Source organism: Tardiphaga sp. P4_G1 (assembly GCF_056401215.1).
The window spans coordinates 343,357-397,059 of sequence record NZ_JBFUJU010000001.1 but is presented as its reverse complement, the minus strand read 5'-3'; the positions used below and the strand labels follow the sequence as shown (position 1 = coordinate 397,059).

Genomic DNA, 53,703 nt, shown 5'->3' with positions numbered 1-53,703 from the left:
CTGCATCCCGTCGATCAGCTGCCCATAGATGTCGCGAATTTCCGACGTCATGCGGCGCTGGCCGAGATAGTAATCGTCCGGCGCTGGCGGCTTGTAATTGGTCAGGTTGAGAATACCGACATCGACCGCGGCAACGACGATCTTGGCGTCCTCACCGGGATTGAGCCCGCCGAGTTTCACCGGCAGCTTCAGCGTCGTGCTGGGCCGGATCAGCGCGGGCGGCGACAGTGCCACGTCGAGCGTGCGTGCTTTTTTGTCGACACCGAACCACTTCAACCCGATGGCACGGCCGGGCATCCGCTTGGCGGCGGCATCGAGAGGTCGGCGCAGCGTCGCCACCACATATGCGCCTGTACCCCAGTCCTTGCCGACCGGGATCTTGATCTGCGACTGGCCTTCCTTGACCTGAATGCTCTGGGTCGTCAGCAGGCGGTCGCCGAGCACATTGATTGTCAGAAGGCCGGCTGTGCGGGCATTGACCGAAACGATCATGGTGTCGCCCGACAGATATTCCGGCTTGTCGATGGAGGTCTCCAGCAGGTCCGGCGTATCGGCGCTGCCGTCGGAATACCAGCCGACATCGAACTGCACCGAGGTGATCGGGCCGTCGGCTTCGTTCGATTTCACGTCGAGCCGATAGCGGCCGGGCTGCGGCTGCAGCGAGATACGGGCCGGAGCATTGGCGGCAACGGTGAGGTCGCCATCGGCCACGCGCTTGGTCGATTTGATCGGTTCATAGTCCCAGGACGAATTCTGCCGATACCACTGGTAGCGGGATTCCATTTTGAGCAATTCATAACGCAGGCCGCTGCGTGCCAACGAGGCTCCCTCGGGCGATACGACCACGACGTCGAAGGCGGCGTTATCCCCTTCGGCGACGTTCTTATCCTTGAATAACGGCTTCACGCCGATCATCGGCGCACTGGGCGCAACCGGCAGTACGAACTTGCGCTCGACGGCACGACCGCCGGCTTCCGTCATGCGGATGAAGATCTGCGCCTCCTGCGGCCGCGTCGAGGACGGCGGCTTGGCGAGGCTGACCGGGAACGTCGCGACACCATTGGCATCGGCCTCCGGCAGGCCTTCGATCGGCGTCCGCTCATTGCTGGCACTTTCCTCGTCGGCAACGCCGAACTGGTAGCCAGCGAATCCTGGGCGGTTCGCGGCAGGGCTGACAAGCAGATCGCCTTCGAGCTGCAGGCCCGACGCGGGCGCGCCATAGAGGAAGTGACCATCAACTTTAAGTTCTACAGGAGCATCAGCTTTGATTAGCTTATCCTTGGAAGATATATCGAATTCAATCCGATCCGGGACGTAATCCTCGACCATGAAAGTGGTCTCGCCGACCGACGGCGCCTTCGGATCGGTGAAGGCACGAACGCGCCAGGTGCCCGTTGGAACCGCCGAATTCAGTGGCAGCGTCAGGCTGCGACCGCCTGCACCCTGGTCCTGCAGCACAGCGCGGCGGAACTCGACGCCATCCGGACGCTCGACGACAAGGGTCATTGGGCCTGAGGTGACGGCATTGCCCTGTCCGTCACGTAACAGCGCGGTGAGATAGACCGTCTCGCCGGAACGATAGACGCCGCGCTCGGCATAGACGAAGGCATCGGCACCGGCAGGAACCGCACGGCCGGAGACGCCACGATCGCTGAGATCGAAGGCGTTCGATTTGAGACTCAGGAACGCATAGTCGTTCTTGTCGCTGGTTACCGTCAGTAGTGCCGGCGACAGACCGCCCTCGCCCTTGGCGAGCCCCGCCTCGAACAGCACATGGCCGGAGTCGTCGGTCTTCCTGGTCGCAAGAATCTCGTTGTTGCGCGCGACCAACCGGACGTCGGCCTTGGCCATCGGATCGGTCGAAGCGAGCGAATTGACGAAGACATGGATGCCGTCATTGCCCGAGAAGGCCGTGAGACCAAGATCCGACACGATGAACCACTGGGTCGCTAGCGAGCCGTCGTCATCGCCACTGCCAGACCCCGGACCCTTGGCCGCCGCGGTCATGACATAAACGCCGGGCTGCAGCTCGCCGATGGCCTGATCGACGGGGAATGCCGTGGTGACGTCGGCATTGAGCGTCGACGCCGTGGCCAGCTCGCCGGTCCAGACCTTCATGCCGCGCTCGTCGCCGAGGCTGTCGAGCTGGTACTTGCTCAGCGCCGTCTGGAAGTCGCTGCCGATGACAGTGTTGATCAGATTGCGATCGCCGATCCGGAACACATTGACGGTGACCGCCTGGGTATTGACCGAGACCACGGGGATGCCCTGCTGGCCTGTGCGCGGCAGCACATAGGCGCGGCCGGTGAAACGCACGAATGGCTTGCGGTCGCGCACATAGATGTTGAATTCAGCCGACTTCGGGAGGCTTTCCTTCACCGTCGATGGCAGGCCGGCGCGCAGATTGATGTTGTAGCGCTCGCCATGCTTGAGGCCCTCGACGCAGAGCTGCTTCTCCTCGGAGGTCAGTGCCGGCTTGTCACTGCCGGCGAGCGCCAGGAACGGCGCGAAATCGACCCGCTTGGCGAGTTCTTCCGAGAACTGGAAACAGGCGCGCGGCGAGGCGGAATCCGAGTCCACTGTGTAATCGAGCAGCCGGAAGCCGTGATCGTCGCGCAGCTTCTCGTATTGACCGCGGACGTCGGCGACCTCGCGCATCTCGAGCGACAGGCGCAGCGCGTCCAGTGCCGGGCGCCACAGTTTGCGTTCTTCCATGGCCCGGCCAAGCACGGCCAGCGCCTCGGCCTCCTCGCCGGCATTGCCGGCGCGCTGATAGGCGATATAGGCCGCTGTCGCAGCGCGCTCGCGCAAGAAGGTGGTTTCGGACGAGGTTGCCGGACGGATCTGGAAGATCGTCTTGGCGAGCCGCAGCCAGTTAGCGCTGTCGTCGGGCGCAATCGCCACGATCTGGCCCAGCGTCTGCAGACCGGCCCGGAAATCGGACCGTTTGAAGGCGGCGTCCGCGTCGGTGCGCAAAGTTGCCGCGCTCTTGGCGACAGGCCCCGCCTCGCTCTTGATCTGCGCCTCGAGCTTGATCGCGGAATCCGCCAGCTCATCCCGTCGGAAAGCCTTGTCGGCCGCGTGAGCCGAGACGAGGCCGAACGCCAGCGTGGCGCAGACAGTGACGGCGCGAACCAGACCAATCATGGACAACTCCCCTGCACGGACGAATGCCGCCTGGATTCAAATGTGCGTAAAAACGGTGACGGACTCATGGCCAGCTTGTTCGCGAGTCTCTCGACCGGCGCAACGCGAGACACGACGATTGCTGGCAACATCATGTGACGAACCCGGGTAACTCAAATCGCAGCCCCGCGCGCAAGCCGCGGGCATCATGGCGGCGGGCCCTGCCGAAAGCAAAGCCACGTCACCGCCGATTGGTCGCCCCTATGTGGGAAACGGTTCGAGCACGCGCCGACGATTTTGGTGACAGTGTTACAACGGGTCATAGGCGCATGAACGGCCGGCCCGGCCGTCATCGCCCCGCGCGTTTTAATCAAACGCGACACGTTAAGACTAAAAACAGCCTGCTGGGGACGACCGGAGATCACGGGTACCCAAGTCTTCCAGCTACGGTCAGATGGGTGCGCCTTGCGGCATCGGACGATCACGGCGATCGCCCGACCGTTCGGTCGTTCTGGGCGCATCGCATCATGATCGAACTTCTCTTGGCGACAAGTTCACTGGCGGGCCTTGCCGTCGGACTGGTCGGCCCCGTATGGGTCATTGTTGTGACGACCGTGCTGGTCGCTGTGCTGTCCGCCGTCGTGACATGGGGCCAGGGATTTTCTGCGCTGGGCGGCGTCGCGGTCACGACGGGATGTCTGATCGCGTGCCAGATCTCCTATATGGCCGGCCGTTTCGTGACCAGGCAATACGGCTTCCCGGAGCAGCTATTTGAGGATGACGTCGACGGCGAGCCAGGCGATCCCGGCCAGCGCGGCATCTCCAGTGACAATGGTAAGGACGGCAAGCCACCATCGCGGCCCCCGCCGTCGGAGTCTTAGGACCCGCCAGTCTGCCGACGCCGAATCTGCGAGACGATCCCCGAACGGGACAGGAATCGAAGCGACGTCAAAGGCACAGACGGACGTTCGGTTTTGGGACGAAAAGCGGGTCAAGTCGGCACACTTTCTGGCTGAAATCGCGGGTTCACCGCTCAATCAGCAAGACAAAGGCCAGCTCACCAACCGCCCAAACGCTTGAAAACCGTGTCCGAATCCGGCCAATTTACCCGGTCTGTCCAAGCCATACCGACGGTGATATGACGACGCGCCGGTCCCATAGCTCAACTGGATAGAGTAACGGATTTCTACTCCGTGGGTTGCAGGTTCGAATCCTGCTGGGATCGCCACGTCATTTTCCGATTCCAATACTTCAATGACTTGCAGTACATTATAACGCGGTAACTTTTTTCACGGTCAACGCGCCCCAATCAGAGACGCAGTCGTGGGTTTTGCAGGATTGGCGGTTGTGATCGCACTGATCATATACGGATCGTGGATTGGACAGATCGCGACGAATTTTTCAAATTTGCGGCGGCCTTCTTCGGCGCCGCGTCGACTTCGCCTAAACAGCGCTTAACTCCCTGGCACTTCGTTAGTTCCGCCTTCGCCAAAAACTGTCTTCTTGTGTCCCGCGCATGACGGCTTACGCTGAAGACCTTGCGGATCTCTCCGTCGCCGTGCCGACAGCGGTGCAGCCTTGTGGGCACCGCCAAACCGGACACGCGTTAGTAGTTTCGCGGGAAGTGAACGATGGCAGAGACAAATAACGCTGGACGCGGTCTTTTCGAAAGCGAGCGCGCCTTTCGGCTCCTCGTTCAAGGTGTCACAGATTATGCGATCTATCTGCTGGACCTGAACGGCATTGTATCAAATTGGAATACAGGCGCCGAGAAGATCAAAGGATATTCCGCAGATGAAATCGTGGGTCAGCATTTTTCGGTTTTCTACCCCCCGGAGGATCGCGAAGCCGGACTTCCCGCTGCTGCGCTAGAGGCCGCGCGGCGGGACAAGCGCTTCGAAGCGGAAGGCTGGCGGATGCGTAAGGACGGTTCGCGATTTTTCGCTTCCGTCGTCATTGATGCCATTTATGAAGATGGTGTGCTTGTCGGTTTCGCGAAAATCACGCGGGACATCACCGAGCGGATGCAGGCGCGCTTCGCATTAAACGAGAGCGAGAACCATTTTCGCCTGCTGGTGGGAAATGTCACCGACTACGCTTTGTATATGCTTGATCCGGAAGGTCGGATCACCAGCTGGAACTTGGGCGGCCAGCGAATCAAGGGCTATCTTCCCGAAGAAATTATCGGACAGCACTTCTCGCGATTTTACACCCCTGGTGATCGCGAAGCGGGAAAGCCGGCGCGTGCTCTGGAGACTGCCCGTAAGAACGGCCGTTACGAGGAGGAAGGCTTACGCGTTCGCAAAGACGGCACGTTTTTCTGGGCGAGTGTGGTCATCGATCCCGTCCGCAATGATGCAGGCGAGTTGATCGGCTTTGCCAAGATTACGCGCGACATCACGGAACGACGCCTGGCGACGCAGCAACTTGAAAATATGCAAAGGCAGCTGGCTGAATCACAGAAGATGGATGCGCTCGGTCAGCTGACCGGTGGAGTGGCACATGATTTTAATAACCTGCTTATGGCGGTCACCGGTAACGCTCGGCTTATCAAGCGCCACGCCATTGACCCTCGCGTGGTCAAGGCAGCAGAAGCGATAGAGGCGAGCGTTCGCCGCGGGGCGGCACTGACGCGCCAACTGCTGACTTTTGCGCGGCGCCAACAAGTCGACCCGGTGCTGCTTGACGTTGGAGAGACGGTGCAAGCTGTACGCGAAGTCTTGGCCACAGTCCTAGGCAGCGCGATAAAGCTCGAAATCTCCGTACCCGCCGGAGTCTGGCCGGTCTTCGCGGATCCAACCGAGCTCGAGACCGCAATCATCAATCTCGGCATCAACTCTCGTGATGCCATGCCCGACGGGGGCACGTTGACGATCACAGCAGAAAATCATCGTGTCGCGGACGGAGAAGATATAGGCGAGCATGTGAATATCAAAGTGATCGATACCGGCGCTGGTATTCCTGAGGATGTCATTGCGAAGGTGTTCGATCCCTTTTTCACGACCAAGCCTGTCGGCAAGGGAACGGGATTGGGGCTCTCGCAAGTCCATGGCTTTGTCAACCAGGCTGGCGGCAGTGTAGAAATCAAAAGCAAGCTCGGCGCAGGCACGGAAATCGTCATTCGGCTCCCACGCGGAGAGGGCCATGCTGGCGTGCATGAAGCAGAGGTTCTGGCCGAAGGCGCCGGCACCGTTCTTCTCGTTGAAGACAATCCAGATGTCGCAACCTCCAGCACCGTTCTTTTGGAAGAGCTGGGATATCGCGTGAAATGGGTAACGGACGCAGAGTCCGCAATGCGCGAGATTGAGCGCGACGGCATCGACATTGTATTTAGTGATATTGTGATGCCGGGAAAGTTGGATGGTCTCGGCCTTGCTCGCAATCTCAGACGGAGTCACCCGCACATGCCGGTGGTGCTTGCGACGGGCTATAGTGACGCCTCCCGGAAATCAGGTTCAGAGTTTCTGCTATTGCGCAAACCCTACGAGCTTCACGAGCTCAGCAATGCATTAGAGACCGCTCGCAGCAGTGTCGCTTGACAGCATCCTCTGACCATCCATGTGAAGCGCGCCGGTCGGGCCGGCTCTGGCACCGCTTTCTGTGCCAAACCGGTTTCGGAGGTGACCTCCTTCACAACCGCGAATTTGTTGCGCCGCAGAGCGACCTATGGCGCCGGATTCGGCTCGGAACGATATTCGATTACTGAGATTGATCGCATACCGGTACGGAAGCAGCGCTCCCGATGCAGATCCCCACGGTATTTCGGGCGATTTATTTCTCCGAGGCTCTTTACGTCTGATTTGTGGAGCGCAGAATGAGGTCTGTTCTGAAGTGGGGAGGAAGCGATGAAAGAGCTTCTACATGCACGAGCAATGGAGAGCATGTGTCGACAGCGCGCCTCGTTTTTTCCCGAGGAAAGTTGGAAATTTCTAGCCGAAGCCGAAAGGTGGAAGCATCGGGCGCTTGATTTGATCAGCGACCATCACGTTGACTGTAACCAGCCAGCTCTGCCAGATGCTGCTGAAGCTTCTAACATTCACGCGTCACGCTAGGTCTTTCATTTCGGCAACGCTGGAACTTTTATTCGCGTATCAATGCGAGCTGCGCCGCATCTTTCGAACTAGCACGCGAAAGCTGATGGCCCGATATCAATAGGCCCGCTCTTCGCCGGCCTTGCGATACTTTGTCTCATGGAACTACACTCATCTTCTTGTCGTTGGTTCAACGCGCCCGCTGTTTTGCGAAATAGTGGAGTGTTTGTCGCGCGGTGAAACCTAGGACATCGATGGCTCCCACAAAGCTCCAACGAAAAGCGATCGCAACAGCAGTTCAACTGAGGGCCATGTCTCGAAGGTGCAAAGAGTTCGCCAAATTCGTCGGATTTCGGTCAGTATCAGATCGGCTGAATGCTTTGGCGGCGAAATACCAGAAAGAAGCTTGGGAAGTTGAGGAACGCGCCGGACTGCACTTGAACGGAGGGGATCCCGACGAGCCCTCGAGCTGATAAGTTTCAGGCATCCGTGGCCAAGCGGGAGACGGGTATTAGTTCAGGTCATGGAGAAGGCGCCGCCTTCGTCCTTGATGATTACTGCCGCCTCTCTAACTTCGTCCCTGCTGGCGCATTAGCAAAGTTAGACGCCTGCATAAGGCCGATATAGCTACGCCTTTGCGAGGATACGGGTCTTTGCATTGACCGGACCAAAGACGCCAAGTGCCGAAGGTCAGACAGAGAACTCTTCACCAGCGCAGGATACTTGCTGGGAGACCGAGAGGCGCAGGTACGGTCCTAGTCAGGATTGATTTCGACTGCACGCCAGCAGGAAATCCAAAGCCGACATAGCATCCAGATATCGCATTTTCACCCGGCCATTAACGCCAATCGCCTCGTCAACTAACGTCTGATCCGGCACGCGCTTGAAGCCCATTGTCCAGTTCGGAAACAGCCGGTCCCCATATCCAAGCCCCCGCTGAAGTACGCTGACATCTCGGTGCCGCGGGTCGGCGCTGATACGATCATAAACCCCGATGACATTCTCCGGCTCTCCCTCAATTACCTGAAGAAAGTTGCCGTCCGAGTGGACAAGCATGCCTGTTACGCGAACCGCCTCGTTCCGCGCCCTTGCCTTCTGCAGCAAGTCAGTAAGATCCTGGGATGAAAATGGCTGATTTGCAGTGCTTAAGTATAAAATCCGAAACATGACTTGCTCCCAACACCCGTTAACGCTGGATACCTGGGAGAGTTCACTTAGCTCACATCAAGCCCAGCTGCGCGCGCGCGACTTCGCCAAATTTGCCGGCCTTGACACGGCAGCCTTTGAGGCGCCGAACACTGCAATGGCAAATAAAGCTCAGTTCTCCATTCTCGCCTACCAGCGACGGCCAGGATTTTGGCGCGCAGCTATTTCCCGCAAAGATGGAGCCGTCCTGACCATGAATGGCGTTGCATTGAAAAGCTTTGTCACGTCCGAAGATTTCCCGTCAGAAGACGAGGCTTACACGGACGCCGAGAAAGCTATCCGTTTGATTTAGGCGCTGGATTCTACCGACGCAGAACGCGGGCGTTATCGGATCAAGCTGCGTATGCCCGGGCATTCTGGCGGCGCGACGCAGACACCCTAGCGCATGTTCTCGAACGTCCGCATCGCAGATATCACCGCCGTGGTCAGGTAGGGCTTCGGAATGAAAAGCGCGTTGGCCGGAATCGTCATGGGCCTCGCCTTCCCAGTTGTGATAATGATGTGGATCGGTGGCCACCTGTCACGAACAGCAGCAGCTAGCTTGAGGCCATCCATGGAGCCGGGCATATCGATATCCGTGAATACGAGGTGGATATCCTGGCGGGCCTCTAGGACGGCAATTGCCTGGTTGGCGTCGCCGACCTGCAAAACATCGAAGCCTGCTTCGACCAATTCTTCGCTGATCAAATCCCGAATGAGGGCTTCATCCTCAACAACCAGCACTGTCGGCATTCCGAAACCTCGAGAGCCAACATGGCACTCCTCCTAAGTTAGTTAGCGTACAATCGTTCCCGATCATTACTTCGGAGACTTGAGATTGGAGTCCCGCCAAGCCCTCGAACGAGCATCCGCTTCGTAGTCTCGAGCTTTCTTCAAGTGAGCCTGCTTGGCATCGCCCTCGGGTAGCTTGCCAGCCTTGTCAGACTGGATTTTCCCCAGCCGGCGGTTTTCTTCAGCGTCGGGCACTTGCTTCATGACACACCTCCGGTTTTTTCAGACCGGATAATGGATTTCTGTTCAGAGAGTTCCCGCGTAACGAACATACAATCTGTTGGCGCCGGGCCAGTCTACAGAGACAAACGGGACTGGGTCGGAAATGGCGTCGTGGCATCAGCCCGGACAGGCCGCGCCGGTCTTCGCCCATGCTTCCACGAGTGCGCCCGCCTCCGCCTGTGTGCCCGGCGCAGGTGCACGTCCGTAACCAGGCGCCCAGGCCCAGCCGACCAGCGTATCCTTGCCAATGTGGTCGATGAGATCCTCGACCTTGCGGCCGCCATTGCGTGCGGGATCTTTGATCTGCGCGCAGATCTCTACGACGGTCTTGCCTTCCCATGCCATCTCGCGCGGCGCCAGGTGCCATTCGTGATGACCGGGGATGCGGCCGGGTTCGAAATTGGCGTCCTTGTGACAGGAGTTGCAGCGCATCGCCGCGGTGCCGTGGCCATCGGACCCACGCGTCACCGGCGGCTGATGCAAACGGCGCGCATCGCCCTGCCGCGGCATGTCGCCGGCGGGATGGCAGTTCACGCAGCGCGGATGCGTCAACACCTTGCCGAGTTCGGTAAAGATCGCTGCGGAGCGCGCACTGGTATCGGCGATGCCATTGAAACTCTCCGGGCTCGCCAGCCCTTTCGATGCGCCCTGCCCGGCCGCATAGGCCGTGAGCATGCTCATCCCGAGCGTCGCGACGACAACCAGAGTCTTGACGCGTGTCTCGGCTCTCATCCGCGCGGCTCCTGAATGAGATAGCGCTTCGCGTCGCTGAGGATCACATCGAGCACGGCCTCATGATACTTGAAGTAGCCGGTGCAGCGACACAGATGCCCGTCAAGCGCCTCGGCGATCCTCTCTTCAAGGCCCGCGCGCGGCACAGGCGTCCTGGCCATCTGCTCGAGCAGCACCTGCCCTTCATTGAGAAAACCGGCGGTACAGTAACCGCACTGGAACGCGAAATGCCTGATGAAGGCCTTCTGCAACGGCGACAGCTCGCCGTTCTTGGCGTGGCCCTCGACCGTGCGGATGGTCTTGCCGTGGAAGCTCGCCGCCGAGGTCACGCAGGTCGGATTGGTGTGGCAGGTGCCGTCGGGCTCGTCGACGATCACGACACAGCTCAGGCACTGCGCGGCGCCGCAGCCGAATTTGGTGCCGGTCATGCCCAGATATTCGCGCAGGAAGTCGTTCATGGAGAGATCGTCGCGCACCTCGGTGGGCGCATGGACCTGTCCGTTGATGGTGATGCCCAGTGTCGTCACGCGAGCGCTCCCTTGAGCATGGCCTGTGTCACCGGCAGCGCCGCGAAGCGGTGGCCGATGGCGTCATAGATGGCGTTGAGCAATGCCGGCACGATGGGGATCATCACCACCTCGGCCATGCCCTTCGGCAATTCGTCCGGTGTCAGCGGCGGCATCAGCTCAATCTCGACGTCGCGCAGCGACAGGTCTGATCCTCGCGCCACCAGATATTGACCGAGATTCCATTGCCCGTTGCCGGGTCCGCCCTCAAACGGCGGCAGCGTTTCCAAAAGTGCGTAACCGACGCCCATGGCGAAGCCGCCTTGTGCCTGGCCAATCACGACCTCCGGCACCAGCGCCTGCCCGCATTCGAATGCGGTATAGGCTTTGGCGATGCGCAGCACGCCGGTCGCTTTCTCGATCTCGACCCGGACTGTTGCACCGCATGCCGCTGTATAGGCCGTGCCCATCCGGTTGTTATCGGTTGGCGGGAACAACACGCTGGCACGGTTGATGCGCGTGAATTTGCCGGCGCCACGACGTAGCGCGAGCCCGTCGATCTCGGCGCGATACTGCTCGCCGTTAATGGGGAAACGTGCGCGTGCCCACGACCAGCGCGAGAACCCGTGCGCCACGGCGCCGGTGACCAGATTGCGTGCATGGGCCGCGGCGGCGAGTTTGTCCAACGGCAGCGACGGCAGGCCCGCCATTGTGAGCTGTCCGTCCTTCCACTGCGCTTTGGCAAAGTCCCTGGCGCGTGGATCGCGCGGGCCGATATTCCATAGCGCCAGCGCCGCCGGCCACAGACCGAAGCGGAAGATCACCCGCGCAGCTTCCGCCGCGGCATGGGTACCGACATGGGCGCCGATGGAGGCTGACGTGGCCGAACTGATCGACGGCACCCAGCGCGGATCCTTCTCGGCCTTGTCCTGGGTCTTCTGGTCCATGGTGTAGCAATCGCCGGAGGTCACCAGCTCCATCGCATCGAACACGCCGACCTGCGACACCGCCACCTCGTCAGCGATGCTGCCGAGATGCAATGCCACGCGATTGGCCAGCGCCGTGCCGATGCCGTTGCCCATCTCGACATGGTCGCAGAAAATCGCGATCCTGCCGTCGGGGCTGAGTTCAACGCGACCGTTAGAACTATCGCCGCCGGTGCCGTAGTCCTTGGTCACACAGGCGACGCCGGTGCCGACCAGTATGCCACTGGTCGCGCGCGCCTTCTCTGCAGCTCGTTGCTTCCAGATCGCGTGCTGCTCGAGCTTGTCGAGAACCTCTAAGCTCCGCACCGAGACGATATAGGGATTGCCGGTCATGGTGCGGCCATCCTGCTTCAGGGCATTGCGTCGCCGGAAGTCGATGGGATCGAGCTTCAGCGCAAGCGCCGCCTCGTCGATCAGAACTTCCAGCGCGGTCATGGTCTGCAGCGAACCGTAGCCGCGCATCGAGCCCGCGGTCACGCCGCGGGTATGCTCTGCCACAGTCGTCACATCGACCTTCGGCACGTCATAGATACCAATCGCAGCCGTTGCGGCGCAGGTGGCGACATTGGCCGAGAAATTGGCGAGACCACCGCCATCGAGCACGTGATCGGCGGCGAAGGCCGTGATCTTGCCAGAGGCGCGATCGACCGACATGCGCGAGCGCATCTTGATGGCGTGGCGTTTGATGCCAGCCTGAAATTGCTGATACCGATCGTGCGCCAGCCGCACCGGACGGTCCGGGAAGAATATCGCCGCCAGCGTCACATAGAAAATGAATGGCGTATGATCGCGGCCGCCGAAACCGCCCCCGACATAGGCGAATTGCGCGTTGATCGCACTCGGCTTGAACGGCGCCTTGGTTTCGCCAAGCAAAAACGCGATTGATTCCGCCGCTTCATACGGCGACTGCACGCCCAGCACCAGTTCGAGCGCCTTGTCTTTTGCGCTGTACCAGCCGAGTCCGCATTCCGGCTCCATAAACATCGGATCGACAGACTGCGTATCGAAGGTGCGGTCCAGTACCAGAGCCGAAGACTCGCTGGCGGCGATCTCCGCACGGATCTGGTCGCCATAGACCGCAGCCTTCTCGTAACCGGCCTCGTTCTTGTGCGCGGTCGAGGACCATACCGGCAGCGCGGACGCCTGGGTACGGCCGGGCGTGACCCAGCCGGCAAGGACCGGCGAGTACACATCGGGCGCATCGGGCGTGGCGCCGGCAACGCGGGTGAAACGATACGCCGCATAATTCGGCATTACGATCGGGCCGGTCTCCTCGCCAAACTGCACGAAGGTACCATCGCGCAAGGCCATCCGCGCGCGGTCATAGGTGTCGAACTGCTCAAAGATCAGCAGCGCAACAGGCTGGCCCATATAGAGCGGCGTCTTGCCGACGGGACAGAACAGATCGCCTTCATAGTAGGCGGGAACGCGGATGTTGATCCTGGCGAGATCCGCCGCGGTGACGATCACCGTAGGCTTCAGCGCCCCGCTCAGCCGCGCGAGGTCCATGCCAAGATAGACATGGGTGGCATCGGGCGCGCGCACCAAAATCGCGTGCGAGGTCTTGGCCGGCCAGCCCGGCAGGTCATTCGCCCGGAAATCCGAGGCATAGAGTTTCGAGCCGGTGACCTTGGCGACGCCATCGACACGGCCGGCGCCGCCGATAGCGGGATTCAACTTGTCCCGCCCCGGCAGTGTCTCGCGTGCCGGGAACGCCACCGGCTCCGCCGCAGCCAGATGCGACAGGCTGAGCGAAATACCGCCCGCCGATACCCATTTCATGAACTCACGACGCGAAGTCCGCATGCTTCCACCCCTGATCGACAGCCGTCCGCCGCTGCGCCGATTACTTGAGATCGGCGATGGTGGCTGGCCCCGGTCCAGTGGTGATCAGCGTCGGCCACTGGTTGGAGCCGAACGGCACCACGGGCGGCAGGAACGGCGTCATGCCGCGCTTGGCGCTCTCGGCGATGATGGCAGCGCGGGCGTCGCCCCCCATCAATTCATAATCCATCAGATGATAGTTGCCGAAGAACAGCGAGCCCACCGAGCGATCGGCGATGATGCGGGTCAGCGACTCCAGCATGTCGGCTTGCGTGGTGGTGAACGACACGGTCTCGATCAGTAGCAGACGATCGTTGATGGCCTCCGGCGGGAAGAACTGTGCCAGCACGCTGAACAACACGTTGTTCTGCCGTGCCACGTAAATCGTGTTGCTCGCGGCATAGGCCTTGTCCCAATCGGGACCCAGCATCTTCTTCCAGTCGCCCAGCACGGTCATCCAGTGATTGACCTGGGTCTGCGCGGCCCAAGTCACGTTCTTCGCAAGGAACGGCGCCTGTTTCTTGCCAAATGTCTCCAGCACATCGAAGGGGATGACGCCCTTGGCGATGCACTCGTCCATGAAAGCCAGGTTGTTCTGCAGGATGGTACGGTTGTTGTCGCGCCAGTCGGCCTGCATCGGCGTGAGATCGAGGCCATCCAGCGCCGACTGCATGCGGCTGCGATAGGCTTTCATCGAGCCGAGCCAGGATTTGTTATCGGGATTGTTGACGTAGGGGCCAACCACCTCGGCCAGTGCCATGGTGCTGTGGCCGACCGACTTGAGCAGCTGATAGACCATTGGCACCGAGGGCGCGTCGAGCGGCGGTTTGCCGGGCTGGTACAGCGTGAACTTGCCACCGGCGCCGGAGAACAGACCGAGGATCACGGGATGCTTGGCAAGGATATTGGCGCGGAAGACTTTCGCTGCGTCGCCGTAAAGCTCGAACATGCCGGTGTTGAGCGCGAGCATGTCCTTGGTGGCGGTCTCGGCAGGCTTTGTCGCGGTGAGCCCGGAAATCGGCGCCATATAGGATGGCAGCGTCTGGGCATGGGCGGCGCCGACGCCCCCCAACAGGACAGCTGCGAGAGCGACAGCGTGGCGATACGTCATATCCGGACTCCTCCGAGTCATCTTGGCGACTGCTACTGTCACGACTAACGCAGCACATCTTAAAAATCTGCCTTTCCATTCAGCAGAAATGGTCGCGACATAGTTGACGACAGCAAACACGCCGTGACGGGCGGAATGCTCTCGAACGCGACTGAACTGGATAAGAAAAACGCTACGAATCACGCAAAGCGCCGGTGACTCAAGGCTATACGCAATTTAGTGACACCGGAATTGGTTCGCGATCCGGAATACGCAATACGCAGCGATTTCTCGTCCGCCTGTGGTGGAAGGCTGGACGCCGGAAACAGGCCGGGGTTATTTTCACGACACGTAGATAAGCACCACCAACACGGCTATATGGCGCCGGACGTCTGAGGGGTAGCGCATGGCAAAAAAGACGTCCAGCACATCGACGGAGATCAACGAGGCAGGTTCTCCCTCCGCGCAGATCGACACGAAGATCAAGGAGCTGGGTGACTGGCGCGGCGAGATGCTCGCTCGCGTCCGAAAGGTCATCAAGCAGGCTGTCCCGGACGTGGTCGAGGAATGGAAGTGGCGCGGCGTTCCGGTCTGGGAATACGCGGGCATCATCTGCACCGGCGAGACCTATAAGGCGGTCGTGAAGATGACCTTCGCGAAGGGCGCATCGCTCGATGACCCGTCAGGCCTGTTCAACTCCAGCCTCGACGGCAACACCCGGCGGGCTATCGATATTCACGAGGGCGACAAGCTGGATGAAAAGGCGCTGAAGGCGCTCATCCGCGCTGCGGTGGCGCTGAACACCTCGACAAAGAAGAAGCCAAAGAAAGCGTGAGCGTCGTTATCTGGCGACCGGCCACGACAGGTCGTAGGACATCACGTAGATGACGATCGCAGCCAGGCACAGAACCACGCCAATCCAGAACAGCGGCGAATGATGGATGGGGCGGTTGCGCGCTGCATCATCCCTTTGTTCGTCTTTCATTCGTCCCCCATTCCGGCGCCAAGTACCTCAATCGCTCGAATTGTCGCGCGACACTCTGACACGCTGCCTGCGCCCACTGAAGCACGCATTGTCGCACCATTCGCAGGAAAGGTACGCATGCGGCAGGGCGCGATTCGACGCAACGATGATGGATTATCCGCGCTGCTCCAGCCCGCGCGGCCGACCGCTGTCGTCGATATCGGTGCCAATCCCATTGACGGTGACCCGCCCTACAAGCCGATGCTGCAAAGCGGACTTTGCCGCGTTACCGGTTTCGATCCGCATCCGCAGGCATTGGCGCAACTGCAGGCAGGCAAGGGCGCGTTTGAGACCTATCTTCCTTATGCCGTCGGCGATGGCGGCAGCCATACGCTGAACATCTGCCGCGGCATCGGCTTTGCCAGCCTGCTGCAGCCCGAGCCGAAAACACTCACGCACTTTCCGAATTTTACCGAACTCGGACGTGTCCTCGACAGGCTTCCGCTCGATACACGGCGGCTCGACGATATCGCCGAAATCGAGCACATCGATCTCTTGAAGATCGACATTCAGGGTGGCGAACTGTCGGTGTTCAGGAACGGTCGCAGCAAACTGGCAAAGGCCGTCGCCATTCAGACCGAAGTCTCCTTCGTGCCGCTCTACGAGAAGCAGCCGGTGTTCGGCGACATCGATCTCGAACTGCGCAGCCTCGGCTTCATTCCGCACATGTTCGCGGCCATCAACAAGAAGATGATCGCGCCGATGATGGGCCCCAACCCTGCTGCTGCTATCAATCAACTCGTCGAGGCCGACGTCGTCTATGTCCGGGATTTCATCCAGGCCGAGGCGATGGAGAGCGAGCAGCTCAAGCACCTCGCACTGATCGCGCATCATTGCTACGGCTCGTTCGATCTGGCGCTGAATTGCGTGCATCATCTCACCAGCCGCGGTGCCGTCGCGCCCGATGCCAAGAACCGCTATGTCGCCCTGCTCCAGGCCAATCGCCCCAAAGTAGCTGGCGGCAGACTTTAAACTTCTCCGGTTCCGACGTAACATGGTGTCCGGCGCAGGGGACGCGCTGACGCTTGCATCAGATTCCAGCCAGGACACGGGGCAGACAATGCTTTCTCGGCGCCGACTTTTGCTGACTGCGGGAATGGCGATCGCCTGCCCTGCAGTCCTGCGCGCCGAACCGCTGAAGATGCGCCTCGCCCATAGCCTGCCGACCACCCATCCCGTCCACCCGGCCATGCAGCACTTTGCCGATCTGGCGCGCGAGCGTTCGCAGGGCGAACTCGACATCGCGCTGTTTGCGGACGGCCAGCTAGGTCAGGAAGTCGACCTGCTGTCGCAGGTACAGGCCGGCAAACTGGATTTCCTGAAAGTCAGCGCCAGCGTGCTCGAGCGCTTCCATCCCGCCTATAAGGTTCTCAACCTGCCTTTCACGTTCCGCGATCGCTCCCATTGGCTGAAAGTAACGAGCAACGAGATCGGCAGCGACGTTCTGGCCTCAACCACATCGGCGGGTCTTACCGGCTTGACCTTCTACGATGCCGGCGCGCGCAGCTTCTATGGCCGAAAACCGATTCTGCATCCCGACGATCTTAAGGGCATGAAGATCCGCATCCAGCCGTCTGAGACGATGGTCAAGCTGATGCAGCTGTTCGGTGCCGAAGGCATCGAGCTGTCATGGAGCAATGTCTATGTCGCGCTGAAGTCGGGATTGGTCGATGGTGCAGAGAACAGCGTGGTGGCGCTGATCGTCGGCAAACATGCCGAAGTCGCGACGCACTACTCGTTCGACGAACACACCATGATCCCGGATGTACTGCTGGTAGGCGCCGGCCGGCTCAACAGCATGACGCCGAAACAGCGGGAGATCATCCGGGAAGCCGCCGCCCTGTCGTATCATCACATGAACAAGCTGTGGACCGCATTCGAGACGCAAACGCGCCTGCAGGTCGAGGCGATGGGCGTGACATTCGTCAAGCCGGACAAGGCCCCCTTCATCGCGAAGGCAGCGCCCCTCGCCGACATTTATGCCGGCGAGGAAGCGTCACGGACGTTGCTGCGCAGGATTGCGCAGGCATAGGTCGTTTGATCGGGCTTATTTGACGCCGAGCAGTTCGACGTCGAAGATCAACGTCGCATTGGGCGGGATCACGCCGCCAGCACCGCGCGCGCCATAGCCGAGATCCGGCGGAATGATCAGCGTGCGCTTGCCGCCCACCTTCATGGTGGCGACGCCTTCGTCCCAGCCCTTGATGACACGCGACATGCCGATCGGGAATTCGAACGGCTCGTTGCGATCGACCGACGAGTCGAATTTCTTGCCCTTGACGCCGTTCTCATAGAGCCAGCCGGTGTAATGCATCACGCAGGTCTGTCCCTTGGCCGGCGTTGCGCCGGTGCCGACGGTGGTGTCTTCGATCTTGAGGCCTGAAGCTGTGGTCATGGTTTTTCCTGCGGCTGGCGCCATTTTCTGCGGCGCTTGTTTTTGAGGCGCTTGCGCCATGGCGGAAGAAAGGGAGACGTCGGACACGGCCACGATCATGGCCGCACTGAGCGCGACGGCCATGGCTCTAACGGCACGCTGGGAGTTTCGCATCATGTCTCCTGGATGGTTGGGTCTGCGAGCGGCGCAGTCATGCCCCCTCATCGCACCGCAACGCAAGTCCTGGCAATGCCGAATCCCGAAGCCGCGATCCATGGAAATCGGTCAATGAGGATGCTTGAATCGATCCTCAGTCAGGCTTCGAGCTGCTTCGGGCCAGCTGACCCTTGTAATTCTCGAGCAACCGGGTCGCCAACTCTGTCGCCTCATTGCTTGCCTGGAGCGAGCGACTGTCCGACATCGGCTCTGCGAGCGAGGCCGGATGTTTGAAGCTGAACGAGCGGATGACGCGATCGATGGCTGCTTGCATGGATAACTCCCGATGGCGACAGGAACTCCGCGTTTCGCGGAAAGTTCCTGATCAGTCAGCCGGAGGGCACCGCAGGTTCAAGGCAGCAGCACGGCCGCTGCAAAGCCGCAACATGGCCATTTTGGCGACAAATGTTGCTAAGCGCCTGCTTCTGCTGCGAATTGCAGCCCTTTGAAAGTCAAACGCTTGGGGTCGCGAACGCCTGCCAGATACAGACCGCGAATGAAGTGGGTCACCATGTCGCGATCACAGCCGGTCAGAACGACCACGGCATCGACGGCTGTCTTCTGGGCATCCATGTCAGTCCTCGCGCCGCACAGGCGGCCTGCTCCGCGCGCTCCAAATCGCCGGATGACCAAAACATGCCCGATTCCCGGGATTTGCGGATATACGCGGATCACCCCGGCGCAAGCTCCGCCCCAGCCTCGCGCAGGCCTCCTTGCCGGCAAATCATGCGTAAGATTGCCGTAAATCGCAGATAGTTGATGCGTTGCCGCGCTGTCGGCTGTAAACCGCAGCGGAGTTTCGGCCATTGCCTGGGTGTTCGCCCGGCTGCCGCACCCGACAATGACTCACCCCAAACCAAAGAAAGCGACAAGGCCTCGTTCATGTCATTTAAGGAACCCAGCTTCGCGGATCGCCAGAAGGCTGCGATCGAAGCCAAGAAGAACATTCTGAACAAATTCAAGGCAGCACCGGGGCCCGATGATCCTGCCGTGAAGGCGCGCGCCGCCGAGCGCGAAGCCGCTGCCGTCGCACGCGCGGAAGCCAAGGCCATCCGCGACGCTGAGAAGGCCGTCCAGAAGGCCCGCGAAGCCGAGGAAGCCGCCGCTGCTCTAGTCCAGGCTGCGCGCGAGAAGGAAGAAGCCGCGCTTGCCCAGGCCGCGCTGGAAGCCCAGCAGAAAGCTGCCCGCGACGCCCGCTACGCCGCCCGCAAGAAGCGTAAATAAGCACGAGATCAGCGTGCCATCATCTGATGGCACGCTGCCTGAATTGATTGTCCGAGGTCAGTTCGTTTTGCCGAATTGCGGCTCGTCGGGTTTGACGAAATTGTTGCCGCTCGGGCCGTAACCGGTGATCTGGATCACCGCGCCCTCTTCCCGTGTGCCGTCCCAATGCACCGCACCGGCGGGATGCACCATGTAGCCGCCGGTCTTCATCGGGATCGACTTTTCGGGCACGAAGGCTTCGCCCGTGCCGGTGTACCAGGTGCCCGACAGCACCACGACGTGACGATCTTCGGGATGCTTGTGCGGCTTGCTCATGATGCCGGGCGGCCACTTGATCCGCAGCACATAGATGCCCTGCTTTGAGGGATCTCCGTAAAGTGTCGCGACTTCGACGCCAACACCGAACGGATTCTTCCAAACTTCCTCGCCCTGATTGATGCGCACAAAGCCCATCTCATCGGTGGCGCTCCATGTCGTCACGCTTGGAAACAGTGTTGCTGCGATCAGACAGGTCACCGCAACGACGACGCGTCGTTCTTTTTTCATCATGGCCTCCCCAGGCGTTTTCTTGTGCGCGGAGGCTATGCCGAGTTTTCAGGTCCAGCAACGAGCAGCGCAACATGACGAGCCCATCGCACGGACGGGCCCGTCACAGCGACGATGATGAAGACGTTACTTCTTCATCATTCCATCGTCCTTCTTCATCATGCCGTCTTTCTTCATGCCATCGTCCTTCTTCATACCGTCGTGAGACATGGCATCCTTCTTCATACCGTCGCCGTTCGACATGGTGTCCTTTTTCATGCCGTCATCCTTGCTCATCTTGTCTTGAGCGAAGGCGGCAGGTGCCAGCGCGAGGCTGAGCGAGACGAGCGCGGCGGACACGCCGAGCGCAAACCTGGTGGAGATGGTCATGATGTTTTCCCTCGGATCCATTTCTGAAGCGCGACGTCTGTCGCTATGAACCAGACGTACGGAGGTCGCGGTTTGTTACGTCGCATCAAAAAAGTCTTGATGATGCATCCGATAGCCATTGCGTGCGACGCAACATCACTTGCCCGCCGGTTCGGATTGTATAAACGAAGGGACGCGCGGTGACGGAGCAACAGGACGCGGGCGCATTTTGTCCCGCCCGGCACCAGACGAACACTTTCAGGAGTTACGCATGCTGACTCGCCGCCACATCCTTGGATCGGCTCTCGCCGTGCCTGCGATCCTCCGTTGCGGTGTCGGTACGGCGCAGGCAGCGACTACACTGAAGATTTCGCACCAGTTTCCCGGCGGCACCATCGATAACGGCGACTTCCGCGACCGTCTGGTCCGGACTTTCGCCGCCGCCATCGCCAAGCAGAGTGGCGGCGACCTCGTTGCCGAGGTTTATCCGGATTCGTCGCTGATCAAGGCAGATGCGCAATTTTCCGCCATGCGCAAAGGGACTCTCGATCTCAGCCTTTATCCCTTGCCTTATGCCGGCAATGAATTGCCGGAAGCGAATATCGGTCTAATGCCCGGTCTGGTCTCGACCTACGATCAGGGCTTGCGCTGGAAGAACCTGCCGATCGGCAAGGCACTGAGCGACATTCTCGCCGACAAGGGCATCGTGCTGCTGACCTGGGTCTGGCAGGCCGGCGGTGTGGCTAGCCGCTCGCGCCCGCTGGTTGTTCCTGAGGACGCCAAGGGTCTCACGGTACGCGGCGGTTCGCGCGAGATGAACATGATGTTGCAGACTGCCGGCGCACGCGTGCTCTCAATGCCGTCCAACGAAATTTACGCGGCGATGAAGAGCGGCGCCTGCGATGCCGGCATCACCTCATCGACCAGCCTCATCTCATTCAAGCTGAGCGAAGTCGCCAAGCATCTGACCTCCGGCGCGGGTGCGTCCTACTGGTTCATGCTTGAGCCGCTGATGATGTCCAAGGCTGTGTTCGACAAATTGCCGAAAGCACACCAGGATATTCTGGTCTCGGTCGGCGCCGAGATGGAAGCCTTCGGCAAGGCGGGCGCGCAGCAAGACGATGTCGAAGTGTCCAGGGTCTATGAGAAGGCCGGCGCCCAGGTCAGCGCGCTCGACGCTGCGACCGTCGGCAAGTGGCGCGATATCGCGCGCGATACGGCGTGGAAGGACTATGTCGCCAAGACGCCGCTCACCGCGAACCTCCTCAAGCTCGCGCTGGACGTTCCGGCCTGACCTATCCTGTCGTCCGCCAGCTGGCTCTCAGCGCGTCTTCGCGTTGAGTGCCGAAGCGACACGGCTGACCGGCGGGCGGCCGATCAGAGCACTGATGGTGTTAGTCGCAGCGAGCAGCTTGTTCATATCGACGCCTGTGGCAATCCCCATGCCTTCCAGCATGTAGACCACATCTTCGGTACCGACATTGCCGGTCGCACCGGGCGCATAGGGGCAGCCGCCGAGACCGCCGGCAGCGCTGTCGACAACGCGACAGCCTTCTTCGATCCCGGCATAGAGATTGGCCAGCGCCTGACCATAAGTGTCGTGGAAGTGCATCGCGAGCTTCGGCATGGGAACCGAGCCAGCAACGGCGCGCAGCATCTGCCGCGCCTTCGACGGCGTCCCGACACCGATCGTGTCGCCGAGTGAGACTTCGTAGCAGCCGAGATCAAACAGCGTCTTTGAGACATCGACGACCGCCTGCGGCGCGACGTCGCCATCATAGGGACAACCGAGAACGCAGGACACGTAACCCCGCACGCGGATGCCGTCGGCCTTGGCGCGCTCGATCACCGGCTTGAAACGCTCGATGGATTCGGCGACCGAGCAATTGATGTTGGCACGCGAAAAGCCTTCCGAGGCCGAGGCGAACACCGCGATGACTTTCGCGCCGACCGCCTTCGCGCCCTCATAGCCCTTCTCGTTCGGCACCAGCACATGGAATTCACCGGGCAAATCGCGCACGCCGAGAAATACCTGATCCGAACCCATCATTTTGGGGATCGCCTTGGGCGACACGAACGAGCCGACCTCAACCGTATGCAGGCCAGCCCCGACCAACGCCTTCACGAAGGCGATGCGGTCTTCGACCGACACCGGCGTCTTTTCATTCTGCAAACCGTCGCGCGGACCGACCTCGACGATACGAACCAGATCACTCATGCCAATTTCAATCTCACGTGTCTTTCAGAGGATCAGGCGCTCGGCTCGACTTCCGCAAGCTCGACGCCTTCTCCAACGATATCGCCAACCTTGCACTTGATGCGCTTGAGCACGCCGGCAAACGGCGCACGCAATGTCTGCTCCATCTTCATGACTTCCAAGGTCAGGATGGCCGCGCCCTTCTCAAGGGTCGCGCCCTCCTCGGCCAGCAGGGCCACCACGGTGCCGGGCAACGGCGCAACGATCTTGTCCTCGCCGACTTGCTCTTCATCGTCGCCGCCGAACGGATCGACCCAATGCATGTCGAAACGGCCGTGACGCGTACGCAGGTAGAGTTCGTGGCCCTCGATCACCGAAACGATGTGCGAGCGCGCTCCGTCCAGCGTCAGATCGAAATGCCCGTCATCGGCCGCAGCCGTCTCAAACCCCAGCTCGCGAGTGCCGATCGAAATCGTCGCAGGACCGCTGCCGTAATTCAACGTCACGCGCTGTTCGTCCGAACCATGCTTGAATTTGAACACCCGCTGGCGACGCCCGACCGGCATCCAACCAGCCGTCAGCCAGGGCGAGGTACCGGCAGCCCGTGCTGCCTGCTCTTCGCTTGCGACGATGGCGGCGACGGCCGCGCATAGTTCGAGAGCGCTAGGCGCCGCCGAGTCCGGCGTCAACACTTTCAATTCACGCTCGATAAAGCCGGTGTCGATGGTGTTGGCACGCACATCCGGATGCGTCACAAGCGCCGATAGGAACGGCGTGTTGGTGACGATGCCGCGAATATCGGTTTCTTCCAGCCCACGATTGAGCCGGTTGATCGCTGCATCGCGTGTTGGCGCCCAAGCGATCACCTTGGCGAGCATGGCATCGTAATTCGGCGACACCGCATCGCCCTCGCGATAGCCGGCATCAATGCGCAAACCGTTGGTTTCCGCGGGCGTGCGCCAGGTGCTGATCCTGCCGACCGACGGCATGAAATTCTTGTGCGGATTCTCGGCGTAAACCCGCGCCTCGATGGCGTGGCCGTTGAGCTTGATCTCGCTTTGCGTCAGCGGCAGCTTTTCGCCAAACGCCACGCGGAGCTGCCACTCGACCAGATCAACGCCGGTGATCAGTTCGGTGACGGGATGCTCGACCTGCAGGCGCGTGTTCATCTCGATGAAGAACACGTCCTTGCCGTCAGAGACGAATTCGATGGTGCCGGCGCCGACATAGTTCACCGCGCCTGCGGCCTTGCGTGCAGCCGCGCAAACCGCCTCACGCTGCGCGCCGTTCAACGTCGGCGACGGCGCCTCTTCGATCACCTTCTGATGCCGTCGCTGCAACGTACATTCGCGCTCGAACAGCGAGACCAGATTGCCGTGGCTGTCGCCGACGATCTGCACTTCGATGTGGCGGGGATTGTCGACATACTTCTCGATCAGCATGCGGTCGTCGCCGAACGCTGCCTTCGCTTCGCGCTTGGCGCTGACGATGGCCGGAGCCAGTTCAACAGCCGAGCGCACCACGCGCATGCCACGCCCGCCGCCGCCCGCTGAGGCCTTCACCAGAACCGGGAAGCCGATCTTGTCGGCTGCCTTGGCCAATGTCGCGTCGTCCTGCGCTTCGCCATGGAAGCCCGGCACCAGCGGCACGCCAGCCTTCTCCATCAGCGCCTTGGAGCCCGACTTCGAGCCCATCGCAGTGATCATCTCCGCAGTAGGTCCAACGAAGATCAGGCCGGCATCGGCACAAGCCTGCGCGAACTCGGCGCTCTCGGAGAGAAAGCCGTAACCGGGGTGGATCGCCTCGGCGCCGGTCTTCTTTGCAGCTTCGAGAATGCGCTCGATATTGAGATAGCTGTCGCGCGCACGCGCCGGGCCGATCAACACGGCCTCGTCGGCTTCCGCGACATGCAGCGCATTGGCATCTGCCTCGGAATAGACCGCGACGGTGCGCAAGCCCATGGCGCGCGCCGTCCGGATGACGCGGCAGGCGATCTCGCCGCGATTGGCGATCAGGAGCGTGCGAAAGCGGCGATATAAGGCTTTTGAAATTTCGGCTTTGGCCATCATCACATCCTGAACAGGCCGAAGCGCGTCGGCTCGATCGGCGCATTGGCCGACGCTGACAAACCAAGTCCGAGCACCAGGCGCGTATCTGCGGGATCGATCACGCCGTCATCCCAGAGGCGCGCCGTCGCGTAATACGGGCTGCCCTGGGTCTCGAACTGGTCGCGTGTCGGCTTGCGAAACGCTTCCTCCTCTTCGGTCGACCAGGTGCCTCCCTTGGCTTCGATATTGTCGCGGCGCAGCTGACTCAGCACCATCGCTGCCTGCTCACCGCCCATCACCGAGATACGGGCATTGGGCCACATCCACAGAAAGCGCGGGCTGTAGGCGCGGCCGCACATGCCGTAATTGCCGGCGCCGTAGGAGCCGCCGACCACCACGGTGAATTTCGGGACGTTGGCCGTGGCGACAGCTGTCACCAGCTTGGCGCCATCACGCGCAATGCCGCCGGCCTCGTATTTCTTGCCGACCATGAAGCCGGTGATGTTCTGCAGGAACACCAGCGGGATGTTGCGCTGGCAGCAGAGCTCGATGAAATGCGCGCCCTTCAGCGAGCTCTCGCTGAACAGGATGCCGTTGTTAGCGATGATGCCGACCGGGAAGCCCCAGATATGCGCGAAGCCGCAGATTAGAGTCGTGCCGTAGAGCTTCTTGAATTCGTCGAATTCGGAACCGTCGACAATGCGCGCGATGATGTCGTGCATGTCGAATGGCTTGCGCGCGTCGGCAGGAATGACACCGTAGAGTTCTTCAGCCGCGTATACGGGATCGCGGGGCGCCTGCATGTTCAGTGTGGCCCGCTGTGGTGGCTTCAGCGTCGCGACGATTTTTCGCGCGATGCCGATGGCGTGACCATCGTTCTGTGCGTAGTGATCGGTGACGCCAGACTGCCGCGAATGCACATCCGCGCCGCCAAGTTCTTCGGCGGTGACAACCTCGCCGGTTGCGGCCTTCACCAGCGGCGGACCGCCGAGGAAGATCGTGCCCTGATTGCGCACGATGATGCTCTCGTCGGACATCGCCGGCATATAGGCGCCGCCGGCGGTGCAAGAGCCCATCACGACAGCAATCTGCGGAATGCCCTGCGCCGACATCTGCGCCTGATTGTAGAAGATGCGGCCGAAATGGCGCTCATCTGGAAAGATGTCGTCCTGCTGCGGCAAGAACGCACCGCCGGAGTCCACCATATAGATACACGGCAGATTGTTCTGCCGTGCGATGTCCTGCGCGCGCAGATGCTTCTTCACCGTCATCGGATAGTAAGTGCCGCCCTTGATGGTCGCATCATTGGCGACGATCATGCACTCCCTGCCCGACACTCGGCCGACGCCAGTGATGACGCTGGCGGAATGGACATCGCCGCCATAGAGGCCGTTGGCGGCCAATGGCGAGAGTTCGAGGAAGGCCGTGCCGGGATCGATCATCAGATCGACACGCTCGCGGGCCAGCATCTTGCCGCGCGCGGTGTGCTTGGCGCGGGACGCCTTGCCGCCGCCCCCGGCGACCGCACCGAGCTTGTCCTTGAGCTCGGCAACCTGCGCCTTCATCACATCGACATTGCGTTTGAACTCGGCCGAGGTGGGATCGATCGTGGAGCGAAGCGACATCGGCTTCCGTTTCCTGCAGGGTCTGTTTCTTGTTTGCACGGCGGCCCGGCAACGGGCCTGCCATGATGGTGTCACCCCGTCGTGGCGGGACGCAACCCTAACTTTCGGTGCTAGTCAGGGTGAGATTTGGAGCGTTACGGGGGCTGATTTGCCCGCAAACCGGTCGTCAGTGCGACCATGGCTCCGAGCGGCGGAACGCAAAATTGTCGGCATAGGCGATGGTCCGGGGCGCACGCACCTTGGGCTCGATCACCTGATAGGCAATGCCTTCGCGCTCGCAGTAGGCGACCGCCTCTTCCTTACTGTCGAAGTGGATGGACAGCTGCTGCTTCATGTCACCGGACGACGTCCAGCCCATCAGGGGCTCGATCACCCGCGCCTGCTCCGGCTCATAATCGAGCTGCCAGTCCTTGGTCTTGGCAAGGCCTGCCTGCATGGCATTCTTGGGGGCTTTGAAGATACGTGCGGTCATGGAATGCGATAGCCTTTTAAGGATGGGCCTTCGTCTCGGGATTAGCGTCTCGGGATCGGCCTTGGTCAGCTGCGACACTGCGACAAATTGGTGAAAACGGCGGGGCTGGTATATCCAATTGTCACGAATTTGATCCGTGATTCCGTCGTTTGGCGGCTTCGTTATTGTGTATATTCGTTCCACGGCGTCGTGACAATCGGGGCACGAAGCGGTCTATCTGATCTCGCAATTCGGCATCACGAAGGGCTCCTGAAGCGGCACCCATGGATATTCACGCCATCCTTCCCCCCAAAGGCCGAGACCTTCGGCTGGACCTGTTCCGCGGTATCGCCAACTGGGCGATCTACCTCGATCACATCCCCGACAATGTGGTGAACTGGGTCACCACCCGGAACTATGGCTTCTCCGACGCCGCCGACCTGTTCGTCTTCATCTCCGGCTACACGGCGTCCTTTGTCTACGCCAAGATGATGCTGGAGCGCGGCTTCATCGTCGGCGCTACACGCCTCACCAAGCGGGTCTGGCAGCTCTATGTCGCCCACGTTATCCTGTTCGTGATCTACATCGCCGCCATCGGCTATGTGGCGCAGCGCTATAACGACCCCGACATCATCAACGAGTTCAACGTTGCCGGTCTGGTCGACAATCCGATCCAGACGCTGACGCAAGGTCTGCTGCTCAAGTTCAAGCCGCTCAATCTCGACGTGCTGCCACTCTATATTGTGCTGATGGGCCTGTTCCCGCCGGTGCTGTGGATGATGCTGCGCAAGCCGGATCTGACGATGCTCGCGTCGCTGGCGCTGTATTTCGCAGCCCGCCAGTTCGGCTGGAATCTGCCCGCCTATCCCTACGGCGTCTGGTACTTCAACCCATTCACCTGGCAATTGCTGTTCGTGTTCGGCGCTTGGTTCGCGCTCGGCGGCGCGCTCGAGTCACGCTCGGTGATCCGTTCCAAGGTGCTGCTGTATTTTGGCATCGCCTATCTCTTGTTCTCGCTTGTCATGACCATGGCCGGTCGCTTCCCGGACACCGGCCACATGATCATGCCGGACTGGTTGTTCGACGCGTTCAATCCAAACGACAAGACCAACCTCGCGCCCTATCGCGTGCTGCATTTCGTGATCATCGCCTTCTTCGTCACCCGCTTCGTGCCGAAAGAATGGAAAGGCCTGGAGTGGCCGGTGTTTCAGCCGCTCATCAAATGCGGCCAGCAGTCGCTCGCCGTATTCTGCGTCGGCGTGTTCCTGTCCTTCGTCGGCCACTTCCAGCTGATGATGTCGTCTGGCTCGTTGCTGGCGCAAATATTCGTCAGCGCCGCCGGCATCGGCATCATGACCTGCGTGGCCTATTACATCTCGTGGTCGAAGAAGCAGGACAAGCCGTTGCCGAAGCCGGCTGCGCCCGCAGCGTCAGAACAGCAGGCATCGCCGTCGAAAGCCGCAGAATAGACCCGTTGTCGAACATGGTGCGGGACAGGCGAGAAATCGCCGGCAGATGCCTTGCTGCCCCCGGCCTAAGCGTGTATCGACACCGCATCGTCGGGGTATAGCGCAGCCTGGTAGCGCGGCGGTTTTGGGTACCGCAGGTCCTAGGTTCGAATCCTAGTGCCCCGACCATCCCCCATAATATTCAATGACTTAGCGCTTCTTGAACAGCGGATGGACCACTTGGTCTCCCGGCGCGATTCCGTATTTTTTGGCGGTGCCTGCGACCACTTCGAGAACAGCCCGTGCCGGGCCTCCCGATGAAATGATCTTGAGGGACTGTGGCTCGGTATTCTCCGCGATCCGGAGCACCCGGCCGTCGCCGGTAATGAAGACCATGTCGAGCGAAACGAAGGTGTTCTTCATCCACATGGAGACCTGCTGCTCCGGCGTGAAGTCGAACAGCATGCCGCGGCCATCCGCGAGCTCCTTGCGGTACATCAGACCGGTCGTACGCTCCTCGTCGGTCTTGGCGATTTCGACTGAGAACATCCGCACACCCGACTTGGTGACGATTTCGAGCGGCTGGAATTCGGCGGCTGCGGCTGGCTTGTAAGGGCCGACAAGGGCCAGAGCGGCGATCACCGCCAGCATCGAGAGGCGGCAGCGGGCGGCGAAGCGAAACAGACTCATGAAGGGCAATCCACGCAAAGAGCCCGGTCAGGATGCCGGGCGGCGCGACCCTAGCCTGACGACGCGTGCCAGCGCCAGACGGTCGTGATGCACAGCCGCGTGATAGCCCTCGACGGCAAGGCTGGCAGGAAACCTGCAAGAAACTTGGAAAACCGTGGACGGCTTAGTGCGACGAAAGACCCGGCGTACCGCCTTCGGGCTGGATCTCGGCAGCCATCATGCCCTTGGAGCCGGGCCCAAAGCGCACCAGCACATACTGGCCGGGACGCAGCTCGGTCATGCCGAAGCGGCGAAGGGTTTCCATGTGAACGAAGATGTCCGGCGTGCCTTCGCCGCAGCTCAGGAAGCCGAAGCCACGCAGCCGGTTGAACCACTTCACCTGCGCCCGCTCGAGGCCACTGGTAGGCGTCACGCTGACATGAGTGCGCGGCGGCAACATCTGCGCCGGATGGATGGCAGTCGACTCGTCCATCGAGACAACGCGGAAAGCCTGATAGCCCTTGGACCGCTGGGTGCATTCAACGACCACACGGGCACCTTCATAGGCCGTCTGGTAGCCGTCGCGGCGAAGCACGGTCACATGCAGGAGCACGTCGGCTGCGCCATTGTCAGGAATGATGAAGCCATAACCTTTGGAAGCATCGAACCACTTGATAACACCGCTGATCTCGACGAGATCGACGGCGTTGCCTTCGCCGACACCCGCAAAGGGGTCGAGTGCGTCGCGGCTTGCGTTGCCTGAAAGCTCATTCCCTGGTCGCGGACCACCCGCTCCGGGAATCAGTCCCCCCAACCGCTTGGACTCAAATGCGTCCGACCCCATGGCCCCGGATCCCACTATCATTTGCGCTGTCAGCCCTGTCAGCGCCATCTCACATGCCCCATCGAAGCTAATTCACGATGGCGCGGTGCGAATCTTTCGATTCGAAGATAACACTGTCGCCTGATCAGCAAAGACAAAAAACGAACACAGTGACAGCTATGAACAGCTTGCGCTCAAACGAATCAGATGCGCATCAATTTCCGACGAATGGTCCGAGCGTTTCGCCGATATCATGGCGAATGACAAGGTCAGCGTGATCGTCCTGCTCGGTCGCCTCATTGTTGATGATGACAAGGCGTGCACCGGCATGTTTCGCCATCATCGGGAATCCCGCTGCGGGCCACACGACGAGCGACGATCCAATCGCAATGAACAGATCGCAGTGCTGCGATAGCTCAGCTGCGCGACGCATCTCATCTTCAGGCATCGCCTGACCGAATGAGATCGTCGCAGCCTTCACGGGCTCGCCGCATACCGTGCAGTCTGGCGCCTGTCTTTCGGAATCGAATCTGCTCTTCACCCAATCGAGCTCATAGCGCCTCGCGCAACCGATGCAGCGCGCATAGGTCGTATTGCCGTGCAGCTCGATCACGGCGTCAGCCTTGAAGCCGGACGCTTGATGCAGGTTGTCGATGTTTTGGGTGATCACAGCAGGAATCTTGCCAGCCTTGTAGAGCGAGGCGAGTGCGCGATGCCCGCGACCAGGCTTGGCGGCAGCGAATGTCTCTTCCATCGCAAAGCGCCGGCGCCAGGCTTCATCGCGCGCATCCTGACTGGCGACGAACTCGTCGAACGGAATTGGCCGGTTACGGGTCCACAAGCCACCAGGCGAACGAAAGTCGGGAATGCCCGTTTCGGTCGAGATCCCCGCGCCGGTGAACGGCACGATGGTTCTGGCTTCGGCGATCATCTCGCCAAGACGATCCACGCCAGTGCGAAGGTCAGTTGCAATCATTGGAAGGTCCGAGAGGAAGTGATCCAACGACAATGCCGCAGACCGGGATCCGGTGCCATGCCGGGATCAACGCATGTTTTGCTTCGTCGCCACGTTTCCAGGATCTATTTCGCTTTGGCGCGCCCATTCCTGGCGGGCTTGTCGATCAAAAAGTCTTCCCGCTTGCGGCCGGCTGCGATCTCCTTCGCGAGCCAGCCCGCAACACCGCCGCGCCCGGTCCAGGTCTCTCCCGTTTTGGGATGGCGATACTTCGCCGGAACCTTGATGCCTTTGACGCGGCTGGTTTTGCCGTCGACGCTTCTGATCTGTGCGAGTTGCGCCTGCAATTCGGCGCGGTGGGCTTGCAGTTGCTTGTCGATATCCTCCCGCAATGCGAGGAGTTCGGGAACCGAAAGAGATTTGATATCAAGGGTCGGCATAAATAAGCTCCGATAAAATACGTCCGCACTCCTTCCCCAAGGCGCGCAAAATACGCGCCAGCGAGCGTCAATTAAATGAAATGCGGACGGTGTCAAAACACCACATCAAAATCAAATATCGGGGCGAAGCTGAAATGCGCTCCGCCCTCCAGTAGTTAAATACCGATTTGCGAAATCTTTATGCAGCTCGCGAAACATCGGCGGAGAGCTCACTCTTCGGCAGATCGTCCTTCTTCGGCTTTGCCACAGGCGTTGCCTGAGACTTCTTCACGGACTTGCCGTACTGCGCGAGCTTATCGAGCTCGGCTTCGAGCTCAGCCTGACGCGCAGCAACTTTTTCCGCCAGCTTGTCGGATGCATGATCGCGCAGTGCCGCAAGTTCCTCGATGCTCAGTGAGTCCAGATCGATCTTGGCCATGGAAATCTCCGTTTATTCCGAACTAGCGGTAACATCCATGGGCCGCAAGCGCGGCAGCGCGATCATCCACCGAAGACATCATGATGGATGCAATTCAATTGACGTCGAGCTCACGCTTCGCAGAGAATGGATGCGGGATTGGGGAAACGCGTCATGGCATCCTGGAAAGAAGAGCGTGACCGGCTGGTCGCGCAGACGCTCGCATTCGTACAGGAAGTCGCCGCAGCGCATCCGGTCGCGGCCCAGCGACTGAACATCTGGCAACCGCCGAGCCACGCGCCGTCGCACGCGTCCTATTCAGCGGAAACCGTCACCTCGCCTGCCACCGTGGACGCAGATCGTTTGATGGCTCCTGCTCTGATTGTACATGCGGCGAACGCAGCAATTGAAACCTCAGAGCGCAGTTCGCAGGACATTCCTGTTGCAGTTCCTACCAACGTGCCAACTCCTGCCCGGAGAGATCCACTCTATTCGGGCCCATCTGAACGGGCCGAGATCCTCAAGCGCGTTGCGTCGTTCAAGGCTCGCCAAGCCCAGATGATCCACGAGCGCGACGTCTATTACGAAGCCATGCAGACGCGTATCCGAACAACGCTGCGGAACGATTCCGGGCGCGACCGGTTGTAAAGCCGGAGCAGTTTCCCCGATGCTCTGTTTTCAGAAAGCCCCGTCCTCCCCCGGCGGGGCTTTCGCCTTGCGGGCTTCGGCTTGCTAGAGCTTCAACGTGAGGAGACGGTCTGTCGGTTCGGGTTATTTGCCGAGGTGTCGCCGCACGGCGGCAACCGAAGAGCCGACCTTTTCGATCGCGGCGTTCAATTCGGTCGGCGAGACGCTCAGCCGATAGGCCCAGTAGTCGCGCTGGGTAGCGTCACTGGAATCGATCACCGGCGCCGGCCGGACGCCGCGTTCGGACGCCAGGACGGCGGCGACTGGGACGAGACTGATCATGCCGGCAGGGTAACACGTCGCCCGTACAGCCCAAGCGAGTGCACACTCCAACGTTAACAGGCGATTGATGCAATCTCGGAAAGTCGTCCAGCCAAAGCAAGCCTTGCAGCGAGCGGCTACTGAACCACCGAGCCCAGGGAGGCCTGGATCTCATTGAGCGGGATGCAAAGCTTTTTGCGGCGCAGGCCGCGAATGGCGCCAGTGACCTTCAAGATCTTGCCAGCGGCACATGAACCGTCATGGACCAGCGCGCTCTCGTAAGGCGCCAGGATGAGCGGTTCAGCTGTCCGAATGGACTGAGCGGCGGAAGGTGTGGCCAACGCCACCAGAGAAATTCCGAAAGTCCCCAAAACCCAAAAACGCATGGTCGTCCCCAACACAGCAAATACGTACCGGTCCAAGGGTAATCGTTCACGCCCTTCAATTTTTGCAGTCGGCTCTCCCCGAGCCGTTACCGCAATTATTGGCCCGGACCACCGCGAAACACAAAGCAATTTTCGCGCCGATTTCCGGTTTCAGCATAGGGTCAGAGCGTGACCTGCTCGTGACCGCACTCCTTGCAGGTGAAAGACACCCGCGCGACCCCCTTTGGCGCCGAGACCTTGTTCGCCGCGCCGCACTTGCCGCAGGTCGTCATAATCCGTGTGTCGCCCTGCTTCACCACCAGCGCCTTGCGCTCCATAGTCTCGCGGATCAGACGCTCGGCCTCTTCGCGCATTGCCTGCTTGCTCATGCAGCTCTCCTGACAGACGCCGAAGCAAAAGGCCCCGAGCGAGCGGCCTTATAGCCGATGACGATGACACTCTCCATCGCGATCAAAATCGGGACCCCGGATCGCACCATTCCCTGGGGAGTTTCCGTGCATTCCAATCTGCCGCAGCGAGATCCCGATGGACAGAATGGCTGACCTGAACTAGAACAAACAGAGAACATCATTCGCCAATGTTTTATCGGGACGTCACAGGAATCGCCGGGTTGGCGGGGCATACGCGGCTGGAAAACAGGGAGACTGACATGGATTTGCAGGCACGTATCGACCTTTGGAAAAGCATCGATCCGGATCCGGAATTCTGCCGCAAGGCAGAACGAGAAATGCTGCTGTTGAGTTGTCAGGACGAAGACTGGGTCAACGCGCGGATGCGGGATTTCGAACAGGCGCTCGCATTGGAGAGTGTTGAATAACGGAACCCTTTGGCGTCGACGGCGTTACGTCTGCGCTGGAATATCCAACCTCGCTTCACAGCGGTGATGCGAGGTTTTGTTTTGCCGGTGATTCGGTGCGGGAGATCGATCTGAGCTTGCGTGAGCGTCGCGCGCTGCGACTTATCCACCGGTCGCCTTGCAAAGATCGGATTGATGCCGCATTCGGCATCGATGCTCTCCTTGGGGAGCGAAACGAAGAGAAGAGAATGAACGAAGAAAGAATTTCAGCGGCACGCGCCGACATGGAACGCCGGGTAGCAGAATTTCGCGAGAAACAGGCAAAGTTTCAGCGCGAACGCGAAGACTATTACGAGACCACGATCGAAAAGGTACGGGCCACCGACTGGAACGAGTTCGTGACGCCCCGTCAGGAGCGCCGTGTGCGGCACTAGCTACGATCTGCGAGTCACTGCGCGTGCAGCGCAATAGGCCCGAAGCAATGCTCCGGGCCCTGATATTGTTCAGCCCCTACCAATAGCCGTAGCTACGATAGTAGCGCGGCCCACCATAGGCATAGGGGCCGGGACCATAGTAACCGCCATAATAGGCCGGTCGGTAATAGCGCGGTCGGTAATATCCGTAGCCGGGACCGTAGCCATAATAGCGTGGGCCATATCCGTATCCGTACGGTCCGTACGCACCATAGGCCCCCGCGGCCAGCGCACCTGCGGCAATACCAAAGCCGATTGCGGGACCCGGTCCCCAACCTCTACCCCATCCGCGCGCTTCAGCAGGCGCCGTCACGGCGGTCGTGCCGATGGCTGCGACAGTGGCCAGGATCAATGCTGCTTTTTTCATGTGATACCCTTTCTGTTCACCACCGGCCAAATAACGCCAAGCTTTTTTGTTGGTTTCAGGGCCTGTAAGATTTCACCGCTCGGGTTCCAGACCGGAGGTGCGTCATGATGCCCATTCGCTATCGCCGTGCGCAGCTCGCCCGCCAGCTTCAGGCCTTTCACGCGGCGCACCCCGAATTCATCAGAGAGCGGCTTCGCGCTTTCGATGAACACAACGGACGCGACAAGATGATTCCCGTGACGCATCGCAAAATGAAGCCGTCACCCTATACGCGTCGCTTCGCTACGCTCCCCCGCGACAAGGCGCCGATTAGCTCCGGGTGAAGCCTTAACGCGCCCCATACCGCCTTCACGTTTCATTCACCATGAGGGGCCGGTTATCGGAACGGCTCGCAAAGCCGACGCTTTCCTCTCCATGAATGTACGCGGTGTCGCACGGACACGCGTGCGAGCAGTGGAGTAATGGCGATGATTGAACAGATCGCAAAGATCGACAAGGCGCTCGATGAATTGCTCGTCGGCCTTGGCCAGATGGTGCTGCGCCTATCGAATCCGCATGTCACGCGTACGCGCGAGGAACGCGAGGCTCTTGTCCGCTCAGTCAATCAGTTCTCAACCTGCGCAGCCCGCTCCAGCGATCCGCGGGTCCTCAAGCTTGCTGACGACTTGCAAAATACGCTGAAGCCGCGCCTGCGTCTCGTGGCCAGTCGCTGACGACGCTGGGCGTCCCAAAACATTTGCAGGGCAACGACGTAGGAACGTTTCTCCCTTTTACCTGTTGGCCAGACACAACCAAAAGGGAGGCTCTACATGCCCATCGAAGCAAGTGAACAAGGTAACCTGATTGGCAGCGACAAGGTCGAAGGCACCGCAGTGTTCGGCGCTGACGACCAGAAGATCGGTTCAATCGAGCGCGTGATGATCGACAAGAAGAGTGGCCGGGTGTCCTACGCTGTGCTCAGCTTTGGCGGCTTTCTCGGCATCGGCGACGATCACTATCCCCTGCCCTGGCAGTCGCTGAAATATGATACCGCACTGGGCGGTTATCGCACTGGCGTAACGCAGCAGCAGCTGGAGAACGCTCCCAAATACGGCAACGACAATAGTTGGAATTGGGCTGACACATCGCGGGCCCGCGCGGTGAACGATTACTACGGCGTTCCCATGGGCATCTGACGCCAGGGATATACCACACAGCAGAACGGCACCCGATCGGGTGCCGTTCTTGTTTGTTCACCCAGTCCGATGCATCGGCACTCTAGTGCGCCAGTTCCTTGCGCACTGCCGCAGCCGCATTGCCAACTTTCTCCACCGCCGCCTGCAGCTGCTCGCGGGAAACGCCGAGCTGATGGGTCCAGTATTTCACCTCATGCGCCTCGTGCATGTTGATCTTGCTGCGATCCGGCTGACCCTTGTTCTTCCGGTCGTCCATCGTCGTCTGCCTCTTCAATTAACTGGTTGATGTACATGGCGAGCTGCTCGCCGGCGTCATTGAAATCTTCGTCCACGCAAGGTGTCCCATATGCCGTTTGGTGAGTGCAAAACATGCACGACTGTGACTTGTTCCGGGCGCCGCTCACCTGCCACACAAGCAATTGTTCAAATGCCGGAGATTCCGCCAACCCGGCTTTAACTGCACTTCCAGAGCTCGGAGAACCCCATCGCCCCCGCGGCATTATGGGAGATGATGTCCACAGCCCTTGTCGTTCAAACCGTCGAACTGAGGCCGAATCCGCCGCCTTACGGTCGGCTCTCATTGCGCACGGGGGCATGGGACCAGTTGCAGGCGAAACGAGCCTATGACGACCATCACGAGCTGCCCGAGGCGCCGGTCGAGCTCGACAAGAAGGTCTGAGGTAGCCACCAGTCCGCGGCGATCCACGCTATTGCGAAACGCCCCCACCAATGCCGACGCTCCCGCCGACCCTGATGCAGGTCGACGTCCCCTCAACCTGCACGAAGCCGGCGCCGTATTGCTTACACGGATCTGGTTTTCGTGGTGCCGGCGTCATGCTCTGCTTCGTTGCCACTGGCTTCTTCGACGCCGCAGCGAAGGCCTGCAGCGGTATGACAGCGATCAGCAGTCCAACAGCGACAATTCTCATGGTCTTCCCTCGCCGCTTGCATGCGGTCGCATAGCTCATTGGAACGAACGCCGCAGTGCGCTGTTTCCATGGCATGGGACCGAGAGAAGAAGATAATAGTGTATTCCTGCTCAGCGCGGTCGCGCTTGTCTGCGGAATGATCGCCTTCGTACCGTGGCTCCTCAAGCCGACACCCGCTGTTGCCGATAAAGGCGCCCAGCATGTCGCCTATGAGCGACCCGCATTGCCAGAGCCCGTACGCGTGATCGTACCCTTCACCCCAAACACCACGCCAAGCCAGCGTTGACGGTTTGCTTGGCTAGTTGGCAGTCACGGGCTGGCCGGCGGTGCGAGTGAGCTTGTCGGCTTTCAGCAGGACATGGTCCGTTGTCGGCTGCGGCCGTGCAAAGAAGCTCACCGCGACAAAGGCTGTGCAGAACAGAAATCCCACCAGCATCACCCGTCGATGCGTCGGCTTGTCGGCATTGTGAAACGAAGCGGACATGGTCACTCCCTCGATGGGAAATGAATAGCTCACTCTTATTTCCGCGCAATCATACTCTGGTTTTAACCTAACCGATGAAGGTTACTTGGCAGATCGGATTTTAACGAAGCCGTTGTGGACTGTTAATTTCCGGCGCTCCCGCGATCAAACTAAACTACAGAACCGCATCGTGAAGCGATCCTACCTGGTTCGTTACTTCCTCGGCCTGTTACTTCTTATCGACGTTGTCCTGCGAAATCGGCGGAGTGCAAGTCTCCTTCGCATACTTCTCAGCGAGTTCGAATATTTCGCGACGGCGCTCCGGCTCGTTAATGGTGAGGTAAGTCACAACCATTTTTAAGGCCTCCTCGTCCGAAGCCCTTCCAAACCGCCACACGAGTAACACTCCCAAGTTGTACAGAAAGGTTTCGGAACCTTTTCCCTGTACGTTGAATTGAATGCCCATCAATATACGCAATATTACGGTCAGTTGGCCAATAAGTTCCGGGAGCGGTGATGATTGTCGGTCGGCCCATCTCGGAGATCTGCAGGGAGCTCGCCATCTCGGCGCAGGCGGGCCATCACACAGTTCTCGCGCAGATCCTGCGGATGGCTTCGCTCGAAGCCGCCCAGAGCGGCGTGCGTCATCATGAAGGCGATTCCAGTATCCAGGATCGATTGGTCGGCACCTGGGACTGGGACATCGCCAATGACCGCGTCTATGCAGACAGCAAATTCGCCCGTCTGTTCGGCGTCAATGCGGATTTGGCCTCGCGGGGCACGCCGTTGCAACACTGGCTGGATGCCATTCATCCGGACGACATCGATGATGTCGCCGCCGCTATCACTCGCTCACTGACGACCGGTCAGGTGTTCTCCCGTGAATATCGCGTCGTCTCTCACGGCGACACGCATTGGGTCTATGCGCGCGGCAAATGCACGCTCGATTCGTCGGGCAAGGCGGTTCGGTTTCCTGGCGCCATCGTCGACATCACGCGGGAGAAGATCGATGACCATCATTTCAGCATCGTCCCGACCTAATCCCGCACGGTTCGAGATTACCCATTACGGCAGCGTTCCCGATAAAATGCTGCGGTCACGGCTTAATACATCGTCACCGGGAACGTAGCCTTGCGCTGCCGGTTATGCCCGCATGGCAAGGAAATTTTTTAGCGTCGTCGTCGTTCGCTCCGTCGAGGAATCCGTGGAGATCGTCGTGGAAGCCAAGAGCGCCGATGACGCCCATGTGGCGGCCATTCAGCATTTGCAAAAAAGCGGTGACGAATATGCGTGGGAGAAGCCGCGCAAGGATTTGACCGTCTGGCACAAGCGGGAAATCGATACGCCCGCCATCGTGGATGTCAGCGCCTGAGGGCAACGCTCTTCACAATTCAGATGGTGCGCCCTCTTTCTCAAGACGACATCTGCCATTTGTCTTGTTTAGCTGCTATGGCAAGCGCCGCTGCCCTAGTGGTTGCACGCTTGTGTCGATCCCATGGAGACAATCCCAATGCGCTACCTTCACACCATGCTGCGCGTCCGCAATCTGGATGCGGCCCTGAAATTCTATGCCGATGCGCTCGGGCTCAAGGAAGTCCGCCGGGTCGACAACGACAAGGCGAAATTCACTCTGGTGTTCTTGTGCGGCGCCGAAGACGAGGCGTTACTTGCCAAGACCAAGGGACGAGGCGCGCCGCTGGTCGAACTCACTTACAACTGGGACGAAGAAAAATATGGCGAGGATCGCTATTTCGGTCATCTCGCTTATGAGGTCGACGACATCTATGCGACCTGCGACCGGTTGATGAAGCTCGGTATCACCATCAATCGTCCGCCGCGCGATGGCCAGATGGCCTTCGTGCGATCGCCCGATCTGCATTCCATCGAGCTGCTGCAGAAAGGCGACGCACTGCCGCCGCAGGAGCCATGGTCGTCAATGCCCAACACCGGACATTGGTAACTCACAAAACGCATCGCTGCAGGTGCAGCGGTGGAACGCCATGAGCAGTGCCGCGTTGTTGATGCGATACTGATTTCATGGAGGCTGAGACAATGGGACGTGGAATTCTGCTCTGGCTGCTGGGTGTACCGATTCCGGTGATCATTCTGCTGTGGCTCTTCTTCGGTCGCTGACGCCTCCCAAGCTGAACCCATGAACAGGCCTCGCTCACGCGGGGCCTGTTTCGTTTGCGGGCTCGCTCCTTTGTGAGAGGTCAGCACGAGACCGGCCTTGCGATGGCGGCGCGTTGCTGGCTAAACCTGCGGTGCTTATTCGCCAGCGAGGTTCATCGTGCCACAGACTCCCACTCCATCCCTGCAGATCTGGGGCCGCGCCAATTCGGTCAATGTGCAAAAGGTTCTGTGGTGCTGCCATGAACTCGACGTCGCCTATGCGCGCATCGATGCCGGCATGCAATTTGGCCGCAACAGCGAGGCCGACTATCTGGCGATGAATCCCAACGGCCGCGTCCCCACATTGGTGCAAGGCGATTTCGTGCTGTGGGAATCCAATTCCATCATGCGCTATATCGCCCTGGCCTATGGCGCGACATCGCCCCTCTACCCATCCACGCCAAAAGTGCGCGCCGGGATGGAGCGCTGGCTCGACTGGACACTGACGACATTGCAGCCGGCCGAACGCCCGTTGTTCTGGGGACTGGTGCGGACGCCCGTCGCCGACCGCGACATGGCCGCGCTGCAGAAGGCCGCGGATGCCAATGCGGCGCTGTGGGAGATGGTCGACCGGCAACTTTCCCGTCAGACCTGGATGGAAGGCGACGATTTCAGCCTCGCCGATATCGCCATCGGTTGCTATGCGCGGCGATGGTTCGGCGTCGAGGGTGTCACGCGCCCTGCACTTCCGCATCTGCAACGCTGGTATCAGGCGATCTCGGTACGGCCTGGCTTCCAGACCTATGTCGCGCCGCCGCTCTCCTGAGCGCAGGCGTTCGCTTGAACGTTAGTTCAGCGAGCGTTCGAGCAGCAGGATGCCCATGATCACCACCAGCGTGATCGCGGCCACGATAAGGCGCGTGGACCAGTTCATACCACGGCCGATCCACCACAGCAGCGCGCAGCCCATCAATACGGGAATGACGATATCGGGGCGCACGATGGTGCAGCCCTATGCGATGAAGCGAACGCCCAGCGTCTTACCGCGGCGCCAGACCACTTCACACGTACGCCCGGTGCGTGCGTCGCGCGAGAAGGCCAGCTTCATCTTGTTGGGGACCGACGTGGGATCGTCGACGACGACTTTCGCGCCGGAGGCCGAGAGATCCAGCACATTGCATTGCCGGGCCGCGAATCCACCGTCCAGCGTGATCCATGCGGCCTGGTGTACGGACCGGCGTGTGTCGCGTTTTTTCGTCACTGCCATCGCATCACTCCACGCCCCCGGGAGAGAGCCTTAAGCCTGTATGCTTTAAGAACCGTTGAGAGGTGCAGAAGAGTTCGAAATGTCCTGTGCACAAGGTCCGTGCGCCGCGCATGGGGATCATCCACCTGATCCCTCACCGCCCACTTGCCGACCCGAACAAACGTCACTATACGTTCGGCCGCTGGCACCAAACTGATTTGCTTTCGGTCGGTGCCGCCCGCGATAGATCAGCCCTAAAGCTTTGATGTTGCGGCGATTTTAGAAATAGCCGTGCAGAACCGCGGTATCCTTGGCCTGATTTCGGGCCGCTGGATCGGCCGGGGTTTTTTGCTCCCTTCGTCTATCGGTTAGGACGCCACCCTTTCACGGTGGAGAGAGCGGTTCGATTCCGCTAGGGAGCGCCAAAGCTCTTGTTCCTAAGAAATTCACCAACAAAATCAAGCGCGCAGCCGACGCCCGTTTGCCATGTTGGACGTTTTGTTGGACGTTTTCAGCGAACTTTGTTCTCGCCTTGTTCACGTGGGTCTATTATGGTCGAGTGACGGCCGGGTCGCAGCTCGCCGCCCTCGATTTCCTAAATTACCTGTTCCGTTGCGGAACGGGTAAAAGCCGATCTTGTCGTAATGCAGGGTGGCGATGGCCGCGCAGTTCCTGCACCCCCGATCAGTTCTTCGCGTTATTCGAAGTACGACAACGGCCTGTCATAATTGCCCTTCTCTAAGGTCCGAGGGAACGGCTGACCGGGATGATCCGTGCGCCTCTTCTCGTTGCTGCTTCTTCGAAAGCGAGTCTCGCAGATGGTGGATTGGAGCAAACCGATTCTCTGCAAAATCGGTGAAGTACCCCAAGCAGTATCGCAAAAACCCCGGCGATCGTGCCGGGCCTTTTGCTTTCCCGCAGAGGTGACAGGCCGCATTGGTTTTGCAGCTTAGAACAGAGCACACTACTGAACCGCCGCCCTGCCCGGATTCACGCAATAAAACTCCTCCCGGAACAGTTTCTGCCGATATCGCTCGCTATCGCTCCAAGAAATGTTCCTCAACTGAACAATTCTTTTCTCCGGCCAGGATTAGCGCTGCAAAAATTCATTCATTAGCGAGCATCTCGGGCGGCCCTTTCGATGCGCATGACGGCAATCTGCCAATGAACCTTTAGGTATTACGGCGCTCGACAAAAAGCACCGAATCAGTGTTTTCATCCGACCTCGGACGCCTGCAACCGGTCATCGTCACCGAGGAGCAGATCTATCCGGTCTTACATCCCACGGATGTCGGAACGGATCGTGAGGAGCCATACGGCTTCGGCGCACTCATCGGCCTCGCGGAGGCCATGAGACGCGCGAAGCGCGCCGTGAATTCTCCTGCAGAATGCAACTTCATTGTGAAGCGTGCTGGTCCCGCATGTCGTTCAGCTGCTGCTATCAACAGCGTTGACACGAAGGACGGACTCAGTATTTTCATCCACGCATTCTCGCGCGAGACGCCTTTTCCAACTGGAAGAGAGTCAGGTTGAGCTGCAAGACGTGCCGACCGGTACGAAGGACAGGTCAACGTGGATCAGATAAAGATCCAGGCGCAACGCCAAGGCTCCATGAGCTTGGCGAAACAAAATGCATTTCGCTCAAGCCCGGCTCATCGCCGGGCTTTCGCGTTTCTAGAGCATGGTGTGTGGGCTCTGTTCCACGCTTCTCGGTCATTCCTGCGTGGACGTCGCGGCCCCTTATTACGAGCGCCGCCTCTGGATGCGTCACGCAACGGCCGGAAATCCCAAAAACTGCTCAATCGGAACGAGCGTCGATGACTATAATCAGAAGAAAGCACAGTTCCCGCTACGCGTCGTTTCCAAATTCGATCTGGGAAGACGGCAGGATCGGCGTCGATGAAAAAGGCGTCCTGGGATATCTGCTGTCACGACCTCCGAATTGGAGTGTGCATCTGTCGCAGGTCGGACGGGTCATGGGTGTTGGCAAGGATCGCATGCAGCGAATCTTTCGCACCCTGATTGCTGCCGGTTACGTTACCCGCGAAACGATCCGCAATGAAAATGGTGCGTTCGTCGCCCTCGAATATGTGATCCGTGACGAGCCCGCCCCCGTGACGGACGTCGATGATGTCGCAGGCGATGTTGTAACAGACGCTGTGGCATTTCTACCGCAGCCTGAATACCCGGCTCCGGCTGACCCGGCGCCGGCTAGCGCGGCTGCATATAAAGAAATGAAGAAACCAAACACTGACTTTACTAAACCTTCTTCTTCTACCGAGAGCTCTACTGCCGCGCGCGCGCGACCCCCTTCCACGCCACCGCCTGTTCGATCCGAGGCGCTGCAATCGCAAATTGCTGGTCGGCTGGGTCGCGGGGACGTGGCCCTTGGCTGGGAATTGCTCGGCGAACTTGCTCCCGGCCGGCTAGACCAGCTCACCGCCCAGCAGCGATCCGGCAGCCTGACCGAAGAAAGCCTGGCAAGGGTTCGACTCGAACTGATGAGCCGGAGGGCAGCATGACAGGTGGCATTTCAATGGATCGCCTGTCTCGCTTGGCAGACACGCTTCGAAAGGTCGATGATGCTGATGCGAGGCTGTTGGCCAGGTTGATCGAGGCGTTTGTGCACGTCATCGACGACGCCCCGCGGACTTCCAAGACGGGGCAGTCCGTAGTCGCCGCACAAGCTGCTCGCCCCGACCCTTTCAGGCGGTGGGACACGGATCCGCTGCTGGCCGCCGTTGTGAGGCGTCTACGGAGGCGGCTTGGCGATGACAAATGCGGCGCCTGGATCGCGAAGCTGAGCTTCGTTGGCGAAACGGCGGATGTCGTCACGCTGGCTGCACCGACCAACTTCGTCGCTGACTACGTCAATGCTCAGTTCGGTCTGACGCTCCTCGAGGCGTGGCAAGCTGAGAAGCCAACCGTGATGCGGGTGAAGGTTCGTGCTGCCCCACCTGATCCGCAATGACCGACGTGCGCTGCCGAAGTATGCAATTGGCGGAACATGAGCGCTAGCGCATCAGCGAATTATACGGCTCGACGGCCCTTCGGATGTCGAACGCCACATCGCACCACGGGACAGGACCAGCCAGTATATTGCGCAGACGCGCCCCCCCCCGGCGTAGGGACCGTATGCCCTGTTTTTCGTGTTACACGGGGTCGCAGCCCCTAGCATTTTGTCAGTAGATCACCTCGCAAGCGGTACACGCGTGCACGCATTTACACGTGTGTTTCCACGTATGACTCTGGCCGAGCCTCCCCGTGACCTCCCGCAGGACGGTCACCTTGGCGATGCCGTCAGCCGATTTGCGCTGGCGGCGGCTCGAGACAGATAAATGCAGCGCCCCTTGATAAACTGCCCCCGGTCCGTGATCCGGGCTCGGGCCGATCGCCCGCTTCTCTTGTTCGTGACCGTGACGTGTCTCGGAAGCGCCTGGTGCGGTGCGCCGCCGCCACCCATGCAGGCGCATTCACGAACAATAGCTGGAACGTCGGGCTCCAGGCTGACATATACCGCCAGAACGGCGGCCTGATCCCGACGATTACGATACAGGAGACTTTAACGCGCTCCGTGCCCGACGCTTCGCTGGCGACGACATCTTTCAACAACGTCATCGAAGCGGATTACGCTCTGAACGATGACGAGACGTGTGGAATGCTGGCCGCCCTTCAATACACAAAGGTGGCAGCCGGTGCTGTCTTGGCCACCGTCAATGCAAATCTGATCGGCTACATCGGCGGCTACTACCGGTGGGACAACAATTGGAAGCTCACCGGTCGCGTCGGGGTTCAGTCTTTCGGAGGCGCACGGCTCCTCAATTTTAATCCAATTGGATCGTTCACTCAGCCACTACTTCGTATAGACCTAGACCAGTTAGATGACAGTGATAACCATTTGTTCGGCGCCTCGTTACTGGTCTCCTGGGTGCCGAAGCCTTCTTATCAATTGACCTTCAGAACACCGTTATACATTGTGAGGAACTTGACACTGAATAGCGTTCCTTCCACGAGGCTCTGAACTCGGAAATCTGCTGGTGAACAGTTGAAACTGGCGGGGATTTGCCACTTTACGATTGCAGCGACAAGGTTGTGGGCCTCAGAAAGGGCTTCGTCGGCATAGGCTTTCCCGCTTCCGGAACAAGCACGGATTTGAGCGTTAGCGTTCCGATAATCGCTGGCGTGGCAGCAATGAAGACAGGTCACAACAGATACCATTGCGCAGGGATTCAACATGGCGCTGATCGGTCACCAACCCATTGCAAGCGGACCGTCGGAACTGAAAGGCACACATATCCTATTGGTTGAAGACTCTTGGCAACTCGGCAATGCTATGAAACGACTGCTTCGCTTATTGGGAGCGGATGTATCCGGTCCAGCTGCTACCATAGCCGACGCCGAGCGCCTGATTGCCGAAGATGCTCCCGATGTAGGCATCATCGATATCAATCTCCGAGACGGCGAGCGGTCTAACGACTTGATTGATCGCCTGCACGAACTTTGTATTCCCGTTCTCGTCGTCACAGGTTACTCGTCCGTCTCTCTACCTCCCGGCAAGGCCGAGGCCATTCTGACGAAACCCGTAAGAGCGGAAACACTTCTCGCGATGTTGCGCCCTATCCTTAACAGACAGAAGGAACGATGAGAGGTCCTTTCACGTGGCATCGGCTATGCCTGTTTTGAGTGGTATCTCGATTGTACAGGATATACCCTCAGACGAAAATGCAAGGTTGACCGTACCACCGAGCTCATGCGGGATGAGACTGCAAATGAGGCTTGTTCCGTATCCTTCCTGAGGCGGAGCCTCTACCGGTGGACCCCCTGTCTCGCGCCACACGATGTTCAAAACTTTCGCGGCGCCTCCATTGCTGCGGGAGCCCCAGCTTACGGACACCCTGCCTTCCGGGATCGACAGTGCGCCATATTTGGATGCATTCGTCACAAGCTCGTGCAACACCATCCCCAGCGCCTCAACTGCCACGGCGTTGAGCGCGATATCGGGTCCGCAAGTCGTCGTGTTTGCTTTCGTCGCATAGGGCGCCAACTGGAGGCGGACAATATCCGCGACGCGAACTCGCTCCCACTTATTCTGGCTTAACAACTCATGGGCAATTGCCATGCTTTGAATGCGCTGATCGAGGGATTGGACAAATTCGTCCATCGTACTGCTGCCCTGTCTCGTGCACATGGCGACCGCCCCGACCCGCGCAAGCACATTTTTGACGCGGTGATCAAGCTCTGCCACCAGCAACCGTTGATGCTCCTCAGCTCGCTTGCGTTCCGTTATATCGCGGGTCAGGCCCCTGATGCATATGCATTCCCCGGCTTGGTCGAACTCGGCCGTTGCCGTTTCTTCAAGCCACATTTCCCGACCGTCGGGGTGCATCACTCGAAAGGTGATTGCATACGAAGTTTTGTCCGGCCGGACATTTTTCACCTGCGACTTGAAGCGAGCGCGGTCATCAGGGTGAACCAGCGCAAAAAAGCGAATTGTTGTTAACGGAACTAGTGTGTCGCAGCCAAGTACGTTCGCAGCATTTTCACTATGTCGCGACAAGCCGGTGCGAGCGTCCCATTCGAAGGCCATTACCGCACCGGCCTCCAACGCCTCTTCCAACCGGGCCGCAACCTCGCTAACCGCTGCCTCGTGCTCACGCCGCTCTGCGAACAGAGAGGCAAGAACCAGCGCGCAGAGCGACGTTGTCAGGATGGCGGCTTGCGCGCCCACGACGCGTTCGTCTATCGGCAGATAAGGGGTGCCGAAATACCCAATGTCAAAGGCTATAGTCCACACGATTGTCAGCGCAAAGATGAATGCTGCTGCCGCGGCGAACATCGGTTGGCAACGGGCCGTCAGCAGCAGCAATAGCGGGAACAGCAGCGCGATGGGAACCACATGCGTCCATGATCCGTGCGGCGGAAAGACAACAAGGGCGCCCAGCACAGTTATTGCCAAGAGCAGTAATGATCCTTCCACAGCCTCGTTTGCCGACGGCGGGTTGCGCACGGCCGCGCCAGTTCCGATCAGCAAAGGCGCAAAGGTTACGATGCCAAGCGCGGCTGACGCGAACCAGTGCTCCCAAATGGTCAAGATCGGTGCTGTCGAACCCTGGAATAATTTGAACCCCAAGATCCCGCCGATCCCCGAGATAGCGCTCGCGAAAACCGCTGCCGCGAGCAATTCGAGGACATGTCGCAACCGGTCGAGAGCGAAACCCGGACCAAATCTGTGCTCAATAAGGCCAGCGGCAAGCAATGCCTCACCGGCATTGCACAGAGCAAAGATGACAGAGCCTGCCAAGGTTCTGTCTCCCGACATATTGGCTGCAATCGTTGCCGCGGCCGTCCCGATCGCAACTGGCAATTTGGCACGGGGACCAAGCGCTATCAGGGCTCCGGTGGCAACACCGGAAGCCGGCCAGAACACGGCCACGCCATCAGGCTTTGTCAGCAGAGTAAGACCGAGCCGCGCCGCTAGAAAAAACGCGAAGCCAACCGCCACGGTCACGCCAATCGCGGTGACCCATTGCCGGGTCGGATCAACTGCCCCTAGCCGCCCCACGCCATTGCCAGTCAAGAGTGCCTCCGCCCTGGAATGATCCCTGCCCCAACATCAAAGCATGGGAGGCAATCCCCAGCTAGAGCGGCAGTTACAAATACGTTGCGACATTCGTTCTGGATCATTCTCGACCGGGCCGAGGGCAGTTACGGCGCTGCCCGAGACGTTCCCGAATTCTGAAACCGGAGCCACGAAATCCCACGGGGTCTGGCTGAGGTGATGCCAGCAACACCCCGCATTGTCCTGTTCTTGAAACGATGGAAGTCGACTACCTTTCGCCCTACTAGCAATTTTGCCCGATTGCGTTCGGTCGACCGAAGCTACGAGCGGTACGCCGCACACGGCAGGCAACCTCGAGAGCGGCGTGCGCTCGGGCAACGCGCGAGGAATTGCATTAGGCCTGTTCTCCAGACGCGCCAGTTCGCTGCGCCCCAACCAACAGCTTGCGATCATGGATCAGGTTTTCCAGCCGATGGGCTGCCACGTTTAGCGCAACAACATCGCGGGCCTCCTCATCGCTCGACGCGCGCTTTAATTGTTGCGTCTGAAGCACTCCGTCGATCTCACGCTCGATTTCGTCGAGTTCAGCCTCGTCGCTGCTGCCACGGATACGCCGTCCGAGTGCATAGAGTACATCCAGCGCCTCCTCTTGGGTCAGCGGCGGCTTCGCCCACAGGAACTTCCAGGATGCAGCGAACACTGACGCAAGCGCGCCCACGATCATCGGCACCAAAAAGATTATGTTGCCCCATTTGTCCAGAAAACTCACCTGCGTGCCGTTGTAGAATTCCGCCGCCCCCGGGTGCGCCGGCAGATAGGCGGACGCGTCTGTATCGGCCGCCGAGACCTGAGCCAAGATCGGCAATTCGGCCAATAAGTCGCGCCGCGCTTTCATCACGGATTCCGTGAGGTCCGCCACGAGGTCGCTGCTCAACGTCTTTTGGGCAACCAGATAGAATGAGGTCCGCAGCGTAGTGACGTCCTCCGCCGGATTGGGCGGAGAGCCTCGCAACGTACCTTTTGGGATGTCGAAGGACTCATACGCCCGCTCCTTTTGGGCAATAGCCGGAGCCGATTCGATCGGAATCAGTGTTGGGCCGGATTTCCCGGCCTGCGGAAACAGACCGCGCAGAAGCGACAGATACTTTTCCGCAAGTGGCATCACGATCAGTATCGCGCGCACTTCCTTGGAGTCGATCATGCGTCGCGTGTCAGCCAGCCCAATATTCTTGAAGACGACCCCAGATCGCGTGAGGTCATACTCGTCGATCAAGACTTTTACGAGCCGCTGATTGATATCGCCGCCGACTACGCCGACGTTGGCGCGCTTCAGGCTTGCAATATCAGTAATAGGAGAGCCCGGTGGAGCGACCAGCAGAGCCACCGTATGCGTCACAACGGCGACCGCTTGCGCCTGCGAGAGGTCGCCAACGTCACCCCTGACCACGGCAAGATCCACCGTGCCGGAAGAAAATGCATCGGCCGCTTCGGCAGCGCCCGCTGCCTCAACGATGTTGAGCCGCACCGGCGCCTTCTGCTGCGCCAGCCTGCTAGCCAATGCAGCGACCAACCTGCTCGCCTCGCCATCCAGTGACCCCGCCGCGATGGAGAGGGTTGTAGGCCGGGCATGCCAGTGCCAGGCAAATAGTCCGGCGCTCGTCATCAGAACGACAGCGCCTGCGACCAAAGTGACCCGCAGCCAGATGGGTAGCTTGATCGCGTCCATGCTGCGTGCCTCGCACAAAAACTCCTCCACTGCGGCTTTGGGACCGTAAAAAGAGGAGCTGTCAGCCTACTGCCAGGAAATGACCGACGCTAATGGACCCCTGACCCGGCCGCTCATTGATTCAGATCAAGTCCGGGTAGCCGCAACCAGCGGAATCTGCCCGCCGAGGCATAGCGCGGCCGCTTGGTTGCGTATGAAACGATGCAGAGGGCAGCATGCATAAATTACTGGTTGCGACCACGGTCATATCATCATTGGTTGCGCCGGCCGCTGCAGAGGACAAGATGGTCGTCGACATGAGCAAGTCGAGCTGCAGTGAATTGACTAAGCTCGGCTTCCAGGATTTCTCCGGCGCCATGTGGCTGAGCGGCTACTACAACGCGAGCGTTCGCAATAACACCATCGACCTCTATCAATTCGCGCAAGCCACTAAGGTGGTGAAAGACTATTGTTCGATAAACCCACGCGCAACGGTGGTGTCCGGCGTTGAACGGGCGCTCGGCATCAAGATGCCACGACCGCGGTAGAGAGTATCGCTGCTAACACCAAAGTACGGACAAGAAGTGAGCATCGAGTGACCGCTTTAGGCACGTCGTGATTTCGTGGAGCTCATCTATTCATCGCCGGTACTGGCTGTCGAGTAAGACGATAGCGATATCGTGGCGGCACGATCTATTTCGGAAGGCATTCCACATTAAACGCAATGATGATCTGCGCAGGGTCGGCCTTACCGACACTCTTCAGGTCTTCAAGCCCGCTTTTCAACTTGGCTCCCGCCTCCTTTAAGCTGCCTTCAAGCATCAGCTTGGCCTTCTCGCATCGTTGCTCGTTGGAGAACTCCTGAAACACGACAGTTGGAAGAAGTCTCCATTCCGATCTGTCGCTTGTCACCGCAGGGCTAACTGAGTAGGAAAAGACGTACATCAGTATCCACATCGACATGCTCCATCTATGATGCGATAGCGATGACGGCCTTGCGTCTGTGCTACCATCAATAAACCAATACGCCTTAATTTTGCGGCGGCAGCGCCTCCGAACTAGGAACGGGCCGCCTGTCGTACAGGACGGACGCGCTGACGACCAAGACCCACAGTGGGAAAACGAGCAAGCTTCCATCAAAGTAATTACTTCCAAGCAAAAGAACAGCTGCGATGAAATATCCGCCGACCGCGAGCCAACGCGGCGTCAAACGGGTATAGATAGCAATAGTCGATGTCGTGATCATGAAGACGGCCGCCGTCTTCGCCAAATAGATGTTGACCATCCCGTAGGCCAGGCCGCGCCCGAAGTGAAACGTCGCAGAGTGAATGAGCAACTCGGGTGCCGCGTGGAAGGCAATGATGATCGCACCAACAACCGCGGCCGCGGCGAAGAGCATAGCCAACATCAAAAATCCGCTTCCTAAGAAGACCGTAGCAAAAAAGCGATCTTCCCGTGCCCCAAGTCGATCGCGAAGAACTCCCACGAACCATAGAAAAGCTATCCCGGCGAATGGCACTAGGTTCATGGCAAGCGTGACATAAGCAGTGTCCCCCGCAAGCCAAGCTCCCCGTTCGAAAGGATCGGAGGGGACTGAGAGCCGCATGAGCCCAAACACCGCAAACAGCAGGACCGAGAATATGATCCCGGCAAACGCCGCGGCCTTTGGCGTTCTCAGATAGGCGTCCGTTAAAGGCGGCTCGCTCGGAATCACAGCGAAGCTCCCGAGAAGGAAGAGATCAAGGTCTTTGTCTCGCAGGCACTAGTCGCGCTTGGGCGGCTGCTGACCTAGCCGCAGACGCTGCGCTCTCATTCGTTTTATTTCTTCATTCAGGGCATCGCTCTTTTCGTCGCGTACTGCGCTATCCGATTTTGCATCGTTCTCACGCAGTTTACTCAACGCTTTCTCTACGGAGAGTTTGGGTGTTTCAGCCATTCGGAACCCTCTTTCAATTCACACAATGCCAAGAGCCGTTTCTCCCCTACAAGTTCGCAGCACATATCAGGCGGTCCCGCCGCATCGCTGCAAGACCAGCGCCCTTAAACTGAGTGACCGCTCGGGCGGGTAAGACCACGGAGAGGTAAGAACTCTGTGGACACAACTGCGCTTGGGTCAGCGTTGGCTTGATCTAGATCAAGCATCAGTAGCCCGGCTGGACCAACATCCGAAACACTTGCTCGCGCAAAATCACCCCATCGGCACAGCGACCGAGGAAGCACCGGAGGAAACCATGAAAGCAAGTGTTGCTCTCAGGAAGGAAGCTGACACCAAAGATTGCTGGAAGGGGTTCCGGCCAGGAGACTGGCAGACTTCGATCAATGTGCGCGATTTTATTGTCCGGAACGTTACGCCTTATACCGGTAGCGAGAATTTCCTGGCAGCTCCATCGCAGCGCACAAAGGCGGTATGGGCGAAACTGCAGCCTTACTTTTCGGATGAGAGAAAGAAGGGCGTGCTTGCGGTAGATGCGGCCTCTCCTTCCACTATGCTGGCACACAAAGCTGGCTATATCGATCGCGACAACGAAGTCATTGTCGGCCTGCAGACGGATCAGCCCTTCAAGCGAGCGATCTTCCCCTTCGGCGGCCTGAGGATGGTTGAGAACGGTTTGCAAGCTGCCGGCTTCGAACCTGACGCGCGCGTGCACGAAGCATTCACGAAGTATCGTAAGTCGCACAATGATGGCGTGTTCGACGCCTATACGCCCGAGATCATGAACTGTCGGAGATCCGGGATCGTTACCGGTCTGCCCGACTCTTACGGGCGCGGCCGGATTATCGGTGATTATCGCCGTTTGGCTCTTTACGGGATCGACCGTCTCCTTGAGGTCAAGCAGGCAGAACGCGCCCAGATCGACGACATGTGGCCAACCGACGAAATCATTCGGATGCGCGAAGAACTCTCGGAGCAGATGCGTGCGCTCGGCGATCTGGCTGCAATGGCGAAGCTCTACGGGAGCGACGTATCCAAGCCAGCAGCGAATGCACATGAAGCATTCCAGTGGACGTATTTCGCCTATCTTGGCGCGATCAAGGAGGCAAACGGCGCTGCGATGTCGATCGGCCGTATATCGAGCTTCCTCGATATCTTCATCGAGCGCGACCTGAAGGCCGGCATTCTGGACGAAACCGGGGCCCAGGAGCTTTGGGACCAGCTTGTCCAGAAACTCCGTATCGTCCGCTTCCTCCGTACCCCTGACTATGATGCGTTGTTCAGCGGCGACCCCTACTGGGCGACCGAATGCGTTGGCGGCATGGATTTGGACGGGCGGGCTCTGGTGACCCGAAGCAGCTACCGGATGCTGCACACGCTCTACAATCTCGGTCCGGCGCCCGAGCCGAATATTACGGTGCTCTGGTCGACCAAGATGCCCGCCCCCTTCAAGCGATACTGCGTGAGAGTCAGCAAGGACACCTCCTCACTTCAGTACGAGAATGACGATTTGATGCGACCTTTCTGGGGCGACGATTACGGCATTGCCTGCTGTGTTTCGGCAATGCGCCTCGGAAAGCAGATGCAGTTCTTTGGAGCGCGGGTCAATCTGGCGAAAGCACTGCTCTATGCCATCAACGGCGGCCGAGACGAAGTATCTGGCGAGCAGGTCGCGCCTCAGTCGCAGCCCGTTGCGGGCGACTTCCTCGACTACGACGATGTGATGGGCAAGTTCGATACGACGATGGAGTGGCTCGCCAAGATTTACGTCCACGCCATGAACTGCATCCACTATATGCACGACAAGTACTTCTATGAGCGTCTGGAGATGGCGCTTCACGACCGCGACATCCTGCGGACGATGGCGTTCGGCATAGCAGGCCTCTCGGTGGTTGCCGATAGTCTCAGCGCTATGAAGTACGGAAAAGTACGCGTCGTGCGAGACGCGACGGGACTTGTGGTTGACTACCAGAACGAGGGTAACAAGTCGACGCCGCAGTTCGGAAACAACGACGACCGGGTTGATCAGATCGCCTCTAGCCTCGTCACGCGTTTCATGGAGAAGATCCGTAAGCATCCGACCTACCGGAACGCGACACACACCCAGAGCGTGCTCACAATTACGTCCAACGTCGTCTACGGCAAGGCCACCGGAAATACCCCGGACGGACGGCGGAAAGGAGAGCCGTTCGGACCTGGTGCGAACCCAATGCATGGACGCGATAGCCACGGTTGGCTCGCGTCCTGCCTCTCGGTCGCAAAGCTACCCTACAAGGATGCGCAGGACGGCATCAGCTACACAGTTTCGGTCGCTCCCCAGAAGGCTCATCTGTCGGAAGACCAACTCGTGGATGAAGCGGTCAAGGCGTTCGACGTCTATTTCGATCGAGGCGGGTTTCATATGAACCTGAACGTCATCGACAAGGAGGTCCTCGAGGACGCGATGAAGAACCCGGACAAGTATCCGCAACTCACGATCCGGGTCTCGGGTTACGCTGTGAATTTTGTCCGACTGACGCCAGAGCAGCAACGCGACGTGATCAGCCGCACCTTCCACGGCCAGATCTGAGCGAGGTGCACCATGTCAACGGTGCAGACACTGGAGCCGGGAAGTCGTCATGACCTCCGGGTCGGGATTTCACCCGACGCGCCCGATGAGGACAAATTCAAGGATCAGGAAGGCACGTTCGGATACTGCCATTCCTATGAGACGTCCTCTCGCTACGACGGGCCCGGCTTGCGCACCGTGCTGTTCGTCTCGGGCTGCCTTCTGCGATGCACCTATTGTCACAATCCAGACACTTGGCACCTTAAGGACGGCACCTACGTCTCGGCCGCCCACGTGCTCCGCCGCCTTGCTGATTTCGCGCCCTCCCTTCGGGCACTTGGCGGCGGACTAACCATCTCAGGTGGCGAGCCGATGGTACAGCGCGCGTTTACCCAGCAAATATTTGCCGGTGCCAAGAAGATGGGCCTGCACACGGCTGTGCAGACCTCCGGCTTCCTCGGCGATCACGCGGACGATACCTATCTGTCCGAGATCGACCTCGTTCTTCTCGACATCAAGAGTTCGGATCCCGAAACATATCGTCGAACTACCGGCCGCGACATCGCGCCAACGCTTCGTTTTGCCGAGCGCTTGGCGTCGATGTCGAAGCCGGTCTGGGTTCGCTTCACCCTCGTTCCCGGCGAGAATGACGATCCGGCGAATGTCGATGGCATCGCGCGATTTGTCGCGCCGATGAAGAATGTCGAATGGGTGGAAGTGCAACCTTTCCACCAGATGGGCGCGTTCAAGTGGAAAGCGATGGGTCTCGAATACAAACTTGCTG

The 53,703-nt window shown here is 59.6% G+C and carries 65 protein-coding genes and 3 tRNA genes (2 of these 68 cut by a window edge); 30 read left to right on the top strand and 38 right to left on the bottom strand.

From position 1 onward, the window contains the following. Positions 1-3,147, bottom strand: partial view of an alpha-2-macroglobulin family protein gene (locus tag AC1DUY_RS01995; protein WP_478111892.1) — the 5' portion only. Its footprint begins 2,073 nt before the window's first position; only the first 3,147 of its 5,220 coding nucleotides appear in the window; its start codon is at positions 3,145-3,147; its stop codon lies off the left edge, out of view. Between the two features lie 506 nt (positions 3,148-3,653). On the opposite strand from AC1DUY_RS01995, the gene AC1DUY_RS01990 reads away from it, so the two are divergent. The 3 genes from AC1DUY_RS01990 (at position 3,654) to AC1DUY_RS01980 (ending at position 6,665) form a co-directional block, all read left to right on the top strand. Then, positions 3,654-4,007: a hypothetical protein gene (locus AC1DUY_RS01990; RefSeq protein WP_478111890.1), complete on the top strand. Its 354-nt coding sequence runs from the start codon at positions 3,654-3,656 to the stop codon at positions 4,005-4,007. 270 nt (positions 4,008-4,277) lie between these two features. Beyond that, positions 4,278-4,354, top strand: a tRNA-Arg gene (locus tag AC1DUY_RS01985). Between the two features lie 403 nt (positions 4,355-4,757). Next, entirely contained in the window at positions 4,758-6,665 is a 1,908-nt protein-coding gene (locus AC1DUY_RS01980) for a hybrid sensor histidine kinase/response regulator (protein ID WP_478111888.1), read from the top strand. A gap of 1,251 nt (positions 6,666-7,916) precedes the next feature. Here AC1DUY_RS01980 and AC1DUY_RS01975 read toward each other — a convergent pair. Beyond that, positions 7,917-8,324 carry a BLUF domain-containing protein gene (locus AC1DUY_RS01975; RefSeq protein ID WP_478111886.1) on the bottom strand — a complete coding sequence of 136 codons (408 nt, stop codon included), beginning with the start codon at positions 8,322-8,324 and terminating at the stop codon, positions 7,917-7,919. On the opposite strand from AC1DUY_RS01975, the gene AC1DUY_RS01970 reads away from it, so the two are divergent. After that, positions 8,323-8,655 (top strand): hypothetical protein, encoded by a 333-nt coding sequence (locus AC1DUY_RS01970; RefSeq protein WP_478111884.1) that lies wholly within the window; start codon positions 8,323-8,325, stop codon positions 8,653-8,655. The two genes, AC1DUY_RS01975 and AC1DUY_RS01970, sit on opposite strands and share 2 nt — an antisense overlap. An 86-nt stretch (positions 8,656-8,741) precedes the next feature. Here AC1DUY_RS01970 and AC1DUY_RS01965 read toward each other — a convergent pair whose 3' ends face one another. The 6 genes from AC1DUY_RS01965 to AC1DUY_RS01940 all read right to left on the bottom strand — a co-directional run bounded on the left by AC1DUY_RS01965 (position 8,742) and on the right by AC1DUY_RS01940 (position 14,515). Further along, the gene (locus AC1DUY_RS01965) at positions 8,742-9,095 is read right to left on the bottom strand and encodes a response regulator (RefSeq protein WP_175368981.1); all 354 of its coding nucleotides are present in this window, start codon (positions 9,093-9,095) and stop codon (positions 8,742-8,744) included. A gap of 66 nt (positions 9,096-9,161) precedes the next feature. Beyond that, positions 9,162-9,338 carry a hypothetical protein gene (locus AC1DUY_RS01960; protein ID WP_170849671.1) on the bottom strand — a complete coding sequence of 59 codons (177 nt, stop codon included), beginning with the start codon at positions 9,336-9,338 and terminating at the stop codon, positions 9,162-9,164. Between the two features lie 135 nt (positions 9,339-9,473). Next, positions 9,474-10,088: an Isoquinoline 1-oxidoreductase subunit gene (locus tag AC1DUY_RS01955; RefSeq protein WP_478111881.1), complete on the bottom strand. Its 615-nt coding sequence runs from the start codon at positions 10,086-10,088 to the stop codon at positions 9,474-9,476. Then, positions 10,085-10,615 (bottom strand): (2Fe-2S)-binding protein, encoded by a 531-nt coding sequence (locus tag AC1DUY_RS01950; RefSeq protein WP_184516750.1) that lies wholly within the window; start codon positions 10,613-10,615, stop codon positions 10,085-10,087. The genes AC1DUY_RS01955 and AC1DUY_RS01950 overlap by 4 nt, the downstream gene beginning before the upstream one ends. Continuing rightward, the gene (locus tag AC1DUY_RS01945) at positions 10,612-13,386 is read right to left on the bottom strand and encodes a xanthine dehydrogenase family protein molybdopterin-binding subunit (protein ID WP_478111879.1); all 2,775 of its coding nucleotides are present in this window, start codon (positions 13,384-13,386) and stop codon (positions 10,612-10,614) included. Before AC1DUY_RS01945 ends, AC1DUY_RS01950 begins: the two co-directional genes overlap by 4 nt. A 40-nt stretch (positions 13,387-13,426) precedes the next feature. After that, positions 13,427-14,515: a hypothetical protein gene (locus AC1DUY_RS01940; protein WP_478111877.1), complete on the bottom strand. Its 1,089-nt coding sequence runs from the start codon at positions 14,513-14,515 to the stop codon at positions 13,427-13,429. Positions 14,516-14,900: 385 nt separating this feature from the next. Here AC1DUY_RS01940 and AC1DUY_RS01935 point away from each other — a divergent pair, with 385 nt between their 5' ends. Next, positions 14,901-15,329 carry a DUF1801 domain-containing protein gene (locus AC1DUY_RS01935; protein ID WP_478111875.1) on the top strand — a complete coding sequence of 143 codons (429 nt, stop codon included), beginning with the start codon at positions 14,901-14,903 and terminating at the stop codon, positions 15,327-15,329. Between the two features lie 6 nt (positions 15,330-15,335). Here AC1DUY_RS01935 and AC1DUY_RS01930 read toward each other — a convergent pair whose 3' ends face one another. Continuing rightward, on the bottom strand, positions 15,336-15,479 hold the full coding sequence (locus AC1DUY_RS01930; RefSeq protein WP_478111873.1) for a hypothetical protein: 144 nt from the start codon (positions 15,477-15,479) through the stop codon (positions 15,336-15,338). 117 nt (positions 15,480-15,596) lie between these two features. Here AC1DUY_RS01930 and AC1DUY_RS01925 point away from each other — a divergent pair, with 117 nt between their 5' ends. Continuing rightward, entirely contained in the window at positions 15,597-16,490 is an 894-nt protein-coding gene (locus tag AC1DUY_RS01925) for an FkbM family methyltransferase (protein ID WP_478111871.1), read from the top strand. Between the two features lie 124 nt (positions 16,491-16,614). Next, entirely contained in the window at positions 16,615-17,550 is a 936-nt protein-coding gene (locus AC1DUY_RS01920) for a TRAP transporter substrate-binding protein (RefSeq protein ID WP_309946180.1), read from the top strand. Positions 17,551-17,565: 15 nt separating this feature from the next. On the opposite strand, the gene AC1DUY_RS01915 is transcribed toward AC1DUY_RS01920, so the two are convergent. From AC1DUY_RS01915 to AC1DUY_RS01905, 3 genes are all read right to left on the bottom strand, one after another. Then, complete coding sequence (locus tag AC1DUY_RS01915; RefSeq protein WP_478111869.1) at positions 17,566-18,066, bottom strand: FKBP-type peptidyl-prolyl cis-trans isomerase; 501 nt, start codon at positions 18,064-18,066, stop codon at positions 17,566-17,568. A 136-nt stretch (positions 18,067-18,202) separates the two neighbouring features. Continuing rightward, the gene (locus tag AC1DUY_RS01910) at positions 18,203-18,382 is read right to left on the bottom strand and encodes a hypothetical protein (RefSeq protein WP_478111867.1); all 180 of its coding nucleotides are present in this window, start codon (positions 18,380-18,382) and stop codon (positions 18,203-18,205) included. A 137-nt stretch (positions 18,383-18,519) separates the two neighbouring features. Further along, positions 18,520-18,681, bottom strand: a complete 162-nt coding sequence (locus AC1DUY_RS01905) for a hypothetical protein (protein WP_315842166.1) — start codon at positions 18,679-18,681, stop codon at positions 18,520-18,522. A 309-nt stretch (positions 18,682-18,990) separates the two neighbouring features. On the opposite strand from AC1DUY_RS01905, the gene AC1DUY_RS01900 reads away from it, so the two are divergent. Beyond that, positions 18,991-19,332: a DUF6481 family protein gene (locus AC1DUY_RS01900; RefSeq protein ID WP_093758522.1), complete on the top strand. Its 342-nt coding sequence runs from the start codon at positions 18,991-18,993 to the stop codon at positions 19,330-19,332. A gap of 57 nt (positions 19,333-19,389) precedes the next feature. Here the strand turns inward: AC1DUY_RS01900 and AC1DUY_RS01895 are convergent, their stop codons facing one another. Both AC1DUY_RS01895 and AC1DUY_RS01890 read right to left on the bottom strand, forming a co-directional pair. Next, positions 19,390-19,878 (bottom strand): cupin domain-containing protein, encoded by a 489-nt coding sequence (locus tag AC1DUY_RS01895; protein WP_478111864.1) that lies wholly within the window; start codon positions 19,876-19,878, stop codon positions 19,390-19,392. 126 nt (positions 19,879-20,004) lie between these two features. After that, on the bottom strand, positions 20,005-20,247 hold the full coding sequence (locus AC1DUY_RS01890) for a pentapeptide MXKDX repeat protein (RefSeq protein WP_478111862.1): 243 nt from the start codon (positions 20,245-20,247) through the stop codon (positions 20,005-20,007). Positions 20,248-20,497: 250 nt separating this feature from the next. Here AC1DUY_RS01890 and dctP point away from each other — a divergent pair, with 250 nt between their 5' ends. After that, positions 20,498-21,520, top strand: coding sequence for a TRAP transporter substrate-binding protein DctP (dctP, locus tag AC1DUY_RS01885; protein ID WP_478111860.1), 1,023 nt, complete (start codon positions 20,498-20,500; stop codon positions 21,518-21,520). Positions 21,521-21,547: 27 nt separating this feature from the next. Here the strand turns inward: dctP and AC1DUY_RS01880 are convergent, their stop codons facing one another. The 4 genes from AC1DUY_RS01880 to AC1DUY_RS01865 form a co-directional block, all read right to left on the bottom strand. Continuing rightward, on the bottom strand, positions 21,548-22,444 hold the full coding sequence (locus tag AC1DUY_RS01880) for a hydroxymethylglutaryl-CoA lyase (protein WP_478111858.1): 897 nt from the start codon (positions 22,442-22,444) through the stop codon (positions 21,548-21,550). Between the two features lie 32 nt (positions 22,445-22,476). After that, entirely contained in the window at positions 22,477-24,489 is a 2,013-nt protein-coding gene (locus AC1DUY_RS01875; protein ID WP_478111856.1) for an acetyl/propionyl/methylcrotonyl-CoA carboxylase subunit alpha, read from the bottom strand. 2 nt (positions 24,490-24,491) lie between these two features. Beyond that, entirely contained in the window at positions 24,492-26,096 is a 1,605-nt protein-coding gene (locus AC1DUY_RS01870; RefSeq protein WP_089264255.1) for a carboxyl transferase domain-containing protein, read from the bottom strand. Between the two features lie 166 nt (positions 26,097-26,262). Further along, positions 26,263-26,568: an ETC complex I subunit gene (locus AC1DUY_RS01865; protein ID WP_089264254.1), complete on the bottom strand. Its 306-nt coding sequence runs from the start codon at positions 26,566-26,568 to the stop codon at positions 26,263-26,265. Positions 26,569-26,831: 263 nt separating this feature from the next. Here AC1DUY_RS01865 and AC1DUY_RS01860 point away from each other — a divergent pair, with 263 nt between their 5' ends. Together AC1DUY_RS01860 and AC1DUY_RS01855 are read left to right on the top strand one after the other, a co-directional pair. Continuing rightward, entirely contained in the window at positions 26,832-28,016 is a 1,185-nt protein-coding gene (locus AC1DUY_RS01860; RefSeq protein WP_439071770.1) for an OpgC domain-containing protein, read from the top strand. A gap of 91 nt (positions 28,017-28,107) precedes the next feature. After that, a tRNA-Pro gene (locus tag AC1DUY_RS01855) sits at positions 28,108-28,184 on the top strand. Between the two features lie 21 nt (positions 28,185-28,205). Here the strand turns inward: AC1DUY_RS01855 and AC1DUY_RS01850 are convergent. The 5 genes from AC1DUY_RS01850 to AC1DUY_RS01830 all read right to left on the bottom strand — a co-directional run bounded on the left by AC1DUY_RS01850 (position 28,206) and on the right by AC1DUY_RS01830 (position 31,300). Further along, entirely contained in the window at positions 28,206-28,685 is a 480-nt protein-coding gene (locus tag AC1DUY_RS01850) for a DUF192 domain-containing protein (protein ID WP_478111853.1), read from the bottom strand. 163 nt (positions 28,686-28,848) lie between these two features. Next, the gene (locus AC1DUY_RS01845; RefSeq protein WP_170849667.1) at positions 28,849-29,508 is read right to left on the bottom strand and encodes a cold-shock protein; all 660 of its coding nucleotides are present in this window, start codon (positions 29,506-29,508) and stop codon (positions 28,849-28,851) included. Between the two features lie 193 nt (positions 29,509-29,701). Next, positions 29,702-30,463 carry an SIR2 family NAD-dependent protein deacylase gene (locus AC1DUY_RS01840; RefSeq protein ID WP_089264251.1) on the bottom strand — a complete coding sequence of 254 codons (762 nt, stop codon included), beginning with the start codon at positions 30,461-30,463 and terminating at the stop codon, positions 29,702-29,704. 104 nt (positions 30,464-30,567) lie between these two features. Beyond that, on the bottom strand, positions 30,568-30,882 hold the full coding sequence (locus AC1DUY_RS01835) for an H-NS histone family protein (protein WP_068736501.1): 315 nt from the start codon (positions 30,880-30,882) through the stop codon (positions 30,568-30,570). 178 nt (positions 30,883-31,060) lie between these two features. Continuing rightward, on the bottom strand, positions 31,061-31,300 hold the full coding sequence (locus tag AC1DUY_RS01830) for a hypothetical protein (protein ID WP_093758515.1): 240 nt from the start codon (positions 31,298-31,300) through the stop codon (positions 31,061-31,063). Positions 31,301-31,426: 126 nt separating this feature from the next. Here AC1DUY_RS01830 and AC1DUY_RS01825 point away from each other — a divergent pair, with 126 nt between their 5' ends. Continuing rightward, complete coding sequence (locus tag AC1DUY_RS01825) at positions 31,427-31,927, top strand: hypothetical protein (RefSeq protein ID WP_478111849.1); 501 nt, start codon at positions 31,427-31,429, stop codon at positions 31,925-31,927. Between the two features lie 123 nt (positions 31,928-32,050). On the opposite strand, the gene AC1DUY_RS01820 is transcribed toward AC1DUY_RS01825, so the two are convergent. The 3 genes from AC1DUY_RS01820 to AC1DUY_RS01810 all read right to left on the bottom strand — a co-directional run bounded on the left by AC1DUY_RS01820 (position 32,051) and on the right by AC1DUY_RS01810 (position 32,981). Then, a complete protein-coding gene (locus tag AC1DUY_RS01820; RefSeq protein WP_439058427.1) occupies positions 32,051-32,248 on the bottom strand; it encodes a DUF3606 domain-containing protein in 198 nt (65 codons plus the stop codon). A gap of 116 nt (positions 32,249-32,364) precedes the next feature. Beyond that, positions 32,365-32,613, bottom strand: coding sequence for a hypothetical protein (locus AC1DUY_RS01815; protein WP_478111847.1), 249 nt, complete (start codon positions 32,611-32,613; stop codon positions 32,365-32,367). Positions 32,614-32,774: 161 nt separating this feature from the next. Beyond that, a complete protein-coding gene (locus AC1DUY_RS01810) occupies positions 32,775-32,981 on the bottom strand; it encodes a hypothetical protein (protein ID WP_089264246.1) in 207 nt (68 codons plus the stop codon). A gap of 281 nt (positions 32,982-33,262) precedes the next feature. Here AC1DUY_RS01810 and AC1DUY_RS01805 point away from each other — a divergent pair, with 281 nt between their 5' ends. Further along, positions 33,263-33,430 carry a hypothetical protein gene (locus tag AC1DUY_RS01805; protein WP_439085130.1) on the top strand — a complete coding sequence of 56 codons (168 nt, stop codon included), beginning with the start codon at positions 33,263-33,265 and terminating at the stop codon, positions 33,428-33,430. 95 nt (positions 33,431-33,525) lie between these two features. Next, positions 33,526-33,843, top strand: a complete 318-nt coding sequence (locus AC1DUY_RS01800; protein WP_478111844.1) for a hypothetical protein — start codon at positions 33,526-33,528, stop codon at positions 33,841-33,843. 76 nt (positions 33,844-33,919) lie between these two features. Here AC1DUY_RS01800 and AC1DUY_RS01795 read toward each other — a convergent pair whose 3' ends face one another. After that, entirely contained in the window at positions 33,920-34,249 is a 330-nt protein-coding gene (locus AC1DUY_RS01795; RefSeq protein ID WP_478111842.1) for a hypothetical protein, read from the bottom strand. Next, positions 34,246-34,461 (bottom strand): hypothetical protein, encoded by a 216-nt coding sequence (locus AC1DUY_RS01790; protein WP_170849666.1) that lies wholly within the window; start codon positions 34,459-34,461, stop codon positions 34,246-34,248. Before AC1DUY_RS01790 ends, AC1DUY_RS01795 begins: the two co-directional genes overlap by 4 nt. Before the next feature lie 255 nt (positions 34,462-34,716). Between AC1DUY_RS01790 and AC1DUY_RS01785 the strand changes: the two genes are divergently transcribed. Then, entirely contained in the window at positions 34,717-34,962 is a 246-nt protein-coding gene (locus AC1DUY_RS01785; RefSeq protein ID WP_478111840.1) for a hypothetical protein, read from the top strand. Positions 34,963-35,058: 96 nt separating this feature from the next. Beyond that, positions 35,059-35,424, top strand: coding sequence for a PRC-barrel domain-containing protein (locus AC1DUY_RS01780; protein ID WP_089264240.1), 366 nt, complete (start codon positions 35,059-35,061; stop codon positions 35,422-35,424). Positions 35,425-35,506: 82 nt separating this feature from the next. On the opposite strand, the gene AC1DUY_RS01775 is transcribed toward AC1DUY_RS01780, so the two are convergent. Further along, positions 35,507-35,680 (bottom strand): DUF3606 domain-containing protein, encoded by a 174-nt coding sequence (locus AC1DUY_RS01775; RefSeq protein ID WP_081422012.1) that lies wholly within the window; start codon positions 35,678-35,680, stop codon positions 35,507-35,509. Positions 35,681-35,935: 255 nt separating this feature from the next. Here AC1DUY_RS01775 and AC1DUY_RS01770 point away from each other — a divergent pair, with 255 nt between their 5' ends. After that, positions 35,936-36,103: a hypothetical protein gene (locus tag AC1DUY_RS01770; RefSeq protein WP_184516808.1), complete on the top strand. Its 168-nt coding sequence runs from the start codon at positions 35,936-35,938 to the stop codon at positions 36,101-36,103. A 548-nt stretch (positions 36,104-36,651) separates the two neighbouring features. Here AC1DUY_RS01770 and AC1DUY_RS01765 read toward each other — a convergent pair. Beyond that, the gene (locus AC1DUY_RS01765; RefSeq protein WP_320444218.1) at positions 36,652-36,837 is read right to left on the bottom strand and encodes a hypothetical protein; all 186 of its coding nucleotides are present in this window, start codon (positions 36,835-36,837) and stop codon (positions 36,652-36,654) included. A gap of 495 nt (positions 36,838-37,332) precedes the next feature. On the opposite strand from AC1DUY_RS01765, the gene AC1DUY_RS01760 reads away from it, so the two are divergent. The 4 genes from AC1DUY_RS01760 (at position 37,333) to AC1DUY_RS01745 (ending at position 39,754) form a co-directional block, all read left to right on the top strand. After that, positions 37,333-37,857 carry a PAS domain-containing protein gene (locus AC1DUY_RS01760; RefSeq protein ID WP_478111837.1) on the top strand — a complete coding sequence of 175 codons (525 nt, stop codon included), beginning with the start codon at positions 37,333-37,335 and terminating at the stop codon, positions 37,855-37,857. A 163-nt stretch (positions 37,858-38,020) separates the two neighbouring features. Continuing rightward, positions 38,021-38,188: a hypothetical protein gene (locus AC1DUY_RS01755; RefSeq protein WP_244628521.1), complete on the top strand. Its 168-nt coding sequence runs from the start codon at positions 38,021-38,023 to the stop codon at positions 38,186-38,188. A 138-nt stretch (positions 38,189-38,326) separates the two neighbouring features. Next, the gene (locus AC1DUY_RS01750) at positions 38,327-38,776 is read left to right on the top strand and encodes a VOC family protein (protein ID WP_478111834.1); all 450 of its coding nucleotides are present in this window, start codon (positions 38,327-38,329) and stop codon (positions 38,774-38,776) included. 330 nt (positions 38,777-39,106) lie between these two features. Continuing rightward, complete coding sequence (locus AC1DUY_RS01745) at positions 39,107-39,754, top strand: glutathione S-transferase family protein (RefSeq protein ID WP_478111832.1); 648 nt, start codon at positions 39,107-39,109, stop codon at positions 39,752-39,754. A 21-nt stretch (positions 39,755-39,775) separates the two neighbouring features. On the opposite strand, the gene AC1DUY_RS01740 is transcribed toward AC1DUY_RS01745, so the two are convergent. Both AC1DUY_RS01740 and AC1DUY_RS01735 read right to left on the bottom strand, forming a co-directional pair. Further along, complete coding sequence (locus AC1DUY_RS01740; protein ID WP_089264231.1) at positions 39,776-39,928, bottom strand: hypothetical protein; 153 nt, start codon at positions 39,926-39,928, stop codon at positions 39,776-39,778. A gap of 12 nt (positions 39,929-39,940) precedes the next feature. Beyond that, entirely contained in the window at positions 39,941-40,195 is a 255-nt protein-coding gene (locus AC1DUY_RS01735) for a PilZ domain-containing protein (RefSeq protein WP_175368958.1), read from the bottom strand. Positions 40,196-40,524: 329 nt separating this feature from the next. Here AC1DUY_RS01735 and AC1DUY_RS01730 point away from each other — a divergent pair. The 4 genes from AC1DUY_RS01730 to AC1DUY_RS01715 all read left to right on the top strand — a co-directional run bounded on the left by AC1DUY_RS01730 (position 40,525) and on the right by AC1DUY_RS01715 (position 43,145). Further along, positions 40,525-40,599: transfer RNA gene (locus AC1DUY_RS01730), tRNA-Glu, on the top strand. Between the two features lie 784 nt (positions 40,600-41,383). Beyond that, entirely contained in the window at positions 41,384-41,707 is a 324-nt protein-coding gene (locus AC1DUY_RS01725; protein ID WP_439061180.1) for a hypothetical protein, read from the top strand. Positions 41,708-41,991: 284 nt separating this feature from the next. Then, complete coding sequence (locus AC1DUY_RS01720; RefSeq protein ID WP_439058430.1) at positions 41,992-42,696, top strand: hypothetical protein; 705 nt, start codon at positions 41,992-41,994, stop codon at positions 42,694-42,696. Continuing rightward, entirely contained in the window at positions 42,693-43,145 is a 453-nt protein-coding gene (locus AC1DUY_RS01715; protein ID WP_439058431.1) for a DnaA N-terminal domain-containing protein, read from the top strand. The genes AC1DUY_RS01720 and AC1DUY_RS01715 overlap by 4 nt, the downstream gene beginning before the upstream one ends. 312 nt (positions 43,146-43,457) lie before the next feature. Here AC1DUY_RS01715 and AC1DUY_RS01710 read toward each other — a convergent pair whose 3' ends face one another. Further along, entirely contained in the window at positions 43,458-43,637 is a 180-nt protein-coding gene (locus tag AC1DUY_RS01710; protein WP_478111828.1) for an RlpA-like double-psi beta-barrel domain-containing protein, read from the bottom strand. Between AC1DUY_RS01710 and AC1DUY_RS01705 the strand changes: the two genes are divergently transcribed. Together AC1DUY_RS01705 and AC1DUY_RS01700 are read left to right on the top strand one after the other, a co-directional pair. Further along, entirely contained in the window at positions 43,596-44,195 is a 600-nt protein-coding gene (locus AC1DUY_RS01705) for a hypothetical protein (protein ID WP_439061210.1), read from the top strand. The two genes, AC1DUY_RS01710 and AC1DUY_RS01705, sit on opposite strands and share 42 nt — an antisense overlap. 213 nt (positions 44,196-44,408) lie before the next feature. Next, complete coding sequence (locus tag AC1DUY_RS01700) at positions 44,409-44,819, top strand: response regulator (RefSeq protein WP_439058434.1); 411 nt, start codon at positions 44,409-44,411, stop codon at positions 44,817-44,819. A 9-nt stretch (positions 44,820-44,828) separates the two neighbouring features. On the opposite strand, the gene AC1DUY_RS01695 is transcribed toward AC1DUY_RS01700, so the two are convergent. After that, positions 44,829-46,751, bottom strand: a complete 1,923-nt coding sequence (locus tag AC1DUY_RS01695) for an HWE histidine kinase domain-containing protein (protein WP_439058435.1) — start codon at positions 46,749-46,751, stop codon at positions 44,829-44,831. A 376-nt stretch (positions 46,752-47,127) separates the two neighbouring features. Continuing rightward, positions 47,128-48,459, bottom strand: coding sequence for a TAXI family TRAP transporter solute-binding subunit (locus AC1DUY_RS01690; RefSeq protein WP_439058436.1), 1,332 nt, complete (start codon positions 48,457-48,459; stop codon positions 47,128-47,130). Between the two features lie 215 nt (positions 48,460-48,674). On the opposite strand from AC1DUY_RS01690, the gene AC1DUY_RS01685 reads away from it, so the two are divergent. After that, positions 48,675-48,986 carry an HdeA/HdeB family chaperone gene (locus tag AC1DUY_RS01685; protein WP_439058437.1) on the top strand — a complete coding sequence of 104 codons (312 nt, stop codon included), beginning with the start codon at positions 48,675-48,677 and terminating at the stop codon, positions 48,984-48,986. 145 nt (positions 48,987-49,131) lie between these two features. On the opposite strand, the gene AC1DUY_RS01680 is transcribed toward AC1DUY_RS01685, so the two are convergent. The 3 genes from AC1DUY_RS01680 to AC1DUY_RS01670 form a co-directional block, all read right to left on the bottom strand. Continuing rightward, positions 49,132-49,395, bottom strand: coding sequence for a hypothetical protein (locus tag AC1DUY_RS01680; RefSeq protein WP_439058438.1), 264 nt, complete (start codon positions 49,393-49,395; stop codon positions 49,132-49,134). 73 nt (positions 49,396-49,468) lie between these two features. Beyond that, positions 49,469-50,152, bottom strand: a complete 684-nt coding sequence (locus AC1DUY_RS01675) for a hypothetical protein (protein WP_439058439.1) — start codon at positions 50,150-50,152, stop codon at positions 49,469-49,471. 48 nt (positions 50,153-50,200) lie between these two features. After that, positions 50,201-50,374: a hypothetical protein gene (locus AC1DUY_RS01670; RefSeq protein WP_170849664.1), complete on the bottom strand. Its 174-nt coding sequence runs from the start codon at positions 50,372-50,374 to the stop codon at positions 50,201-50,203. Positions 50,375-50,669: 295 nt separating this feature from the next. On the opposite strand from AC1DUY_RS01670, the gene pflB reads away from it, so the two are divergent. Together pflB and pflA are read left to right on the top strand one after the other, a co-directional pair. After that, positions 50,670-52,940, top strand: coding sequence for a formate C-acetyltransferase (pflB, locus tag AC1DUY_RS01665; protein ID WP_439058440.1), 2,271 nt, complete (start codon positions 50,670-50,672; stop codon positions 52,938-52,940). 12 nt (positions 52,941-52,952) lie between these two features. Next, positions 52,953-53,703, top strand: partial view of a pyruvate formate-lyase-activating protein gene (gene pflA, locus AC1DUY_RS01660; protein ID WP_093758490.1) — the 5' portion only. It continues 77 nt past the right edge of the window; only the first 751 of its 828 coding nucleotides appear in the window; its start codon is at positions 52,953-52,955; the stop codon falls past the right edge of the window.

Bases quoted from the DNA above. Each gene is read 5' to 3' on its own strand.
- AC1DUY_RS01925 (WP_478111871.1), top strand. From the start codon at position 15,597: ATGCGGCAGGGCGCGATTCGACGCAACGATGATGGATTATCCGCGCTG.
- AC1DUY_RS01685 (WP_439058437.1), top strand. From the start codon at position 48,675: ATGCATAAATTACTGGTTGCGACCACGGTCATATCATCATTGGTTGCG.
- AC1DUY_RS01980 (WP_478111888.1), top strand. From the start codon at position 4,758: ATGGCAGAGACAAATAACGCTGGACGCGGTCTTTTCGAAAGCGAGCGC.
- AC1DUY_RS01770 (WP_184516808.1), top strand. From the start codon at position 35,936: ATGTCCACAGCCCTTGTCGTTCAAACCGTCGAACTGAGGCCGAATCCG.
- AC1DUY_RS01720 (WP_439058430.1), top strand. From the start codon at position 41,992: ATGACTATAATCAGAAGAAAGCACAGTTCCCGCTACGCGTCGTTTCCA.
- AC1DUY_RS01975 (WP_478111886.1), bottom strand. From the start codon at position 8,324: ATGTTTCGGATTTTATACTTAAGCACTGCAAATCAGCCATTTTCATCC.
- AC1DUY_RS01915 (WP_478111869.1), bottom strand. From the start codon at position 18,066: ATGCGAAACTCCCAGCGTGCCGTTAGAGCCATGGCCGTCGCGCTCAGT.
- AC1DUY_RS01760 (WP_478111837.1), top strand. From the start codon at position 37,333: ATGATTGTCGGTCGGCCCATCTCGGAGATCTGCAGGGAGCTCGCCATC.
- AC1DUY_RS01895 (WP_478111864.1), bottom strand. From the start codon at position 19,878: ATGAAAAAAGAACGACGCGTCGTCGTTGCGGTGACCTGTCTGATCGCA.
- AC1DUY_RS01810 (WP_089264246.1), bottom strand. From the start codon at position 32,981: ATGAGCAAGCAGGCAATGCGCGAAGAGGCCGAGCGTCTGATCCGCGAG.
- AC1DUY_RS01750 (WP_478111834.1), top strand. From the start codon at position 38,327: ATGCGCTACCTTCACACCATGCTGCGCGTCCGCAATCTGGATGCGGCC.
- AC1DUY_RS01850 (WP_478111853.1), bottom strand. From the start codon at position 28,685: ATGAGTCTGTTTCGCTTCGCCGCCCGCTGCCGCCTCTCGATGCTGGCG.
- AC1DUY_RS01955 (WP_478111881.1), bottom strand. From the start codon at position 10,088: ATGAGAGCCGAGACACGCGTCAAGACTCTGGTTGTCGTCGCGACGCTC.
- AC1DUY_RS01845 (WP_170849667.1), bottom strand. From the start codon at position 29,508: ATGGGGTCGGACGCATTTGAGTCCAAGCGGTTGGGGGGACTGATTCCC.
- AC1DUY_RS01715 (WP_439058431.1), top strand. From the start codon at position 42,693: ATGACAGGTGGCATTTCAATGGATCGCCTGTCTCGCTTGGCAGACACG.
- AC1DUY_RS01875 (WP_478111856.1), bottom strand. From the start codon at position 24,489: ATGGCCAAAGCCGAAATTTCAAAAGCCTTATATCGCCGCTTTCGCACG.
- AC1DUY_RS01805 (WP_439085130.1), top strand. From the start codon at position 33,263: ATGGATTTGCAGGCACGTATCGACCTTTGGAAAAGCATCGATCCGGAT.
- AC1DUY_RS01680 (WP_439058438.1), bottom strand. From the start codon at position 49,395: ATGTGGATACTGATGTACGTCTTTTCCTACTCAGTTAGCCCTGCGGTG.
- dctP (WP_478111860.1), top strand. From the start codon at position 20,498: ATGCTGACTCGCCGCCACATCCTTGGATCGGCTCTCGCCGTGCCTGCG.
- AC1DUY_RS01840 (WP_089264251.1), bottom strand. From the start codon at position 30,463: ATGATTGCAACTGACCTTCGCACTGGCGTGGATCGTCTTGGCGAGATG.
- AC1DUY_RS01945 (WP_478111879.1), bottom strand. From the start codon at position 13,386: ATGCGGACTTCGCGTCGTGAGTTCATGAAATGGGTATCGGCGGGCGGT.
- AC1DUY_RS01990 (WP_478111890.1), top strand. From the start codon at position 3,654: ATGATCGAACTTCTCTTGGCGACAAGTTCACTGGCGGGCCTTGCCGTC.
- AC1DUY_RS01890 (WP_478111862.1), bottom strand. From the start codon at position 20,247: ATGACCATCTCCACCAGGTTTGCGCTCGGCGTGTCCGCCGCGCTCGTC.
- AC1DUY_RS01930 (WP_478111873.1), bottom strand. From the start codon at position 15,479: ATGAAAGACGAACAAAGGGATGATGCAGCGCGCAACCGCCCCATCCAT.
- AC1DUY_RS01700 (WP_439058434.1), top strand. From the start codon at position 44,409: ATGGCGCTGATCGGTCACCAACCCATTGCAAGCGGACCGTCGGAACTG.
- AC1DUY_RS01965 (WP_175368981.1), bottom strand. From the start codon at position 9,095: ATGCCGACAGTGCTGGTTGTTGAGGATGAAGCCCTCATTCGGGATTTG.
- AC1DUY_RS01820 (WP_439058427.1), bottom strand. From the start codon at position 32,248: ATGATCAGTCTCGTCCCAGTCGCCGCCGTCCTGGCGTCCGAACGCGGC.
- AC1DUY_RS01935 (WP_478111875.1), top strand. From the start codon at position 14,901: ATGGCAAAAAAGACGTCCAGCACATCGACGGAGATCAACGAGGCAGGT.
- AC1DUY_RS01960 (WP_170849671.1), bottom strand. From the start codon at position 9,338: ATGAAGCAAGTGCCCGACGCTGAAGAAAACCGCCGGCTGGGGAAAATC.
- AC1DUY_RS01870 (WP_089264255.1), bottom strand. From the start codon at position 26,096: ATGTCGCTTCGCTCCACGATCGATCCCACCTCGGCCGAGTTCAAACGC.
- AC1DUY_RS01905 (WP_315842166.1), bottom strand. From the start codon at position 18,681: ATGGATGCCCAGAAGACAGCCGTCGATGCCGTGGTCGTTCTGACCGGC.
- pflB (WP_439058440.1), top strand. From the start codon at position 50,670: ATGAAAGCAAGTGTTGCTCTCAGGAAGGAAGCTGACACCAAAGATTGC.
- AC1DUY_RS01830 (WP_093758515.1), bottom strand. From the start codon at position 31,300: ATGGCCAAGATCGATCTGGACTCACTGAGCATCGAGGAACTTGCGGCA.
- AC1DUY_RS01970 (WP_478111884.1), top strand. From the start codon at position 8,323: ATGACTTGCTCCCAACACCCGTTAACGCTGGATACCTGGGAGAGTTCA.
- AC1DUY_RS01690 (WP_439058436.1), bottom strand. From the start codon at position 48,459: ATGGACGCGATCAAGCTACCCATCTGGCTGCGGGTCACTTTGGTCGCA.
- AC1DUY_RS01815 (WP_478111847.1), bottom strand. From the start codon at position 32,613: ATGCGTTTTTGGGTTTTGGGGACTTTCGGAATTTCTCTGGTGGCGTTG.
- AC1DUY_RS01860 (WP_439071770.1), top strand. From the start codon at position 26,832: ATGGATATTCACGCCATCCTTCCCCCCAAAGGCCGAGACCTTCGGCTG.
- AC1DUY_RS01765 (WP_320444218.1), bottom strand. From the start codon at position 36,837: ATGTCCGCTTCGTTTCACAATGCCGACAAGCCGACGCATCGACGGGTG.
- AC1DUY_RS01670 (WP_170849664.1), bottom strand. From the start codon at position 50,374: ATGGCTGAAACACCCAAACTCTCCGTAGAGAAAGCGTTGAGTAAACTG.
- AC1DUY_RS01775 (WP_081422012.1), bottom strand. From the start codon at position 35,680: ATGGACGACCGGAAGAACAAGGGTCAGCCGGATCGCAGCAAGATCAAC.
- AC1DUY_RS01735 (WP_175368958.1), bottom strand. From the start codon at position 40,195: ATGGCAGTGACGAAAAAACGCGACACACGCCGGTCCGTACACCAGGCC.
- AC1DUY_RS01940 (WP_478111877.1), bottom strand. From the start codon at position 14,515: ATGACGTATCGCCACGCTGTCGCTCTCGCAGCTGTCCTGTTGGGGGGC.
- AC1DUY_RS01835 (WP_068736501.1), bottom strand. From the start codon at position 30,882: ATGCCGACCCTTGATATCAAATCTCTTTCGGTTCCCGAACTCCTCGCA.
- AC1DUY_RS01795 (WP_478111842.1), bottom strand. From the start codon at position 34,249: ATGAAAAAAGCAGCATTGATCCTGGCCACTGTCGCAGCCATCGGCACG.
- AC1DUY_RS01710 (WP_478111828.1), bottom strand. From the start codon at position 43,637: ATGGGTGGCGGCGGCGCACCGCACCAGGCGCTTCCGAGACACGTCACG.
- AC1DUY_RS01880 (WP_478111858.1), bottom strand. From the start codon at position 22,444: ATGAGTGATCTGGTTCGTATCGTCGAGGTCGGTCCGCGCGACGGTTTG.
- AC1DUY_RS01910 (WP_478111867.1), bottom strand. From the start codon at position 18,382: ATGCAAGCAGCCATCGATCGCGTCATCCGCTCGTTCAGCTTCAAACAT.
- AC1DUY_RS01920 (WP_309946180.1), top strand. From the start codon at position 16,615: ATGGCGATCGCCTGCCCTGCAGTCCTGCGCGCCGAACCGCTGAAGATG.
- AC1DUY_RS01785 (WP_478111840.1), top strand. From the start codon at position 34,717: ATGATTGAACAGATCGCAAAGATCGACAAGGCGCTCGATGAATTGCTC.
- AC1DUY_RS01900 (WP_093758522.1), top strand. From the start codon at position 18,991: ATGTCATTTAAGGAACCCAGCTTCGCGGATCGCCAGAAGGCTGCGATC.
- AC1DUY_RS01825 (WP_478111849.1), top strand. From the start codon at position 31,427: ATGGATGCGGGATTGGGGAAACGCGTCATGGCATCCTGGAAAGAAGAG.
- AC1DUY_RS01780 (WP_089264240.1), top strand. From the start codon at position 35,059: ATGCCCATCGAAGCAAGTGAACAAGGTAACCTGATTGGCAGCGACAAG.
- AC1DUY_RS01865 (WP_089264254.1), bottom strand. From the start codon at position 26,568: ATGACCGCACGTATCTTCAAAGCCCCCAAGAATGCCATGCAGGCAGGC.